Here is a 57,671-nt window from a genome sequence, read left to right as displayed (position 1 = left end):
GCAGATGCGATCCCAACCGTCCGTTGCGTCCGTTGCCCACCCGCTTGCGGGCGTCCTTGCAGTCCACGTGGTAGATGCGGTCCCGGAAGTCCCACAGGAAGCCGACCGGGTCGATGTCCTGCCACACCATGTGGCTCGGGTCCCAGTTCAGCCCGAACGCCTCACGGTGACCCACGGCCTCCAACGCCGCCTGGGTCGACCAGTAGTCGTAGGCGATCTCCGACGGGTGCACCTCGTGGGCGAACCTGACGCCCACCTCATCGAACACGTCCAGGATGGGGTTCCAGCGGTCGGCGAAGTCCTGGTAGCCCGCCCGGATGACGTCGTCGCCCACGGGCGGGAACATCGCCACGTACTTCCAGTTCGCCGAACCGGTGAAGCCCACCACCGTGGACACGCCCATCCTGGCGGCGGCGCGCGCGGTCGACCGCATCTCGTCGGCGGCGCGCTCGCGCACGCCCTCCGGGTCACCGTCGCCCCAGATCCGGGACGGCAGGATGTCCCGGTGGCGGTGGTCGATGGGGTCGTCGCACACCGCCTGACCCAGCAGGTGGTTGGAGATGGCCCACACACCGAGTCCGTGCCGACGGAGGATCTCCAGACGGTCCTGGACGTAGTCGTCGTCGACGGCGGCGCGGGTGACGTCCAGGTGGTCGCCCCAACAGGCGATCTCCAGGCCGTCGTAGCCCCAGGAGGCGGCGAGCTCGCACACCTTCTCGAAGGGCAGGTCGGCCCACTGGCCGGTGAAGAGGGTGACCGGTCTGGTCATCGTGCTTCCTCCGTTGGTCGGGGGTCGGGGGCCGGTTGGGTCACAGCGGGGTCGACCCCGTCGGTGCCGGCACACCGACGAGGTCGAGCATGAGGTCGCGGACCTCGGTGGCCGCGAATCGGTCCCGGGCCGCGGCGGGATCGGTACAGATCAGCAGCGGTCCGTCCTCGGGGTCGTCGTGCGGACGCCCGTGGGTGCCGCGTACACAGCCCGGGTCCAGGGGGACGACGTTCATCGCGTACCGCAGGCCGACCTTCTTCCGGACCAGGTTGGCCGCGGCCCGGGCCTTGACCATGGGGTCGGCGGGGTCCAGGAACAGCTCGGCCGGGTCGAAGCCGGGTTTGCGATGGATGTCGACGCCCCGCGCGAAGTCGGGGGCGTGGTCGTCGTCGAGCCAGTAGTAGTAGGTGAACCACGCGCCGGGTTCGGCGAACAGCACCAGTTCGCCCGAGCGCTCGTGGTCGAGTCCGTGGTCGGCCTGTCGCCGCCGGTCCAGGACGAGCTCGACGCCCTCGATCCCGGAGACGATCTCGGTGACGCGGGGCAGGTCGGCGGGGTCGTCGACGTAGACGTGGGCGCACTGGTGGTCGGCGACCGCGAAGGCGCGCGAGGTCCACGGGTCCAGGTACTCCATGCCCTCCTGCGTGTACACCTCCAACAGCCCGGCCCGGCGCAGCGCACGGTTCACGTGGACGGGTCTCTCGGCGGGGGTGATGCCGTACTCGCTGAGGACCAGCACACCGACGCCCGCCGCCTCGGCGTCGTCGAGCAGGGGTGCCAGGGCGGTGTCGAGGTCGCGGACGGCCTGGTGGGCCTCGGCGGAGTCGGGCCCGTGCCGCTGGAGGTCGTAGTCCAGGTGCGGGACGTAGCAGAGGGTCAGGTCGGCCCGGGGGAGCAGCCGGCGGGTGGCCGACACGATCCACTCGGTGGAGCGGATCGACGCGGTCGGCCCCCAGTAGTGGAACAACGGGAAGGGGCCCAGGTCCGCGGTGAGTTCGTCGTGCAGTTCCACCGGGCGGGTGTAGCAGTCCGGGGACTTGCGTCCGTCGGCGTGGTAGACCGGCCGCGGGGTGATGGTCCAGTCGGTGGTGGCGCCCATGGCGTACCACCAGCACACGTTCGCGGTCCGGAACCCGGGCCGGTGTCTGCGGGCGGTCTCCCACACCTTCTCTCCCTGGACCAGCCGGTTGTGCTGGCGCCACAGGTACACCTCGCCCAGGTCCCGGAAGTACCAGCCGTTGGCGACGGCGCCGTGGTCGGCGGGGGCGGTCCCGGTGAGGAAGGTGGACTGGACGGTACAGGTGACGGCGGGCAGGACGGTGTCCAGCGTGGCCTGCCAGCCCTGTGCGGCCAGTGCGCTCAGCCGGGGCGCGTGCCGGAGCAGACGCGGGGTGAGGCCGACCGCGTTGACGACGAGGAGGCGGCGGTCCTGGGGCATGGGGGCGTTCCCTTTCGGTGGGAGGCGGGAGCGGCGGGGAGGGTCACAGGGCGCTCAGTCCCAGGTCGGTGAGGCGGTCGCGCGCCCAGGCGAGCTCGGCGGCGATCCCCTCGACCAGCCCGGCCTCGCCCACGGGTCGCCGATCCTCGGGCAGCACCGTCCAGGTGTAGGTCTCGACCTCGATGTGGTCGGTGCGCGCCCCGTCGGGACCCAGCAGGTGGGCGAGGGTGTCGGTGAGGTGGTCGGTCGTACCGCGCAGTGGCGGACTCGCGGGGGAGTGCAGGGGCGCGTGGAAGTGGGTGCGCCAGGGCCCGCGCCCGTGCAGGGGCCGGGGGCCGGTCAGGGCGTCGGGCAGGTCGTCCCGGCCCCGGGTGCGCCCGCCCACGAGTTCCCGGGTCTGGTGGAGGAAACGGTCCTCCGCGAAGGCGGCCAGCGCCGCGCGCGTGTCCGGGTCGGTCGGGTCGGGGACCTCCACCGCCGCCGAGGCCTGGGTCTTGACCACCGGCAACCCGGCGTCCTCCAGCCGGGCGAGCGCCGTGCTGGGCTCCTCGAACCCCACGGCCAGGTGGCAGGTGTCCAGGCACACGCCCAGGTGTTCGGGGAGCCCGGAGAGGAGCCGGGCGGCGTCCCGGGTGGTCTCCACGACGCACCCCGGCTCGGGTTCCAGGGCGACGCGCACGGGGCGTCCCGCGTCGGCGATCCCGGCCAGGACCCCGGACAGTTCGGTCAGGTGAGCGCGCGCCGCGCCCCACCGTTCCGGTGACCAGGGTTCCCGCCAGGCCAACGGCAGTGTCGAGACGCTGCCCCGGGCGGCGTCGTCCGGCATCAGCCGGGCCAGGACCCGTGCGCAGTCCACGGTGTAGTCGAGGCGGGCGCGGTCGGTCCAGTCCGGGCTGTACACGGCGTGCTTGACGACCGGGTCGTGGAAACCGGTGTAGGGGAAGGCGTTGAGCGTGACCGTCTCCAGCCCCGACTCCTCCAGGCCGGTGCGCAACCGGTCGACCAGGGCCGGGTCGGCGGCCAGTGCGCGGGCGAGGGGCGCGGGCAGCCACAGACCGAGTCCCAGCAGGTCCACGCCGAGGGCGGCGCGCACCCCGCCGCCGAACACCCGGATCTGGCGCAGGACGCCGTCGAGGTCCTCGGCGGGGTGGACGTTGGTGCAGTAGGCCAGGTGGACCACGGTGCCGTCGGGGTGGCGGAACCTCATCCGGCGTCCCCCTCGGGACGCTCGCCGCGCAGGATCGAATTGCCCTCGAAGGTGGCCCCCGTGGCGGGGTCCCCCTCCAGCAGCAGCCGGCCGCTGCGGGCGTAGAACTCCACCGGGTTGCGCCACAGCACCCGGTCCACGTCGTCGTCGGTGAAACCCGCCGCCAGCATGGCCTGTCCGGTGTACAGGGTGGTGAGGGGGTCGCTGTGTCCCCAGTCGGCGGCCGAGTTCACGACCATCCGGTCGGTGCCCCACTCCGCGAGGATCCGCACCATCCGCTCCGGGTCCATCTTGGTGTCCGGGTAGATGGAGAAACCCATGACGCAGCCGGAGTCGTGCACCATCTCCACGGTGGTCTCGTTGAGGTGGTCCACCAGGACCCGTTCGGGGGCGATCCCGGACTCGGCGACCAACCGCAGTGTGTGCCGGGTGCCCTCGGCCTTGTCCCGGTGCGGGGTGTGCACCAGCACGGGCAACCCGAACTCCTCGGCCAACGCCAGCTGGTGCCGGAACGCCTTCTCCTCCTCCGGGGTGCGCGAGTCGAAGCCCACCTCGCCCACGGCCACCACCCCGTCCTTGGCCAGGTAGCGGGGGAGGATGTCGAGGACCCCGGAGAGGCGGGGGTCGTTCGCCTCCTTGGGGTTCAGCGCGATCGTGCAGTGGTGGGCGATGCCGAACTGCGCCGACCGGAAACGCTCCCAACCGACGAGGCCGTCGAAGTAGTCCCGGAAGGAACCGACGCTCGTGCGCGGCTGTCCCAGCCAGAAGGCCGGTTCCACCAGGGCACGCACCCCCGCGTCGTACATCGCCCGGTAGTCGGCGGTGGTGCGCGAGGTCATGTGGATGTGCGGGTCGAAGATGCGCATTCAGCCCTCCTGGGTTCGTGCGTGGAAGGGGTGCCGGGGGAAGCGGTCCAGGACGAGTCGGACGTCGGGCGGCACCGGGCGGCCGGCGGCGGAGCGTTCCTCGGCGAAGTCGGCGCACATCCGGGCCAGTTCCGCGTCGGCCCGGGCGTCCAACCCGGCCACCAGACGCAGGGGCACCCCGACGAACAGGCACTTGAGCACCGTCTGCCGCCAGGCGTGGTCGTCCAGAAGGGCCTGGGCTCCGCTCGCGGACGCCGCCGCGACGAGCCGGGTGTCGTTGGTGCGCAGCGCGTCCGCCAGCAGCCCCCGCACCGTGGAAGCCGCCTCGGGGTCCTCGGCGTCCAACAGGTGCAGACCGTGCAGCACCGCCCGCTTCTCGTCGGCGTCGCCGTACCCGTACAGGTCGGCCGTCTCCACGGCCGCCTCCTCGGGCGGCAGCGCCCGCACCAGTACGCGGAGCAGTTCGGCCCGGGCCAGGTCCTCCAGCGTCGGACCGAGCGTGCCGGTCGGGTCGCCGGAGGGCCCGGCGCCCCGACCCACGCGCCGTCCCACCGCGGGAAAGAGCACGGCGATCCGTGAGGGGCGCTCCGCCACCTCGGCGCTCAGGGCGAGCAGCGTCGCCCGTGACTCGGGACCCCACAGGTCGAGCGTGCTCACGCGGCCTCCTTCGTGACCACGGCCCAGGCGGCGTCGAGCGCGCGCTTGGACCGTTCCGCGACCAGGGGTGCGGCGTGCCCGTGCCGGGGCAGTTCCACCGAGGCCAGTCCCGTGTACCCCACGCGGTGCAGGGCCCCCAGGACCCCGGGCAGATCGATGTCGCCGTCCCCGAACTCCAGGTGGTCGTGGACGTGGGGGCGCATGTCGTCCAGCTGCACGTTGGCGATCAGGTCGCCGGCCCGGGCGACGGCGCCCTCGGGCCCGTCGGGTTCGTTGCACACCCCGTGCCCGACGTCCAGGGTGACCCGCAGCCGTTGTGGGTCCCCGAGCCGGCGACGCAGCTCCAGCACGTCCGACAACCGCTCGGCGAACATGCCGGGTTCCGGTTCGAAGGCGCAGTCCACGCCCAGCGCGTCCGCGACCACCAGGACCTTCTCCACCCCGGAGGTGAGCCGGTCCCATCCCTGGTCGGTCCCGGCGCCGCGGGGCAGGATCCCGGACCAGAAGGACACCGCCTCCGCTCCCAGGTCGTCGGCGATCCGGACCGCGCGTTTGAGCAGGTCGACCCGGACGTCCCGGTCGGAGTCGGAGACCAGCGTCGGTTCGTGCTTGCGTCGCGGGTCCAGGAGGTAGCGGGCGCCGGTCTCCACCACCAGCGCCAGCCCCAGGCGGTCCAGTCGACGCCCGATCGCGGCCACCCGTGCCTTGGCGTCCAGGGAGAACGGGTCCAGGTGGGGGTGGTCCAGGGTCAGCCCGACCCCGTCGTAACCGAGGTCGGCGATGATCGCCAGCGCGTCCTCGATCCGGTGGTCCCAGAAGCCGTTCGTGCCGTAGCCGAACCTCATGTCACCGCCACCCTCTTCGAGGCGCGGGCGGCGACGGGGGCGCCCACCGCCAACGCGCAGGCCAGTTCCGGGGCCCCGTACCGGGACAGCAGGGCCGCCTGGAGCGGGATCATGCCGCGGATGCCGACGCCGGTCGCCTCCCGCGCGTGCTCGGCCGAGGGCTCGGACAGGGCCCGCCCCTGGGCCGTGCCCACCGTGGCGGCGTAGGTCCCGGCGAACGCCCCCGCCAGCACACCGCCCACCGTGACGCGCCCGGTCGTGGACGCCTCCTGGTCCGGTCCGGCGGCCAACGTCGCCCCTGCCAGGGTGCAGGCCAGGGAACCGGCCGCCACCTCGGGCCGGGTCCCGTGCACCTCGCCGCGGCTCAGCGCCGTCACCCCCAGGGTGTGCACGGCCATGGCCAGGGCGGGCCGCGCCGCGCGTCCGGGGTGGTCACCGGCACCGAGCAGGACGTCCAGCCCACGGGCCGTCGCCATCCCGAGCGGCGACAGCCGAGTGGGTTTGAGCACCAGGTCGTAGGTCCACACCGTGGCGGCCAGCGCGGAGGCGACCAGCGCGCTCCGGCGTCCGCCCGCCAGCGCGGCCACCCCCACCCCGGCCACCGTGAGCCCGGACGCGACCGCGAGGGCCTCGCCCGGACCCACCTCCCCCGAAGGGAGAGGGCGTTCGGGACGCTCGACCGCGTCCAGCGCGCGGTCGGCGTAGTCGTTGAGGGCCATCCCGGCCCAGTACAGGCACACCGAGGACAGCGGCAGTGCCCACGCGCGGGGCTCGCGGAGCCGTCCGGCGGCGGCCGCCCCCGTGAGGGTGTCACCGAGGACGGTGAGCGCCGCGGGCAGACGCACCAGGCGGGCCAACGATCGGACCTTTCGGCTCATCGACGACCGCCCTCCTCCCCGCCGCACCAGGCGGTCAGTGCGCGCCACTGCTCGGCCAGGCCGTGCACGTCGCTCGCGGCCGGGTCCTTGAAGAAGAAGCCGAGCTCGGGCACCGCGCCGACCCGGCCGGTCCGGTGGGCGTGCGCGCTCAGCCGGGCCAGGTCCAGCACCAGCGGCGCGGCCAGCGCCGAGTCGTACCCGGACCAGGTGAACTGCAGCGTCATGCGAGCGCCCAGGAACCCCTCGAAGGACACGTGGTCCCAGGCGGTCTTGGCGTCGCCCAGATCCGGCACGTAGTCGATGTGCAGCGGACCGTCCACCGGATGCCCCAACAGGGCCTCCAGCCCACGGGCCTTGGACGCGGACTTGTTGCTGTTGCTCTCGGGGTCGGCGAGGGTGCGACCGTCGCCTCCACCGAGCAGGTTGGTGGCCGACCACGAGCGCACCCGCAGGGCGCGCGCGGCGAACATCGGCGCCAACGCGCTCTTGACCAGGGTCTCGCCGGTCTTGCCGTCCGAACCGGCCCAGGGCAACCCCAGACGTTCGGCCAGGGCCGCCACGGCCGGCGCACGCGGCCCCGCGTTGGGCGTGAACTCCACGAAGGAGCACCCCGCGCGCAGGGCCGCGTAGGCGTAGACCGAGCTCGCCGGAACCCGGGCGGTCCCCGCGTCCAGAGCCGCCTCCAGGAGGTCGGGATCGGCGAGCTCGGGGCTCGGCGGCGGAGGTGGTTCGGTGCTGGACACGTCCACGACCACGACCCGCTCCAGGTCCTCGGCCTCGGCGAACGCGCGCAGATCCGCCTCCAGGGCGTCCGCGTGGTGACGGGCGAACCCCTCCGGGCGCGCCTCCAGTCCCCGACGGATCCGCCGGTCCACCGCGCCCAGCTCCTCGGCGAACACCTCGGGCAGGTGCGGCGGCAGCACTCCGGACCTGGCCAGCGGCTCGGCGCTCTTGGCCAGGTGGGTGCCGTGGACGTCGTGACCGGCGAACACCAGGTCACCGATGCCGGGCAGGCCCGCGCCGGCGAACTCGGGGCGTTCGGTGACGCACCCGGTCGGCTCGGCCGCGCCCGCCCGGACGGCCATGGCGCCGAGAACGGCCGTGGTGGCGACCGATCCGCGCGCCCCGACCAACCACACTCCGATTCGTGTCATGCGGGGTCCCCTGTCAGTGGTTTTCGTGTCCGGGCGCGCCTCCGGCGGCGCCGTCGCCGTCCTCGGCCTCGTCGGGCTCCATCGCACCGCTGCCCGGGGCGGTGGGGAGGTACAGGTGGATGTGGCCGTGACCGGAGTCGATGCTGACCACGTCCAGTTGGGTGGCGGCCACCGACCAGCCGCGGACCGCCTGGTCGCGCAGGTCGGCGGTGAGTTCGAGGAGCTCCGTGCGCTGGTCGCCGTCGGCCTGGGCGGCGGCGTGGTAGGCGTTCAGGGCGGAGCCGAGCACGTCCACGGAGCCGCGCAGCCCCGCGTGGGTGACGTTGAAGTCGGTCTCGCCGGACTCGGCGTGGTCCAGGTGCGCTCGGGCGTTCTGGGTGCTCTTGAGCCAGTCGTCGATGGTCTCGGTGTCCGGCAGGTCCTCGGCGGGCTCGCCGCCGTCCGCGGGCAGCACCTCGTCCAGGGAGTTCAGGACGGGCACCAGTTCCTCATGGGTGGCACGGGTGTGCTCGATGAGCTCCGCCACCTGGTCGACGTGGCGGTCCTCGGCGGAGGCCTCCAGTTCCGCGACCCGGGCCGGATCGGGGGTGACCGTGTCGTCCCCGCCGTAGACGACCAACACCACCACGGCGAGAACGGCGCCGACCAGGAGGACGGACCCTCCGGTCAGCCACCAGGTGAGGCGTCCGGAGTCCTGGCTCACCACCTTCTCGGTCGTGTCCGGTCCCTTCTGTTCCTGCTTCGCCCGAGGTCGGTCGCTCTGGTCCTTCTGGGTGCTCACGGGCACCTCCTGTCGGGGGGTTTGACACTGGCCGGGATGCGGGCGGCGTGTGCCGTGCGAACGACGCCGCCTGCGGTGCGGCGGGGCCGGGTGACGCCGGCCCCGCCGCGGCTCGTTCCACCGTCGCCGTGGCGACGGATCCGGTTACTCGGTGGTCAGGTGCCTGAGCCGTGCGGCCAGGCCCAACAACTCCTCTCCGGCGGACTCATCGGACACCGTCTCGGCGACCGCGACGAAACGGTCCAGGGAGTTGCCGGCCTGTGCGGGACGGCCCGCGCCGACGTGGTGCTCGGCCAGTTCCAGCCGTGCGGTGAGCCTGCGGGCCTCGGAGTGGGTCAGCGCCCCCTCCGCGGCCAGCTCGTCGATGCGCTCGGCCACCTCGGCGAAGGTGACCGGCTCCGGCTCGGTGACCTCGTCGGTCACCTGCACGTCGCGGAACCACACCGTGTCGGCGTCACCGTGGTTCTGCAGACCGACGAAGCCGGACGACAGGTCCCGCGCCGGGTCGGTACTGGTGAACTCGTTGACCAGCGTGTCGTTGATCCAGACCCGGATCACGGGGTCGACGACCTCGATCTCCATCGTGTTCCACTCGCCCACGACCTCGGGGTGCGACGTGGCGGCCTGGAATTCGTAGATGGCGCCGGTCCGGTTGATCGGGTCGCCCTCCGGCGCCCCGTACGGGTCGATCTGGATCTCGTAGCCCTGCTCGACCGCGACCCAGGGGTCGTCCTCCGGGTCGGGGAAACCGACGAAGACACCGGAGTTGTCCGACTCCTCGTGGGTCAGGTAGTCGAGCTTGAGCCGGTACTCGTCCAGCTCGGTCTCGTGCCAGAGCAGACCCATGCCGCCGACCGTCTCCAGCACGCATCCCTCGTCGGTCTCGACGACGTCGAAACCGCCCGGGCCCGCCTGGTTCCAGCCGTCCAGGGACGCGCCGTCCCACAGCGGGGTGTAGCCCTCGTCCGTGGTGGGCGGCGCGCACTCGTTCGGTTCGGTCGCCGCGCCGACGGTGATGGTGTGGGTGGCCGAGGCCCCCGTCTCACCGTCGCCGTCGGTGGCCACCGCGTTGATCTCGTACTCGCCCTCGGCGGCGTCGGTCCACGTGGCCTCGTAGGGTCCCTCGTCGACCGTGGCCACGGCCTCGCCGTCGACCAGGAACTCCACCTGCTCGATCCCGGTGTCGCCGTGGTCGGTGACCTCGGCCGCCAGCGGGATCTCCTCGCCGACCTCGAAGCTCGCGCCGTCCTCGGGGCTGGTCAGCTCGGTCTCGGGACCGTGGCCGTGCCCGCCGTCGTGGTCGGCGTTCGCCTCGAAGTAGTTGAGGTTGAACAGGCCGTCGGTGGCGCCCGGGTCGTCCCCGGTGAACACCAGGTACAGCGCGAACGTCTCGCCCGGGTCGGTGACCTCCATGGTCACGTCGGTCCACTCCTGCGGACCGCCGGTGTCGGTGACGTCGACGCTGCCCAGCAGCTCACCGTCGGGGGCGTCCTGACGGGCCTCGATGGCGCCGCCCGGACCCTCGGAGGCGACCCGGAAGGTCATCTCCTCGACCCCGTGCAGGTTGACCGGGTCGTACGAGGTCCAGTCGCCGTGACCGATCGACGTGATGTTGCGCAGGCCGCCCTCGGAGTCCTCCGTGGATTCGGTCTGCACGCCCTCACTGTCGCGGAAGTACTGCGCCTGCATCCGCGACGGGTTGAGCGTGACCCCGTCGGATCCGGTCAGCGGTGGGGCGGACTCGCCACCACCGTCGGTGTACTCGGCCGTCAACACCCAGAAGATGTTCATGTCGTGGCCGTGCGCACCGTCGGTACCGGTGGCGCTCACCCCCTCGCAACCCTCGTACTGCGTCCACGGGTGCGCGTGGGTGTCGTGGCCCAACGCCGAGGTGACCTGCACGTCGTCACACTCGATGCCGTCGCCGATGGAACCGTCCTCGTCGTCCTCCACGGACACGTCGAACGGGATCTCGTCACCCCAGTTGAAGAACTCGCCGTCCCTGGGGCTCTGGAAGGCGACGTCGGGACGGGTGTTGCCCACGGTGATGGTGACCGTGGCCGTGCCGCTCCGCTCCTCGGCGTCGGTCACGGTCAACGTGGTGGTGTACCGGCCGTCCTCGGTGAAGGTGTGGGTCGGGGAGACCTCCGAGGAGGTGTTCCCGTCACCGAAGTTCCAGGCGAAGTCGATGTCCTGCCCACCGGGGTGGAAGGACTCCTCGCCGGAGAACTCGACCGTCAACGGCGCCGTGCCGGAGGTGGTGTCCGCACTGGCCCTGGCGACCGGGCTGTCACCCGAGCCGATGTAGTCGATACGGGAGATCGCCGAGTCGGCCGAACCGCCGAACCAGCCCGAACCGTACTCCAGGACGTACAGGGACCCGTCCGGGCCGAACTCCATGTCCATGGGGTTGGCCAGGTCGATGTCGGGGACGGTCTCGGTGATGTCGAGGACGCCGCCCTCATCGTCCAGGTGGACCTGCTTGATCCACTGGCGGCTCCACTCGTACAGCAGCGGAACGCCGTCGTAGTACTCGGGCCACTTGGTGTCCGACTCCAGCTCGGGGTCGAAGTGGTAGGCCGGACCGCCCATCGGCGCTCCGCCCCCGGTGCCCAGGTGCGGGAACTCCTCGGACTCGTCGTAGCCGTACCAGATCTCCGCGGGGGTGACCGGCGGAAGCTCCGTCAGGCCCGTGTTGCGGGGCGAGTCGTTGACCGGCGCGTCGCAGTCGAAGGGCTCGCCGGACGTGCCGCCGTCGTAGTCGTAGTCGATGTAGGCGGAGTTGTTCCCGATGCAGTACGGCCAGCCGATGTTGGAGGCCTCGGTGATGTGGTGCCAGGTCACCGTGTTCTCGGGGCCGCGCTCGGGGTCGGCCTCCGGGGCGTCCGGACCGTAGTCGGCCAGGTAGACGCTGCCGTCGGTCTGGTCCACCGCGAACCGGAACGGGTTGCGCAGACCCATCGCGAAGATCTCCGGCCGGGTCAGGTCCGCGTCGGAGCTCTCCTCCGGGAACAGGTTGCCCTCGGGGATCTCGTAGGTCCCGTCCTCGTTCATCGAGACACGGATGAGTTTGCCCCGCAGGTCGTTGGTGTTGGCCGAGCTGCGCTGGGCGTCGAAGGCCGGGTTGCGGCTCTCGCGCTCGTCGATGGGCGTGTACCCGTCCGAACCGAAGGCGCTGGTGTCGTCGCCGGTGGACAGCAGGAGGTTGCCCTCGTGGTCGAAGTCCAGGTCGCCGCCGACGTGGCAGCACATGCCGCGGGTGGCCTCGACCTCCAGGATGACCTGCTCGCTCTCCAGGTCCAGGGCCGGGGAGTCACCGTCGGAGAACTGGAACCGCGAGAGGTTGTTGTGCGCCTCGTAGGGGGCGAAGTCCTCGGGTGAACCGTCCTCCGGGGCGGCCCCGGACGGTACGCCGTCCACGACGGGCGCGTAGTAGAGGTACACCCACCCGTTGTTCTCGAAGTCCGGGTCCAGCGCGATGCCCTGGAGCCCGTCCTCGTCGTGGTCGTAGACCGGGACGTCGGCCAGAACGGTGGTCGAGTAGGTCTCCGGCGACCACAGGGACACCTGTCCGTCGCGGGAGGTGTGCATGACCCGACCGTCCGGCAGGACCGCCATGCCCATGGGCTCGCCGACGTTCTCCTCGCCCTGGGCGAGCGTCACCTTCTCGAAGTTGTCCCACTGCGTGGCGCCGCAGTCGCCCTCGACCTCACCGGCGGCCCACCGCAGACCGCCCAGGAGGTGGTCGGCGAACTCCGGTTCGGAGTAGGAGTCGATGGTGTGGCCGCCACCGGTGTACCAGGACCGACCGCCGTCGTAGGTCTGACACCAGGCGATCGGATGGTCGAAGCCCATCTGTCCGGCCGGGTCGACCTCGTCCTCGTAGGAGGCCTCGTTCAGGCCGGCGAGGACGTGCACGTCACCACGGGGGCTGACGTCGAAGTCGTACCACTCGTCGTGCCGGTCCCAGCTCGCCGGAAGCATCTCGGTGGAGGGGTGGACACGGTCGTTGACCATGACCTCGGCGTCCTGGGTGCCGGGCGGGTGGCTGGCGAAGTACGCGCCGACGAGGTCTCCGTACCACTCCCAGTCGTAGTGGGTGTCGGAGGCGGAGTGGACGCCGACGTAGCCGCCGCCCTCCTGGACGTAGTTCTCGAACGCCGCCTGCTGGTCCTCGTCGAGGACGTCACCGGTGGTGGACAGCCAGATGACCGCGTCGAAGCGGGCCAGGTCCTCGTCGTTGAAGACGTCGGCGTCCTCGGTGTGCTCGGTCTCGAAACCGTGCTCCTCGGCCAACGCCTCGTAGAGGGCGACACCGTGGGGGATCGAGTCGTGTCGGAAACCGGTCGTCTTGGAGAAGATGAGCGCGGTGAACGGGTCCTGTTCGACCTCGTCCGCCTGGGCCGGAACCGACGTCAGGCCGATGGCCATCATGACGGCCGCGGCCGTCGCGGTGAGCGCTCGTAGGGGTCTGCTGATCACGGGAAACCTCACCTGGGGGTGGGGGTCGATGAGTCCGTGCGGCGTGCCGGCGCCGACGGCAGGGACGATCTCGCGGTCACGGTGGGCCGGGTCGGTCGGGGACCGGTGCCGGTCGCGGCGCGGGCGCGAACCGTTCGGGGGAGTTCCTGCTATCGCGTTCGGAAGCGGGGTGTGGCCGCCTCATCGTGGTCGGTTCACAGTGGCTCCTTTCGTCGGGCGGGCCCGTCGCCGGCCCCGTTCGGTGCGGGCGCCTGCGGCGCCGTACCGTCCGGGGCGGTCGGGGTGGGAGGTCCGGGTGAGGAGGTGGGAGGCGGTTCGTGAGTCGTGATCGAGCGGAGGAACGACAGGCCGTCCACCGCGATCGCGTCCTGGGAGACGGCCAGGGGCCGCCACACGGACGCGGCCGTGGCGATGGTCACATTGTCCGCAGTGAACGACTCGATGACCAGGGGTCCTGAGTAACTAGATTTACCCAAGTTGCTCACGATGCGTGACCATTCCAGGTGGTCGGCCCCGGGAGCCCCTCGGTCGTTCGCACAAACCTGGACGTGGTGGATCCTTCCCGCGGCGCGGAGGATCGCGTCCGCCACATCCCTCTCCTCGATGTTCATGTGGTACAGGTCCAGCGCCAGCCCGCAGTGCTCCGCGGGCAGGTCGGCCAGGGCCTCCAGTGCCTGGTCCACCGTGTTCAGGACGCTGGTCTCGTACCGGTTCAGTGGTTCGACGGCCACCCGGACCCCCGCGGCCGACGCGTGGTCGACCACGGGGGCGAGCGCCTCGGTGAGCTCCGCGCGCAGCCCCGCCCGCTCGGACGGGGACAGCCGCCACGTACGTCCCACCGAGGCGTAGGCCGGGCCCGCGACGACGGTGGAACCGACCTCCGCCGCGGTGTCCACGACCCGTCTCAGGTAGTCCTGGGTCGCCGCCCGGGTGGCCGGGTCGGTCGCCACCAGCTCCCGACCCGGCCCCATGACCAGGGCGACGCTCGTGTCCAGCCCCAGGCCCTCCAGGAGGATCCGGGCACGCCGGGGGTCCCAGTCACCGATGTTCTCGACCGGCAGTTCCAGCAGGTCGAAACCCCACCCCGAGACACGGAGCGCGATCCGCTCCAGTTCGGTGTCGGTCAGCGGTGACGTCCACACCCACGTGTTGACCCCCAGCGCGCGCATCTACCGGTCCACCCACGCCTCGGGGAAGCCCGGCAGGTCCTCGCCGCCGAACTTGGCGTAGTGCAGGGAGGGCATGTCGGAGTTGCGGTCCAGGTAGTCGTCGAGCTCGTCGTCACGGATCGGCGTCTGCGGAAGGATCCACTCGGCCGGGACCTCCTCGCCCGCCAGGATCATGCCCGCGGCGATCACCGGGGTGCGCCACTGGAAGTTGGAGTACACCGGCGCGATCGCGGTCAGCTCCTCCGACTCCCACTTGCGCATGAAGCTGAGCTCGTCCTCGCCGGCGATCACCGGGTAGGGCTGACCGGCGTCCTCGAAGGCCTCCAGGCCCGCCACGGCGCCGTCACCGGCGTCCATCCAGATGCCGTCGACCTCGCCGCGCTGCAGGTGCTGGGAGACCAGGTCCTTGATCTGCGCGCCGTCGCCCTCGGTGAACTCGAAGCCGAGCACCTCCAGCTCGCTGTCGGCGAAGATCTGCTGGGCGGCCGCCCAACGGTGCTCCAGGACGTCCACGCCGGGCAGGATGCGCAGCGCCAGCACGGTCGAACCCGGGTCCAGGTTCTCCACGAGGAAGTCGGCGGCGTCCGCGCCGTAGGCGTAACCGCCGATCGGGTGGATGAACGTGACCATGCAGTCGCTCTCCACGCCCCGGTCGAAGACGATCACCGGCACGCCGCTCGCGCAGGCGGTCTCCACCGCGGGGGTCAGGGTCGCGGTGGTGGACGGCGAGATGATGATCGCGTCGCAGTCACCGGAGTCCACGAACGCCTGGATGTCGGAGATCTGCTGGTTGTCGTCGTCGGCGGCGTCGGAGCTGTCGAAGCTGCCGATCCGGCCCTCGTCGACCAGCGCCTCCACCTGCTGCTCCATGGTGATGAAGCCGGTCACGCGCCAGGGGTTGGACACCGACGCGTTGGAGAAGCACAGGTGCGCGTCCTCCGGGTCGTCGATGGCGAACTCGGTGGTGTCGACCCAGTCGGGGTCGATCGCCTGCATCCAGGGCTCGTCCTCCGGGCCCTCGGGTTCGATGTCGCGCTGGGCGAGCTGGGTCTCGAACTCCTCCTGGTCGAACCACTGGTCGTCCGGGGTGAGCTCGGCGCCGTTCCCACCGTCCGCGGAGCCTTCGGCCCCGTCGGTGCCCTCGGGCGCGTCGGTCGTACAGGCGCTGAGAAGCAGTGTCAGGCCGGCCACGCCGGCGAGGAGTACGCGGGGTGCGCGCATGGGGGGTTACCTCCTGGAAGAGTCGAGCTGTCGCTCGTCGGGGCGGTCCGGTCGTCTTCGCAGACGTTCCGGTAGACGCAGGTCGCCGCGGCGGGAGGCGTAGGCCACCGCCGCGATGATGATGAGGCCCTGAGCCGTCGGCTGGATCGTCGACGGGAGGTAGAGCTGGTTGAACAGGGTGAAGAGGGCCTCGACGGTGAGGGCGCCGAGGACGGCCGCCACGACCGTTCCGCGGCCACCGCCCAACACCACGCCGCCGAGGACGACGGCCGTGATGGCGGTGAACTCCAACCCCTGGCCGACCTGGGCGGTGACCCCGGCGAAGCCGCCGATGAGGATGGCGGCCACAGTGGCCATGAGTGCGGAGCCGACGAAGGCCAGGGTGCGCACCCGCCACACCCGGACCCCGGAGAAGGCGGCGGCGGTGTCGTTGTCCCCCGCCGCCACCAGGGAGCGTCCGAAGGGCGAACGCATGAGGAGGATCGCTCCGACGGTGACGACCACGGCGATGACCAGCGCCCAGGGGAGCTGACCGATCACCGGGACGCCGTCGAGGCCGTGTCGGCCGAACACGCGGAAGTTCTCCGACAGGGCGCCCGTCGGGGCGCCTCCCGTCCAGTAGCGCACGGCGCCGAAGAGGATCAGCATCGTGCCGAGGGTGGTGATGATCGACGGCACCTTCAGGAGGGTGGTGACCAGGCCGTTGACCAGTCCCACCACGAGACCGAAGAGCAGCATGAGGCCGATCACCGGGAAGGTCAGGGCCTCCTCGCCGTCGATGAGGCGGGCGGCGATCACCACCTGCGCCCCCACGAGGGAGCCCACCGACAGGTCGAACTCACCGGAGACGATCACCAGGTACTGGCCGATCGCGAGGATGACCAGCGGCGCCGCCTTCTTCGCGAACGCCATCAGCGGCGGACCCTCGAAGAACGACGGGTTCTGGGTGGCGATGACCACGAAGATCAGCACCAGCAGCACGGTCACGGTTCCGGTGCCGCCGCGCAGGGCGGTCAGGAACGAGGCCGACCGGCCGCCCGGGGGACGGGTCTCGGCGGTCATCGGGTCCCTCCCTGGGCCGCGGGTTCCGGTGTCGGTCGTGTCGGCGGATCCGGTGGACCCGCGGCCGACGGTGGTGCTCCGCCCGAGGGGAAGCGGAGACGGACGGCGGTGCGGGCGTGCTGGCCGCGGGCGTAGATGGCCACGGCCGCGATGACGATGGCGCCGCGGAGCACGTCCTTGACGAACGGGTCCACCGACAGGGTGTTGAACACGGTGTCCAGGGTGGCGAGGATGAACACGCCCGCCACGGTCCCGGCCACGCCGCCGCGCCCGCCCAGGAGGTAGGTGCCGCCGAGCACGACCGCGGCGATGGCCTCCAGTTCGTAGCCGTTGTTGTAGACCAGCGTGTTGCCGGTGCCGAAGCGCGAGGCCAGCAGCAGGCCGGCGACGCCGGCCATCATGGAGCACAGCACGTGCGCGGTGATGACCGGTAGTTCGGGGCGGATCCCGGACAGGCGCGCGACCTCGGAGTCGCCTCCCACGGCGTACATGTGGAAGCCCATCCGCGTGCGCCGCAGGAACAGGATCGCGACCACGGCCAGCGCCACCATGACCAGCGTGGAGATCGGCAGGACGCCGATCCGGGAGAGCCCGAACGTCTGGAACTCCGCGGGGATGGACCCCGACGGCCCCTGGAACCGGGTGTCGAGGTACCCCTTGATCACCAGCCCCATCCCCAGGGTGGTGATGAACGGGTTGACCCGCAGTTTCGTGATGACCAGCCCGTTGACCAGGCCGATCAGGGCGGCCAGGCCCAACGTGACGCCCACACCGAGGACGATGCGCGAGGGATCGCCCGCCATCGTGATCGCCGCGACCATGGTGGACAGCGCCGCGACGTACCCGACCGAGAGGTCGAGGGAACGGCACAGGATCACCAGGGTCTGGCCGATGGCGAGGAACCCCAGCAGGCTGGAGCGGGTGAACAGGTCGATGGTGTTGGCGGCGGTGAACAGGTTGCGGCCCTGGAAGGCCACGAACAGCGCGCTGACCACCAGCACGACCACCAGGGCCACGTAGACCAGGCCGGTGGTGCCGGTGCGGGCGCGCAGGTCCCTGGAGAAGGAGACGACGGGGTTCACGGCGCGGCCTCCTCACGGTGGGCGGGGGAACCGCCGTTGTCGTTGTCGCCGCCCGGTGCGCGGCCGGGGTCGCCGGGGCCCGTGGTGGGCGCCCCGTCCGTGGCGGACCGGGCCGTCATGGAGGTGATCCGCGGGTCCTCCACCCCCGTCTCGTCGTCGGCCGACTCCGGCGGGGCGCCGGTGGCCAGGGCCATCACGGTCTCCTCGCCGGCGTCGCCCGGCAGTTCGCCCGCGATCCGCCCGTCGTCGAGTACGACGAGGCGGTCGGACATCCCGATGAGCTCGGGGAGTTCGGAGGAGATGAGGACGATCGCGACCCCGGCCGCGGCGAGTTCGCGCATCAGCGTGTACACGGCCTGCTTGGCGCCCACGTCGATGCCGCGCGTGGGTTCGTCCAACACCATGACGCCGGGGTCGGTCGCCAGCCACTTGGCCAGGACGACCTTCTGTTGGTTGCCACCGGACAGGTACTGGACCTCCTGGTGGTGGCCGCCGCGGGCGACCAGTTCCAGGGAGGAGAGGATGCCCGGGATGCGCCGGGCCCCTCGCCCCGAGCCGAACGGCAGGACGGCGTCCAGGACCAGGCGGGCGTTGGCCAGGATCGACTGGTTGAGCAGGAGCCCCTGGGCCTTGCGGTCCTCGGTGACCAGGGCCAGCCCGGCCCGCACCGCCTGTTGCGGTGAGCGCGGGTCGACCCGCCGACCGTCCACGCGCACCTCGCCCCGGGTGAACCGGTCGATGCCGAACAGCGCGTGCGCGATCTCGGTGCGGCCACTGCCCTGGAGTCCGGCCAACCCGACGATCTCGCCGCCGCGCACCTCCAGGTCGATCCCGTCCAACTGTCCGTTGCCGGCCCCGGACACCGACAGCCGTACCTCGCCCACGTGCTCGCCCCGTGGTTCCAGGTGCTCGGGGAAGACGGAGGAGACCGGACGTCCCACCATCTTGCGGACCAGCTCGGCCGGTCGGGTGTCGGCCGCCGCCACCGTGTCCACCAGGTGCCCGTCCTTGAGCACGGTGATGGTGTCGGCCAGGTCGAAGATCTCCTTGAGGCGGTGTGAGACGTAGAGGATGCCCACGCCGCGTTCGCGCAGGCGGCCGATGATGCGGTAGAGGACCTCGACCTCGTGGTCGGCCAGGGCGGCGGTCGGCTCGTCCATCGAGATGACGCGGGCGTCATGGGAGAGCGCCTTGACGATCTCCACCACCTGCTGTTCGGCCACCGACAGGTGCCTGACCTTCGACCAGGGGGCGATGCCCTCCAGCCCGAGGTCGTCCAGGAGCGCGGCCGTGGCCTTCTCCATGGCCCGGTCGTCGACCATGCCCCGGGTACGGGTCTCCCGCCCGAGGAACACGTTCTGGGCGACCGTGCGCTCCGGCAGCAGGTTGAACTCCTGGAAGACGGTGGAGACCCCGGCCCGTTGGGCCTTGACGGGGTGTTCGAAGGAGACCTCCGCGCCGTCCAGGTGGATCCTCCCGGTGTCGGGGCGATGCACACCGGCCAGCACCTTCATCAGGGTGGACTTGCCCGCGCCGTTCTCGCCGACCAGGGCGTGCAGCTCTCCCGAGCGCAGGTCCAGGTCGACCCCGTGCAGGACCCGCACACCCAGGAAGGACTTGCCGATGCCGGTCATCCTGAGCAGGGGCTCGGCGGTCATGCCGGATCCACCCCGTCCACCGACGGGACGTCGACCCAGCGACGTTCCCGCGCCGAGGTCAGCACGGCCTCGGCGAGGACGGCGGTCCGCAGACCGTCGGCGAAGACCGGCAGACCCTCCGGGGTCTCCCCGGCGATGGCGGCGCCGGTGTCGGCGACCAGCGCGTTGAAGCAGTCCTGGTAGCCCTGAGGGTGACCGACCGGAACGTTGACCAGGCGCGCGGCGTCCGGGCTGAGGTCGGGGTCGTCGCGGGAGATGACCCCGGTGCGTGCGCGTCCGCCCGCCCACAGGGTCTCGGGACGCTCTTGGTCGAAGCGCAGGGAGCCCTTCGTCCCGGAGACCTCCAGCGTCAAGTGGTTCTTCCGGCCGGGTGAGACCTGGCTGATCACCGCGGTGCCGACGGTGCCGCCGGCCGTGTCGAACTGGAAGGACACCAGGTCCTCGGTGGTGACGGCGCTGCCGCCGTTCTCCCCGCGGGTGTCGGAGATCCGGGAGGTCTGGGCGCTGACCGCGGTGATGCGGTCCCCGGTGACGAATTCGAGCATGTCGCACCAGTGCGAGCCGATGTCGCCGAAGGCGCGGGTGGGGCCGCCGATGTCGGGGTCGACCCGCCAGTTGCTCTCCTCGGGGTAGAGCAGCCAGTCCTGGAGGTAGCCGCCGTGGGCCAGGCTGACCCGGCCGATGGCGCCGGCGGCGACCCGGGCCCGGGCCTCTCGTGCCATGGGGTGGAAGCGGTAGACGAAGGGCACGACGGCGACCCGGTCGGCCTCCGCGGCGGCGCGGGTGAGTTCACGGGCGGTCGCCGCGTCGGTGGCCAGGGGCTTCTCGCACACCACGTGCTTGCCCGCGGCCAGGGCGGCCAGGCTCAGCGGCGCGTGCAGGTGGTTGGGGGTGCACACGTGCACCACGTCCACGTCGGGACTGTGGATGAGTTCGAGGGCGTCGGCGTGGGCCCGGGCGATGCCGTGGGCGGCGCCGAACCGTTCGGCCTTGGTGTGGGAGGAACCGGCGACCCCGACGACCTCGCCACCGTTGGCGCGGACCGCGTGGGAGTGGACGCGTCCCATGAAGCCGGTGCCGACGACCGCGGCCCGGTAGGCACGGGGGGTGGCCGGCCCGGACGAGGGGTCGCCCAGACTTGTGACCTTCTTCACTGACATGACAGGGACGTTACGTCGGACTTATGACGACGGTCAAGCATAAGTTGCCGGATCTGGACAAATTAGTTGGGCGACGAGTAATCAATAGATCCTGTGATTCACTGGTCGTATGACGGAAGACGCGCTCACCGCAACGGGACCGGGTCCGACCGACCCGCGCACCCCCACGGCCGCGCCCGGCGCCGGCACTCTGCTCCGGCTGCTTCGGGACGGTCGCCCCCGCACCCGCTCCGAACTGGCGTCCGTCACCGGACTGGCCCGCTCCACGGTCACCCAGCGCGTCGACGCGCTCCTGGCCAGCGGCCTCATCGGCCCCGCCGGCGAAGCGGTCTCCACCGGCGGCCGGCCGCCCACGACCTTCTCCTTCCGTCCCGAGGCGCGCGTCGTCCTGGGCGCCGACCTCGGCGCCACCCACGCCCGCCTGGCCCTGACCGACATGTCCGGGACCGTGCTGGCCCAGGACCGCGCGGACCTCGACATCGCCCTCGGGCCCGAGGCCGTCCTCGACTGGGTGGTCGAACACGGCCTCGCCCTGCTGGCCGACTCCGGGCGCGACGTCGACGTGCTCCTCGGACTGGGCATCGGCCTGCCCGGGCCGGTCGAACACTCCACGGGGCGCGCCGTCAACCCGCCGATCATGCCCGGGTGGGACCACTTCGACGTGGCCGGACACGTCAACGCCTCGATCGACCGTCCGGTGCTCGTCGACAACGACGTCAACATCATGGCCCTCGGGGAACACCACGTGGCCTGGCCCGCCGCCGGGCACCTGCTGTTCGTCAAGGTCGCCACCGGCATCGGCTGCGGCATCGTCAGCGAGGGCAGCGTCTACCGCGGTGCGCAGGGGGCCGCCGGCGACATGGGGCACATCCACGTCCCCAACGGCGAGGAACGCCCCTGCCGCTGCGGCAACACCGGCTGTCTGGAGGCCGTGGCCAGCGGGCACGCGCTCGCCGAGGCGCTCACCGCCGAGGGGGTCGCCGCCTCGGGCGCCCGCGACGTGGTGGAACTGTCCCGGGGCGGGTCCGTCCCCGCCCTGCGCGCCCTGCGCCAGGCCGGCCGCGACATCGGCGAGGTCCTGGCCGCCGCCGTCAACATGTTCAACCCGTCCGTCATCGTCATCGGCGGGGCGCTCGCCCTGGCCGGCGACCACCTCCTGGCCGGGGCGCGCGAGATCATCTACCAGCGGTCCCTGCCGCTGGCCACGGAGAACCTCAGCATCGTCTCCTCCAAGGCCGGGGAGAGCGCGGGCGTCATCGGCGCGGCGGTCATGGTCATCGACCACTGCCTCAGCGCCCAACACGCACAGACCCTGGTCGTGGGCTCCTGACGGGTGTCGGAACCCCGGTCGGAGGGTGCGGGCGCGCTCGCCCGGCCGTGGCCCGGGCGGGGTGGTGGTCGGGCCGGTTCCCCGTCCCGCGATGAGTTCCGGCCCCCGTCCTGGTCGGTACCGGTAGGACCAGGGCACCCAGGAGAGGACCGGCGATGACACCCCAGGACGTGGCCGAGGTACTGGACCGGCCGTACGCGCGCGCACTGCTGGACGGCAACCTGGCGAGACTGGCCTACGTGGCCCCGGACGGCACCCCGCGCGTGGTCCCCATCGGGTTCCTGTGGACGCGGGGCACGGTGGTGATGTGCACGTCCCACAACGCGCCCAAGGTGCGCTCGCTCTCGCGTGATCCGCACGCGGCCCTGACCGTCGACACGGTCGAGTTCCCACCGAAGATCCTGCTGCTGCGCGGCACCGTCGGGCTGGAGACCGTGGAGGGGATCCCCGACGAGTACCTGGCGATGAACACGGGCACCATGGACGCCGAGCAGCGCGCGGGCTGGGAGGCCGAGGTGCGCTCGCTCTACCCGCGGATGACGCGGATCACCCTCACGCCCACCTGGGCCAAGCTCATCGACTTCGAGACCACCCTGCCCACCGCCGTCGAGGAACTCGTCCGCGATCGCGCGGCCCACGGCTGACCCGTCCGGGTGCGCCCCGCCGGAGGCGCGCCTCACCATCGGTGCGCACGACGAGGGGGCGGGGCCCGTGCTCAGGCCCCGCCCCCGTGTTCGTACTCGTTCGACCCTGTCCGGTCAGTCGTCCCGGATGCCGTAACGGGCACGTTCCTCCTCCGCCCTCTGCCGCTCGGCGCGTGCGCGCGCCTCGTCGTACTCGGCGTCCTCCTCCATCGCGCGGTAGCGCGTGGGGTCGTACTCCCGCTGGTTCACGTCCGGTAGGACGCCCTCGTGCCGCAGGGCACGGCCGGGTCGGTCGTCGGGGGTTCCCGGGACCCGGCTGATGAGGGCGCTGCGGCCCACGCCGCGCAGCAGCGAGGCGATGGCGATACCGCAGACCAGGTTGATCAGACCCGTGAAGATCTGACTGGAGAGTTCGGCGCCCTGGGTGAAGGGCGTGACGGCCGCGATGGCCGTGGCCAGACCGATGATCCAACCGAAGAACGAGAGCGCCCGCGGTGCCGACAGCAGCAGCATGTGCAGCAGTGCCGTCGCGACCAGAGCGACCAGCCCCGCCATGAGCGCGTAGCCCAGTGTGCCCGCGTCACCCAGGTGGCCGGCCTCCTCAGGGGCCAGGACCGGGATGCCGAAGACCCCGCGGACGATCAGTGTCCCCGCGAAGATCACCAGCGCGGCGACCACCGCGGTGGCCAGACCGCCGGACCAGAGCCGGGTGACATCGACGGCTCGTTCACTTCCGTGTTCGTTCATACCGATATCCCTGGAATAGGGTGGTAATTCGGTCGTAGCCCACATACCCGCAGCTCCGTGGCGGTAACCCGAGCGTGGAACACTGTGGTCATGGCTCCTTTCGCGCACGCCCGCGTCAACCTGGACGCGATCACCTCCAACGCCCGGCTGCTCCGCGAGCTGGCCGGAGGGACACCTCTCATGGGTGTGGTCAAGGCCGACGGGTACGGGCACGGCATGCTTCCGGCGGCCCGGGCCCTCGTCGCGGGCGGGGCGACCTGGTTGGGCACCGCGTTCATCAAGGAGGCCCTGGAACTGCGCCGGGCCGGCATCACCGTCCCGGTGATGTCCTGGATCATCCCGCCGGGCGAACCCGTGGGGGAGGCCATCGAGGCCGACATCGACCTCGGGGTCAGCGACCGCGCGGTGCTGGACGAGGTGATCGACCAGGCCCGACGTCGGGGCGGGGTGGCCCGTGTCCAGCTCAAGGCCGACTCCGGGCTCAACCGCGGTGGCGTGGCCCGCGCCGACTGGGAGCCGGTGGTCGCGGCCGCGGCCCTGGCGGAGGAGGAGGGGATCCTCAAGGTCACCGGGGTGTGGTCGCACTTCGCCTGCGCCGACGAGCCGGGACACCCGTCGATCCGGGCACAGCTGGACGTGTTCCACGAGGCGCTGGAGATCGTCGAGAAGGCGGGGCTGCGCCCCGAGGTCCGGCACATCGCCAACTCGGCCGCGCTGCTGACCCTGCCCGAGGCCCGCTTCGATCTCGTCCGCGGTGGGATCGCGAGTTATGGTCTCTGTCCGATTCCCGGTTTTGACGTGCCCGGATTGCGGCCCGCGATGACCCTCGCCTCGAAGGTCGCCCTCACCAAGCGGGTCCCCGCCGGCAGCGGCGTCTCCTATGGTCACCGATACGTGACCGAGAGCGAGACCTCCCTGGCCCTGGTGCCCCTGGGTTACGCCGACGGCGTCCCCCGGGCCGCCACCAACAAGGGTCCCGTGCTCATCGGTGGACGCCGGCGCATCATCGCGGGAACAGTCTGCATGGACCAGTTCGTTGTCGATATCGAGAACGACACCGTGGCGGCCGGCGAGTACGCGGTACTGTTCGGCGATCCGGGCGAGCTCACCGACGCTCCCACCGCCGAGGACTGGGCCGAGGTCCTGGACACCATCCCGTACGAGATCGTCACGCGGATCGGTGCGCGCGTGCCGCGCGAGTACGTCGGCGGTCCGTGACGCATTCGCCGATATCGGTCACGAACGTCCCCCACCCCACCTAACCTGGGTGAAGAGGGAACTTCGACGCGACCCACGGCCGCCCGCATCCACCACCGGAACCAGCTGCGAGTCACATGACCAACACCACAGCCACCACCACCGGCGTGCCCCACGTCCACGCGGTCACCGCCGCCACCGACGATGCCATGCGCGCCCTCGGCCGTGACCTCGCCGCGCTCACCCGCCCCGGAGACCTGCTGATCCTCTCGGGGCCCCTGGGCGCGGGCAAGACCACCTTCACCCAGGGTCTCGGCCAGGGCCTGGGGGTCCGCGGATCGGTCACCTCGCCCACCTTCGTCATCTCCCGGATCCACCCGTCCCTGAACGGCGGACCCGCCCTGGTGCACGTGGACGCCTACCGGCTCGGCGGTCCCGACGAGATCGACGACATCGATCTGGACATGACCCTCCCGGAGTCCGTCACCGTCGTCGAGTGGGGCGAGGACGTGGCGGAGGGACTGTCCGACGACCGGCTCGGGATCCGGATCGAACGTCACCCCGACGACACCCGCACCGTCCACCTGCGCCCGGTCGGCGCCCGGTGGGCCGACATCGACCTGCCCGGCACCGCGGCCGGGCGCGGATAGGCGGAACACCCGTGCTGCTCCTGGCCTTCGACACCGCCACCCCGGCGGTCACCGCAGCCATCGGTGAGACCGACACCGACGGCGCCTTCACCCTGCGTGCGAGCGCGGGATCCGTGGACGCCCGGCGCCACGGCGAACTCCTCACCCCCACGGTGCAGGAGCTGCTCACCGAGGCCGGGCTCACCCTCGCCGACCTCGACCACGTCGCCGTGGGTGTGGGCCCGGGCCCCTACACGGGCCTGCGGGTCGGTCTGGCCACCGGCCACGCGCTCGCCGACGCCCTGGGCATCCCGTGCCACGGTGTGGTCACCCTGGACGCGCTGGCCTTCGCCACCAAGCGCACCGACCCCTTCCTCGGCATGACCGACGCCCGCCGCAAGGAGGTGTTCTGGGCGCGCTACGACGACCACCTCACCCGTGTGGGCGGGGTGCGGGTCGACCGGCCCTCGGAGATCGACACCGAGGGGCTGCCCCTGGTCGGGGACGGCGCCCGCATGTACACCGAGGCCCTGGGCGCCCCCGCCGAGGAGCCGTACCTGCCGGACGCCGCCGCCATGGCCGAACTGGCGCTGCTGCGTCTGCACCGCGGGGAGAAGCTCCCCGACCCCAACCCCCTCTACCTGCGCCGGCCCGACGCCGTCGAACCCGGTGCGCCGAAGAAGGTCCGCCAGTGGGTGAAGTGACCGAGCGGCCGACCCTGCGTCCGATGACCGACGGAGACGTCCCGGCCGTCCTCGACCTGGAACGGCGGCTGTTCCCGCTCGACGCCTGGAGCGAGGGCATGCTGCGCGACGAACTCGCCGAGACCGCCACCCGTCACTACGTGGTGGCCGAGTCCGACGACGGGCTCGTCGGCTACGCCGGACTGCGTTTCGTGCCGCCCGAGGGCGACGTACAGACCATGGCCGTGGCGGAGACGTCCTGGGGGAGGGGGATCGGTCGGGCCCTGCTCACCGAACTCCTCGCGCAGGGCGCCGAGCGCGGTGTCACGCGGACGTTCCTGGAGGTGCGCTCGGACAACCCGCGCGCCCAGGACCTGTACCGACGTTTCGGCTTCGTCGAGATCGGTGTGCGACGGGGCTATTACCAGGGTGCGGACGCCATCGTCATGCGTCGCGTCGAGGAGGAGGGAACCCCCGAGGTTCCGGAGGGGGGAACCCATGAGTGAGCCGTTGATCCTGGGGATCGAGACGTCCTGTGACGAGACCGGGGTCGCGCTGGTGCGCGGCTGTGAACTGCTCGGGGACTCGGTGGCCTCCAGCGTCGACCAGCACGTGCGGTTCGGCGGGGTCGTCCCCGAGGTGGCCAGCCGCGCCCACCTGGAGGCGATGACGCCCACGGTGCGCCGCGCGCTGGAGGGGGCCGGGGTCACCCTGGCCGACGTCGACGCGGTCGCCGTCACCGCCGGCCCCGGCCTGGCCGGTGCCCTGTTGGTGGGGGTGTCCGCGGCCAAGGCCTACGCCATGGCCCTCGACAAGCCCCTGTACGGGGTCAACCACCTGGTCGGTCACGTGGCCGTGGACCAGTTGGAGCACGGACCGCTGCCCAAGCCGTCGATCGCCCTGCTGGTGTCGGGCGGGCACACCTCGCTGCTGCTGGTCAACGACCTGGCCACGGACGTGGTCTCGCTCGGCGACACCGTCGACGACGCCGCGGGGGAGGCCTACGACAAGGTCGCCAGGCTCCTCGAACTGCCCTATCCGGGCGGTCCGCCCATCGACCAGGCCGCGCAGCGCGGCAACCCCAAGTCCCTCCGCTTCCCCCGCGGTAAGTGGGGCGACGGCACCTACGACTTCTCCTTCTCCGGGCTGAAGACCGCCGTGGCGCGCCACGTGGAGGACGCCGACCGTCGGGGCGATCCCCTGGTGGTCGCCGACATCGCCGCCGCCTTCCAGGAGTCGGTCGTGGACGTACTGACCCGCAAGGCCGTCGACGCCTGCGTGGAGCACGGGGTGAGCACCCTGGTGATCAGTGGCGGTGTGGCCGCCAACTCGGCGCTGCGGGCCCTGGCCGGACAGCGCTGCGCGGAGGCCGGTATCGAGCTGCGGGTCCCCCGGCCCCGCCTGTGCACCGACAACGGGGCGATGATCGCCGCGCTGGGCGCCGAGGTGGTGAAGGCGGGCCTGCCGCCGTCGTCGTTGGGGTTGGCGACCGACACCTCCCTGCCGGTGGAGTACCCGCTGGCCGTGTGAGCCGTGGATCGAGGGCCCCGTCGTGGACACGGCGGGGCCCTCGGCCGTGTGCGAGCTCGTGACCGGTGGGCGGGCCGCTCGTCTTCGAGGCGGCGTCGCGCCCGGGGAGTGGTGCCCGTGGAGCGGTGGTGCGACGCACCGGCTCTGGAATCCGGCTCGGGCGGCGTGGTTGGGTATGGGCATGTTCGCCATCACCGCAGCCCGCATCTCGTTCGACGACCCCCTCTCCGGCCTGGAGGTCGGTGAGCGCCCCGACCCCGAACCCCGCGAGGGGTGGACGACCGTCCAGGTCAGGGCCGCCGCGCTCAACCACCACGACATCTGGAGCCTGCGCGGCGTCGCGCTGCAGGAGGACCGCCTTCCGATGATCCTGGGCGGCGACGCCGCCGGGATCGACGAGGACGGCAACGAGGTGATCGTGCACAGCGTGATCACCGAGCCGGCGGTGCCGGGGAAGTCGCCGCGGTTCTCCCTGCTCTCGGAGATCCACGACGGCACACTCGCCGAGAAGGTGCTCGTGCCCCGGGAGAACCTCGTCCCCAAGCCCCCGGAACTGTCCTTCGAGGAAGCCGCCTGCCTGCCCACCGCCTGGCTGACCGCGTACAGCATGCTGTTCGGCAAGGCCGACCTGCGCCCCGGCTCCACCGTGCTGGTCCAGGGTGCCGGCGGTGGCGTCTCGGTCGCGCTCATCACCCTGGCGGCCCGGGTCGGCCACCGGGTCTACGTGACCGGTCGTGACGAGACCAAGCGCGCCAAGGCCCTGGAACTGGGCGCCTACGCGGCGCTTCCGCCGGGCGAGCGGCTTCCGGAGAAGGTCGACGTGGTGTTCGACTCGGTGGGTCAGGCCACCTGGAAGCACTCGATCCGCGCGCTCAAGCCGGGGGGCGCCATCGTCACCTGCGGGGCCACCAGCGGTGACGCGTCGCCCGCCGAGCTGTCCCGGGTGTTCTTCCTGCAACTGCGGGTGCTGGGTTCGACGATGGGCACCAAGGAGGAGCTGGCGGCCCTCACCGAGATGTGCGTGCGCACCGGCATCCGGCCGGCGATCGATCGGGTGCTGCCGCTCAAGGAGGCCGTGGAGGGCTTCCGGGCGATGGAGGAGGGCCGGCTCTTCGGCAAGATCGTGCTGACCCCCTGAACGTGCGGCGGGGCCCGGAGCGTGATCGCTCCGGGCCCCGCGCTCATCCCGTCGGGTGATCGGGCAGGTGACTACTCGTCGTCGTCCTCGTCGCGGCGACGCTTCTTCTTGCCCTCACGGCCCGGACGCAGCAGCGCCTCGGCCAGGGCCAGCACCGTCTCCTCCAGGGAGGCGAACCGCTTGGTGATGTCGTCGTGCGAGTTCTCCACCGCCTCGGTCACGGTCTCCTCGAACTCGTGGCGGTCCGGACGCTGCTTGAGCTCGCGCAGGACGGGCTCCACCGCGGTGGTGACGTGCGTGTCGATCTCGTCGAGCTTGTCGGCGTGGTCGGGCATCGGGCGGTCCACCAGCTCGGTGAGGCGACGGTGCACCTCACTGACCTCCAGGGTCTGCGGGAGCTGGTTGAGGCGCTGGTTGAGCGCCTCCAGCCGGTCGTCGATGGCCTCCATGCGACCGTCGACGCCCTCGAAGTGGCCGCTGACGCCCTCGAACTTGCCCTCGACGCCGTTGACCCGGCCGTCGATGCCGTCCAGGCGACCGTTGACGCCGTCCAGACGCCCGTCCACCCGGTCGATCTTGCCCTCGACGCTCTCGAAGCTGCCCTCGAAGTGACCCTCGAAGGTGTCGAACCGGTCGGTGAGCCGGCCCAGTTCGTGGTCGACCTTGCCGGTGATCTGCGACAGGTGGTTGTCCACCTTGCCGGTGAGGGCCTCGCGGTGCCGCTCCAGCCGCTCGTCGAGCGCGCCCCGGTGGCTCTCGGTCTGCTCGGTGAGGGCCTCGGTGAGCGTCTGGTGCCGCTCCTCGGACTCCGTGGCGAGCCGCTCGTGCGCCTCCTGGACGGAGGTGCGCAGCTCGGCCAGGTCCGTGGCGGTCTTCTCGGTGTCCTCGGCGACCTTGGCGGCCAGGGCGTCGGCACGCTTGCCGACGGTCTCGCGCAGGCTCTGCGCGGTGGTCTCGGCGTGCTCGCGGGTCTCGGTCCGACCCAGCTCGATCTGTTCGTCCAGTTCGGACAGCCGCTGACGCAGGTGGGTGCGCAGGTCGTTGAGGGAGGACTCGTGGTTCTCCCGCAGCTTGGAGAGGGTCCCGGTGACGTCGGCGACGGCCGCGGTGGTCTCGGCGTGGTTCTCCTCGGCCTGGGTGCTGAGGTGACCGACGCTCTCGGTGAACTTGCCGCTGAGGGCCTCGTGCCGCTCTGCGGCGGCGGTCTCGACCGACTTCAGCGCGGCGTCGAGGCCGTCGTGGCGCTCGCCGGACGCGGTGGCCAGGGCCTTGAGCTCCTCGGTGAGGCTCGTGTGACGCTCCTCCGAGGCCGTGGTGAGGTCCTTGAGTCCCTCGGCCAGCGCCTCGTGGCGCTCGCCCAGTTCGCCGGTGTTCTCCTGGAGACGGGCCAGCAGGGTCTCGTTCTGCTCGGTGACGCTCTCCTCCACGAGGGTGCGCAGCTCGGCGGTGCGCTCCCCGAGGGTGGAAGTGATCTCGGCGCGGCTCTCCCGGACGGCCTCACGGGTCTGCTCGACCGCGCTGTCCAGAGCGTCCTTGCTCTCGGTCAGGGTGCCGGTGAGCTCCTCGTGGCGCTCGCCGAGGGTGGTGTCCAGCGCGGAGAGGGCGGCCTCGATGGCCTCGGTCCGTCCGTGGAGGGTCTCCAGGGCGGTGTCCAGGGCGTCCAAGCGGGTGCCGACGGTCTCGCTCAGCGAGGTGACGCGCTCGCCGACCTCCACGACCTGCTCGGCCGTGCGGGTGCCGGTCTCGCCCATGCGCTGGAGACGGGTCAGCGCGGTGTCGAGGTGCCCGGCGATGCGGTGGGTGTCCGCGCGCAGGGACGACATGTCCGAGAGGGGCTTGACCTGTTGTCCGACGACCTCGATGTGCTCGGCGAGGGCCTCGGCCCACTCCGGCGGACGGGCCAGGAAGTCGTCGATCCGACCGTCGACCGCGGTGATGGACTCGGAGAGGGAGGTGAGCTCACGCTCGCGTAGTTCGCGGAGCAGCCACTCCATTCCCTCGAGGCGCTGGCGCATCTCCTCGCTGACGGCACCCTGGGACTTCTGTTCCGAGACGTGTTCCTGGGCGGCCTGGGACAGGAGGTCGCGCATCCGGTCGGAGACACCGGCCTGACCTCCCCCATTGAGGAAGTTGTGATTGGTCTGTTCCACCGAGGTGCTCCTTATGGTTCTGGCGCTCCCGCCCTCGCCCGGTTCATCGGACGGTGGAGGTTTCCGGGAGGGCGGGTTCTCGATGGTCCCCGGGCGGGCGGCGTTTCGCGCCATCTGTGTCCCACTGTGACGAAAGTGTGACTCTGCGTACACATAGGAGGCGTGGGCACTGTGCAGGCTGAACCGCGATGCGGAACCAACAAGCACGGCCTTCCGGGGGAACCCATGAGAAGGGAAAGAATGCAGCGGTCGCCAGTTTAACGACATCACCCGGAGCAACCAGCGGGGACCGCCAAAGATGTCGATGTGTGAGGTAACGATATGGTCCGCGCGGTGTGGGCGTCATGCGCACGATTGGGCGTCCGGTGTACCCGCTCGGGGTCTCCGCTGCGCTTCGGTCCGGGGAGCCGGGCGTCCCTTGCGTCTCCTGCGGCGGGGCCGTGTGCGCGGAACACGCCGGTGGCCCGGTGCGCGGGGCCGACCTCTACGCGCCGATGGTCTCCCGGCAGAGCAGGGAGAACGGTTTCTCCCCGATGCGGGTGAGCACGACCGTCATCGATGCCGACCCGGAGGGCTTCAGGTCCCGGCGGAGTTTCTCGGTGTCCACCGCCGAACCCCGCTTCTTGATCGTGATCGTGCCCGCCCCGTGCGCCCGCACCGAGGAGCGCAGTCGCTTCAGCGAGAACGGCGCGCACTCCACCACCTCCAGCACCCGCCACAGGGGGGAGACCTCGGCCCGATCCGAGGTGAAGTACGCGATGCGCTCGTCCAGCAGAGCCCCGTCCACCCGTGCGGCCGCCTCCGCCACCAGGTGGGAGCGCACCACCGCCGGGTCCGGGTCGTACAGGTACCGCCGCGCCGCGGCCACCGGTGCGGGGCCCAGGTCCGGTTTGGCGTCCAGGTGCGCGATCGACCCCTCGGCCGCCCGCAGGCCGGGGCGTTCGTGCAGCACCGTGGCGCGTCGTCGTGGCCCCTCGGCCAGGGCCCCGAACCACAGGGCCGTCTCCTTGAGTTCGCCGTCCACCGAGATCCACTCGGCGGAGGCGGCCGGCGACAGGACCTCGTGCGGGATACCGGGAGCCGCCTTCAGGCAGGCCGCTCCGGCCGCCTCCGCCAACGCGGTGGCCACGTTCCACGGAGGTGAGTAGGCCGACGGGTCGAACACCCGGCCACGCCCGCCTCGCCGGGCCGGGTCGCAGAAGACCAGGGGATAGGCGCCCCGGTCGGCCTCGTTCACGTCGCCCCGACGCACACGTGCGAGATCGGCCACCCCGAGCGCCGCGATGTTGGCGCGGGCCACCGCCACCGTCAGCGGGTCGGCGTCCACCCCCTCCACCGGGACGCCCTCGGCGGCCAGGGCCAGCAGGTCGGCCCCCACACCACAGCACAGGTCGCCCGCGGTCGCCTCGTCGGAGCCGGCGTGCCCCAGGACGGTCCCGGCCACGTCGGCGACCCGTGCGGCGCGGTAGGCCGCCACCGAGCCCCGGGTGGACTGTTCCAGGCCGTGGGGGGTGAAGAACATGTGGGCGGCGCGGTCGCCGAACTTGGCGCGCCCGCGCTCCCGGAGCCCCACCTGGGTCATCAGTGCGTTGACCAGTTCGGAGACCGGGAGGTCCGGGTCCAGCGCGGCCACCGCCGGGTCGGCGCGCAGCCGGGAGGCGGTCGCCAGGGGATCCGCGGCCACCGCCGAGGGGTCCACCTCCGCCAGGACCGCGCGCCCCGCGTCGGTGAGCAGGGCCGAGAAGGCGGGAAGGTGCATGGATCCTCCAGCGTTGGGCACGACGAGGTGGCGAGCCCGCCCGCATGACCTGGCCCCCCGCCACATTTCCATTCTGGCACTCTCGGGGGTAGAGTGCTAACCGCGACGAGGCCGGTCTGGCACCCGCGACGACAGGCCGCCGCGGTCGCCCCTTTTACATATTCGGTCCGTGCTTCCGCACGGGCCGATGTTCAGGACACCGAAACCTTGAAGGGGGAGGTCACACCGTGTCGACCGCCACCAAGACCGTGCTGAAGCCGCTCGAGGACCGCGTCGTGGTCAAGACCCTGGAGGCCGAGCAGACCACCGCCTCCGGTCTGGTCATCCCGGACACCGCCAAGGAGAAGCCCCAGGAGGGGCAGGTCCTGGCCGTGGGCCCCGGTCGCTGGGACGACGAGGGCGACAAGCGCATCCCGCTGGACGTGAAGGTCGGCGACGTCGTTCTGTACAGCAAGTACGGCGGCACCGAGGTCAAGTACGACGGCGAGGAGTACCTCGTCCTCTCCGCCCGCGACCTCCTCGCGGTCGTCGAGAAGTAGTTCTCGACCTTCGATCCTCGACATCCCGCACCGGTCGGCCCTCGAAGCCGGGCGGGGCGGGATGTCCTCGTTATTGACCGCACACCGGTAAGAGGGAACACCACAGATGCCGAAGATCCTGGAGTTCGAGGACGGCGCCCGCCGCGCACTCGAGCGGGGCGTGGACCGCCTCGCCGACGCCGTCAAGGTGACGCTGGGCCCGCGTGGCCGCAACGTCGTCATCGACAAGAAGTTCGGCGCCCCCACCATCACGAACGACGGCGTGACCGTCGCCCGTGAGATCGAGCTGGACGAGCCCTACGAGAACCTGGGCGCCCAGCTGGTCAAGGAGGTCGCCACCAAGACCAACGACGCCGCGGGTGACGGCACCACCACCGCCACCGTGCTGGCGCAGGCGCTGGTCCGCGAGGGCCTGCGCAGCGTCGCAGCCGGCGCCTCCCCGATGTCCCTGAAGAAGGGCATCGACGCCGCCGCCCAGCAGGTGTCGCAGACCCTGCTCGAGCGCGCCGTGCCGATCAAGGAGCGCTCGGACATCGCCTACGTGGCGACCAACTCCGCGCAGGACGCCCAGATCGGCGACCTGATCGCCGAGGCGTTCGACAAGGTCGGCAAGGACGGTGTCATCACCGTCGAGGAGTCCCCGACCTTCGGTCTGGACCTCGACTTCACCGAGGGCCTGCAGTTCGACAAGGGCTACATCTCCCCGTACTTCGTCACCGACGGGGACCGCCAGGAGGCCGTGCTGGAGGATGCCCTCATCCTCATCAGCCAGGGCAAGATCGGCAACCTCAACGAGCTGCTGCCGCTCCTGGAGAAGGTCGTCCAGAGCAAGAAGCCGCTGCTCATCATCGCCGAGGACGTCGAGGGCGACGCCCTGGGCGCCCTGGTGCTCAACAAGATGCGCGGCGCGCTCAACGTCGCCGCGGTCAAGGCGCCCGGCTTCGGCGAGCGTCGCAAGGCCATGCTCCAGGACATCGCGGTGCTCACCGGCGGCCAGGTCATCTCCGAGGAGGTCGGCCTGACCCTGGAGAACGCCGAGCTGGACGTGCTGGGCACCGCCCGTCGCATCACCATCACCAAGGACGACACCACCCTCGTCGACGGTGCCGGTGCGCAGGCCGAGGTCGACGACCGCGTGCGCCAGATCCGCAACGAGATCGAGGCCAGCGACTCCGACTGGGACCGTGAGAAGCTCCAGGAGCGCCTGGCCAAGCTCGCGGGCGGCGTCTCGGTGCTGCGCGTGGGCGCGGCCACCGAGGTCGAGCTCAAGGAGAAGAAGCACCGCCTCGAGGACGCCATCTCGGCGACCCGCGCGGCCATCGAGGAGGGCATCGTCGCCGGTGGCGGCGCCTCCCTGGTGCACGCCTCCACCGCTCTGGGCGACCTGGGCCTGACCGGCGACGAGGCGACCGGTGTGTCCATCGTTCGCCGCGCGCTGGTCGAGCCGGCCCGCTGGATCGCGGAGAACGCGGGTGCCGAGGGTTACGTCGTCACCCACCGCATCTCCGAGCTGGAGGTCGGTCACGGCTTCAACGCCGCGACCGGGACCTACGGCGACCTGACCGGTGAGGGCATCCTCGACCCGGTCAAGGTCTCCCGCTCCGCCGTCCAGAACGCCGCCTCCATCGCGGGCATGCTGCTGACCACCGAGGTGCTGGTGGCGGACAAGCCCGAGGACGCCGAGGACGACGGTCACGGCCACGCCCACTAGCGGGGTCGAGACGGTCCGGCGTGGGTGATTCCGTCCACGCCGGCCTCGGGGGCGGGGCGCCACGGTGTCCCGCCCCCGCTCGCTTTCGCCCACCTCGCGGTGGTGGCGGCCCACACCGTGAAAGCGACGGGGTGGGGCGGTTCACTACCACGGAGAGGGGTCGAAAGAGCCCCGACACTGTGGTGGTTTCGGGCTATTTTCCCAAAATGTGATCATTCCGTAGCCGCCGATTGGAGTGGTGAGGTCCCGTGGTGCGGGCATCATTCCTAACGTGACGGATGCAGGCGCCCGGGGGGGCGTTACCGCGCAGCGGCCAGGGATGCCCGGAGGGTACGAGGGGGCGGACCCCGAAGTGCGCGAAACGGGCTTGAACCATCTCGGGTCGCTCGCCGTACGGGGTGACCACGGTGCCATGGACTCACTGTTGCGTGAGGTCCGGCCCATGGTCGTGCGTTACTGCCATAGACGGCTGGCACGGGTCTCGGGGCTCGCGCACTACTCCGACGACGTCGCGCAGGAGGTCTGCATCGCCCTGCTGTCGGCCATCCCGCGCTACCAGGACCGGGGCAGGCCCTTCGCGTCGTTCGTGTTCGGCATCGCGGCGCACAAGGTCGCCGACACCCTCAGGGTGGCCGGGCGCGTGGAGACGGTCCCCACCGACGCCGTGCCCGAACAGCCGGACGACGGACCGGGGCCCGAGGAGGCCGCCGTGCGCGTCATCGAGGCGCAGCGGGCCAGGGAACTCCTCGACGAGTTGCCCGAACAGCAGCGCAGACTACTGCTGATGCGGGTGATCACAGGACTGACAGCGGACGAGACGGGACATCTCCTTGGAATGTCGGCAGGGGCGGTACGGGTTGCCCAGCACCGAGCTATCGCTCGGCTTCGGAAGGTGGCCCTGGCGAACCGCGTCCTCCCATAGGTCCTCGCTCGAACACGGGCGTGGGCCCGGACCCGGACGGCGCACGTGTCCGAACCGCCTCGCGTTCTCGCGGCCGGTGCGCTCCCGGGGGTACTGCCGTTATCCCGGCGCCTCACCCCGGTGACCCCTCGGTGATCTTCGCCCCGGTTCCACGGTGACGTTGCGCACTTCCGGCCCGCGGCGGCAGGGCAAACGGGCCGATCCACCTGGGGCGCATGGGACGACGACCTAGGATGAGACGACACGCGGGGGCGATCCGCGCAGGTGTTGCCGGTCAACAGCGGAGGTTGTGTCATGAGCCAGGACTACAGCGACTACGGGGACAAACTGCTCCCGCCGGGGCTGACCTACGACGACGTCCTGCTGGTGCCGGCCTACTCCGACCTCCAGCCCGGTGACGTCGACACCCGCACGCGCCTGTCCCGCAACATCGAACTCAGCATCCCGCTGTTGTCGGCCGCGATGGACACCGTGACCGAGGCCCGCATGGCCGTGGCCATGGCCCGCCAGGGCGGCGCGGGCGTCCTGCACCGCAACCTCTCCGCCGAGGAGCAGGCCGGCCAGGTCGACCTGGTGAAGCGTTCCGAGGCCGGTATGGTCACCGACCCGGTCACCTGTCAGCCCGAGGACGACCTCGCCGAGGTCGAGCGCCTGTGCGCCCACTACCGGATCTCCGGTGTGCCGGTCACCGACGCCCGGGGCACGCTCGTGGGCATCGTCACCAACCGCGACATGCGCTTCGAGGACGACCGCTCCCGTCTGGTGCGCGAGGTCATGACGACCGAGAACCTCATCACCGCGCCGGTCGGGGTCAGCCGTGACGACGCCTTCCAGCTGCTGCGTGAGCACAAGGTCGAGAAGCTCCCCCTGGTGGACGCCGACAACCGCCTCCGCGGCCTCATCACCGTCAAGGACTTCATCAAGAGCGAGCAGTTCCCCGACGCCACCAAGGACGCGGACGGCCGCCTCGTCGTCGGTGGCGCCGTGGGCGTGGGCGACGCGGCCGAGGAGCGCGCCAAGCTGCTCATCGACGCCGGGGTCGACTTCATCGTGGTGGACACCGCGCACGGTCACTCCGCCGGGCTCGCCGACATGATCGCCAAGCTCAAGGCCAACTCCCGCGCCGACATCGTCGCCGGCAACATCGCCACCCGCGCCGGAGCCCAGCTGCTCATCGACGCCGGTGCCGACGCCGTCAAGGTCGGTGTGGGGCCGGGCTCCATCTGCACCACCCGTGTGGTCGCCGGTGTGGGAGCCCCGCAGCTCACGGCCATCCTGCAGGCCGCCAAGGCCTGTGGCCCGGCGGGCGTTCCGCTCATCGCCGACGGCGGCCTGCAGTACTCCGGTGAGATCGCCAAGGCCATCACCGCCGGCGCCGGCACCGTCATGCTCGGCAGCCTCCTCGCCGGCGTGGAGGAGAGCCCCGGCGAGCTCATCTTCATCAACGGCAAGCAGTTCAAGGCCTACCGGGGCATGGGTTCGCTGGGCGCCATGCGCGGCCGTTCCTTCTCCAAGGACCGCTACGCCCAGGCCGACGTCTCCTCCGAGGACAAGCTGGTCCCCGAGGGCATCGAGGGCCAGGTGCCCTTCCGCGGCCCGCTCTCCGCCGTGGCCCACCAGCTCATCGGCGGTCTGCACCAGTCCATGTGGTACGCGGGCACCCGCACCGTCGACGAACTGCGCGAGCGCGGTCAGCTCATGCGGATCACCAGCGCCGGTCTGCGCGAGAGCCACCCGCACGACATCAAGATGACCGTGGAAGCGCCTAACTACAACACCCGCTGAACCGCGGGCGGGACCGCCGGACCACGCGTGGACGCCGGGAAGTGAGACGGTGTTCGTGGGCGGATAGACTCGCCTGCGCGTTCATCGCGCCGGTCGACCGATCGGTGCCGCACGTCAGAGGGGAATCGAAGCGTTGGCTCAGGTGGAGATCGGGCTGGGCAAGAACGGGCGTCGCGCCTACGAACTCGACGAGATCGGGATCGTGCCCGCTCGGCGGACCCGCGACCCGGAGGAGGTGTCGATCTCCTGGCAGATCGACGCCTACCGGTTCGAGACGCCCCTGGTGGTCAGCCCCATGGACAGCGTCGCCTCACCCAAGACCGTCGTCGCGGTGGGTGAGCAGGGCGGACTCGGCGTCCTCGACCTGGAGGGTCTGTGGACGCGGTACGAGGACCCGGAGCCGCTGCTCCAGGAGATCCGTGAACTCGACGACGTCGCCGCCACCAAGCGACTCCAGGAGATCTACGCCGCCCCCATCCAGGAGGAGCTGATCGGCCGCCGGATCGAGGAGATCCGCGACGCCGGTCTGGTCACCGCCGCGCGCCTGTCGCCGCAGCGCACCGCCCAGTACCACAAGGCGGTCGTGGACGCGGGCGTGGACATCTTCGTGATCCGCGGTACCACCGTCTCCGCCGAGCACGTCTCGGGTCGGGCCGAACCGCTCAACCTCAAGCAGTTCATCTACGACCTCGACGTGCCGGTCGTGGTCGGCGGCTGCGCCACCTACACCGCCGCCCTGCACCTGATGCGCACCGGCGCCGCCGGCGTGCTCGTCGGCTTCGGCGGCGGCTCCGGCCACACCACCCGTTCGGTGCTGGGTGTGGCGGTCCCCATGGCCAGCGCCATCGGTGACGTCGCCGCGGCGCGCCGCGACTACCTGGACGAGTCCGGTGGCCGCTACGTGCACGTCATCGCCGACGGCGGCATGACCGGCAGCGGTGACATCGCCAAGGCCCTGGCCTGTGGCGCCGACGCCGTCATGGTCGGTTCCCCGCTGGCCCGCGCCACCGAGGCGCCGGGCCGCGGCTACCACTGGGGCAGTGAGGCCCATCACGGTGAGCTCCCGCGCGGTGAGCGGGTCGAGGTCGGCACCATCGGCGACCTCAAGTCCATCCTGCACGGTCCCGCCTCCACCAGCGACGGCTCCATGAACCTCATGGGCGCCCTGCGCCGGACCATGGCGACCTCGGGTTACACCGACCTCAAGGAGTTCCAGCGGGTCGAGGTCGTCGTCAACCCGCACCGTTAGAGACACCCCAGGTCCGGCCCCCGCGTCGGCCCGCGTTCGGACGCCCCGCCACCGGCGGGGCGTCCTTCGTTCCTGCACACGCCTGTGCGATCGGCTTGCGACCGTGTGCGACCATAGGGCGAGTTTTGTTGTCTCGTGATGTATCGGTGACCTTTTCATGGGGAGGACCGTATGGGTGACAGCATGAACGGTGCCCGACGGCGTCGCGGCCGCGGGCCGTTGATCGCGGTCAGCCTCACGCTGGTCGTGTGTCTGTTGGTGACCGTGGGGGTCGTGGTCCTGGTGGGCCGCGTCTCCAGCGCGCTCAACAGCTGGGAGGCGCCGAGCGCCTCCACCCCCGACCCCTCGGACGGGACCATCGCCACCGCGCCGCACGACGAACTGACCGGACCCCCCGAGAACGCCGGGGTGACGGCGCGCGCCGACGACGAGGCCGGTGAACCGGCCGAGGCCGGCGCGGACGAGCGTTCGGGGCCCGATCTCGGCCGGCTCCGCCCCGACGACACGTGGCTGGACGAGGTCGCCGCGAGCACCGGGATCCCCCGCCGTGCCCTGGAGGGGTACGCGAGCGCGCAGCTGGTGGTCGACGATGACCAACCGGAGTGCGGCATGACCTGGACGACCCTGGCGGGCATCGGGTTCGTCGAGTCCCGGCACGGCACCTACGCCGGTGGTGAGATCGGCTCGGACGGCACGACCACCGTGGACGTGATCGGCATCCCGCTCGACGGCACCAACAACACCCGCGCCATCCCCGACACCGACGGCGGTGAGCTGGACGGCGACACCGAGTGGGACCGCGCGGTCGGGCCGATGCAGTTCATCCCGAGCACCTGGGCGCGGTGGGGCGAGTCACCGACCGGTGGCGACGCCGACCCGCACCACATCGACGACGCGGCCCTCTCCGCCGCCCGCTACCTGTGCGCGAACGAGCGCGACCTGGCCACGACCGAGGACTGGGAAGAGGCCATCTTCACCTACAACCGGTCCGTGTCCTACCGGGACGACGTCCTGGCCTACGCCCACGCCTACGCCGACGCCTCCTGAGGCGTTCCCTCGTCCCGGAGCCACGCCCACGCCGCCGACTCGTTCTCGATCTCGAAGAAGCGCAGATCCATGTCGACGAACGCGTCCGCCAGCGTGGTGAGGTAGCCGATCGCCCTGCTGTCGCCCACCACCGCGTAGCGCTCGATGTCGGCGTGGTGCTCTCGGGCGAAACGGAGGCGTTCGCCCAGGGTGGGGGTCTCCGTGGTCGGCCACCCGTGGACCCGGAGCAGGAGGCGTACCGCGCCGAACCGGTCGATGGCCCGACGTACGTCGCCCAGAACCTCCTCGAAGGCGCTGTGCGCGATGGTGCCCTCGACCTCGAAGGCCAGGACGGCGTCCTCGCCCGAGTCCAGTCTCCTGTACACGGTTCCTCCGTTTCCCCAATGCCGCTGTGCCGGCGCACCTACCCGTTCGGGGCGTCGACCATGCCGCCCGGGCGGAGCACGTGCGCGAGCCCGTCCACGCGAAGACGGTGCCGCCCCGCAGCGCCGGCACCGCGGGCCAAGGAGCGTGCCCGACCCCGCGGCTCCCGGGAGAAGGCCCCGAGGCGCCGTGGCCGCCGGACCGGAGCCTGTGCGCCGAACCACGTGGGTGTGGCCCTCGCGGGGCCGGCGTTCCCGGCCCTGGTGATCCGCCGCTCGCCGACCAGGGAGAACTCGTGTGCCTCCCCGTGTGGCTTCACGAGTGCGCGGGGTGGCCCGGTTAGCCTGAGGCCCATCGGTCGGTCGCCACACCGATCGGTCCTATGGACGGGGCTCCGGGCGGGTATGCGCCTGGGAGGAAGACCCATCGAGACGGAGGACGACCCATGGCGACCACCTGGTTGGGACCGAAGGGGCGCACGGCTGCACTGGCATCCATGGCGGACGAGGAGCTCGACGTCCTCGTCGTCGGGGGTGGCATCGTCGGGGCGGGCATCGCCCTGGACGCGGTCTCACGCGGACTGTCCACGGGCCTGATCGAGGCCCGCGACTTCGCTTCCGGCACCTCCAGTAGATCCAGCAAACTCATCCACGGCGGCCTGCGTTACCTGGAGCAGTTCGATTTCGAACTGGTCCGTGAAGCGCTGCAGGAGCGCGGGCTCCTGCTCACGACGATCGCCCCGCACCTGGTGCGGCCGGTCCCGTTCCTCTTCCCGTTCCAGCACCACTGGGAGCGGTTCTACATCGGCGCGGGCGTCACCCTCTACGACACCCTCGCCCTGACCTCGCGCAACAACCGGGGACTGCCCACGCACCGACACCTGAGCAGGTCCGGGGCGATGCGGGTCTTCCCGGCGCTCAAGCGCAGCGCTCTGGCCGGGGCCATCCAGTACTGGGACTGCCAGGTCGACGACGCGCGCTTCGTGACCACGGTCCTGCGGACGGCGGCCGGGCTGGGCGCCAAGATCGCCTCACGGGTGCAGGCGGTCGAGTTCCTGCGCGAGGGCGAACACGTGGTCGGGGCGCACGCCGCCGACCTGGAGAGCGGCGAGAAGGTCCGTATCCGCGCCCGGCAGGTGGTCAACGCCGCGGGCGTGTGGACCGACGACATCCAGGAGATGGTCGGCGGTCGTGGTCAGGTCCACGTCAGCGCGTCCAAGGGCGTGCACCTGGTGGTGCCCCGCGACCGCATCCAGGCCTCGTCCGGGATGATCCTGCAGACCGAGAAGAGCGTGCTGTTCGTCATTCCGTGGGGCCGCCACTGGATCATCGGCACCACCGACACCCCATGGGACCTGGACAAGGAGAACCCGGCCGCCAGCCGCAGCGACATCGACTACGTTCTGGACCACGTCAACCAGGTGCTGCGCACGCCCCTGACCCACGACGACGTGGAGGGCGTCTACGCCGGGCTGCGGCCGCTGCTCTCTGGGGAGTCGGAGGAGACCTCCAAACTGTCCCGCGAGCACACCGTCGCGCATCCCGTGCCGGGTCTCGTGCTCATCGCCGGCGGCAAGTACACCACCTACCGCGTCATGGCCAAGGACGCGGTGGACGCGGTGGCGCACGGTCTGGGCGGGGCGATCGCGGACTCGGTCACCGACAAGCTGCCCCTGACGGGCGCGGACGGCTACGCCGCTCTGTACAACCAGCGGCACCGGCTCGCCCGTGACTCCGGGCTGCACGTCTCACGGATCACGCACCTGCTGCGCCGGTTCGGGTCCCAGGTCCACGACGTCCTCGACCTCATCAGGGAACGCCCGGACCTGGGCCGACCGCTGGAGGGTTCCGAGGACTACCTGAGGGCGGAGGTCGTCTACGCGGTGGAGGCCGAGGGCGCCCGTCACCTGGAGGACGTCCTGTCCCGACGCACCCGTATCTCCTTCGAGACCTGGGACCGGGGGATCGCCGCCGCCGCGGAGGCCGCCGATCTCATGGCCGGCCCCCTGGGGTGGAAGAAGGAACAGGTGGAACGCGAGGTGGAGTACTACCGCAAGGGCATCGAGGCCGAACGCTCCGCCCAGGAACAGGACACCGATCAGGAGGCGGACGCGGTCCAACACGGTGCTCCGGAGATCGTGCCGGACGTGCACCCCGGAAGGCCGGGAGGCCGTTCCTGAGGGGACTTTCGGCCGGTGGCGCCGGGCGTCGAACTACGATATGAATCGACACCGTTACACAGCGCTGATCATTCCGTTGTGGTGCATGGCACATGGTCCGGTTAGGGTGCGTATTACCGCTCTGTTACGCACACCCCTCCGAAGGACCCTCGGACATGATCAAGGTGCTGCTCGTCGAGGACGACGTCCGGCTCGCCGACGCCCTCGCCGGGGCGCTCGAGGCGCACGGCTACGAGGTCGCGCAGGTCCGGACCGCCGGGGACGCGCTCGCCGCGACCCCGGCGGACGTCGTCCTGCTCGACCTCGGCCTGCCGGACATGGACGGCATCGACCTGTGCCGGGCCCTGCGCGAACGCCAGGACTTCGGGGACACCGCCATCATCATGGTCACCGCGCGGGGGCGGCAGCGCGATCGGGTCCTCGGTCTGCGCTCGGGCGCCGACGACTACGTGGTCAAGCCCCTGGCGATCGAGGAACTCTGCGCGCGCATGGAGGCGGTGCTGCGTCGCACGCGCAAGCGCGTGGGGACCGCCCTGTCGGCCGGGCCGCTCCGGGCGGACACCAGCACCCGCACCGTCACCTGCGAGGGACGCCCCGTCGATCTCACGCGCAAGGAGTTCGACCTGCTCGTGGCGTTGATCCGGGAGGCCGGCGGCGTCGTCTCTCGTGAGCACCTGCTGTTGCGGGTGTGGCAGACCTCCTGGCCGGGCACGCTGCGCACCCTGGAGGTCCACATCGGCACCCTGCGTTCCAAGCTGGGGGTGCCCCGGCTCATCCAGACCGTCCGCGGCGTCGGTTACCGCCTGGCGGTCGGAGCCCCCGCCGACGGTCGGCACGCGGCGGCCGCGGCCGCGCGCGTGTCCCGGACCTGAGGGACCGGTGGTCTCGGCGCATGCGCAGACGACTGGTGACGGTCTACGTCACCCTCCTGGTGGCGGCGTGCCTGGCACTGGCCGTGCCGTTGTGCGTCAGCATCGCCGCGCGCGGCACCTCGGACATGTTGTTGGACCGCATCAACGACACCGCCCGTTTCGCGGGCCTGGCCGAGCCCAGCGTGCTCACCGGCAGCGAGGGCACGCTCTCCGGCGAACTCGCCGCCTATGACGAGGTGTACGGGATCGTCGCCGTGGTGGTGGACCGCGACGGTCAGGTCGTGGCCTCCTCCCGGCCCGGACTGACGCTGGCCGACCTGGACCCGGACGGCTGGCCCGACGGCGGCGAACGGGTGCCCGGCCCGGTGCGCACCGCGCTGGCCGGCAACCGGATGGGTTCGGACACCGTGGTCTGGCCCTGGCAGGACGGCCCGCTCATCGTCGCCGAGCCCATCGGTCGGTCCGGCGAGGTGGTCGGCGCCGCCGTCACGGTCTCCTCCACCGAGTCCCTGCGCCGCGCCACCCTGCTGCAGTGGGCGGTGGCCTGGATGGTGGTCACCGGGCTCATGCTGGCCGGTATCGCCTCGGCGGGTCCGCTCACACGGTGGATCCTGCGGCCCATCGACGACCTGGACGAGGCCACGCGCGCGGTGAGCGGCGGAGACCTCGACACCCGGGTCCGCACTGCGGCCGGACCCGAGGAACTGCGCCGGCTGGGGGAGTCCTTCAACCAGATGGCCGACACCATCACCTCCATGCTGGAGAGCCAGCGCACCTTCGTCGCCTACGCCGGGCACCAGGTGCGCAACCCGCTGGCCGCTCTACGGCTGCGGGTGGACGGGCTGGCCCGTCACCTGGGGCCGGAGGGCGCGCAGGACCATCGCCTGGCCCTGGACGAGGTGGACCGGCTGACGCGGATCTGCGACGGTCTGCTCACCCTGGCGCGGGCCGAGGACGCCGAGCACTCCACGGTGTGGGAGGACGCGCGTGAGGTCGTGGAGGACCGCGTGGAGGCGTGGAGCCCCATCGCCGACCGGGCGGAGGCGGAACTGGTCTGTGAGGGCGCCTCGGGCGTGTTGGTGCGGTGCGTGGAGGGCACCCTCGACCAGGCCCTCGACGTGCTCATCGACAACGCCCTGAAGTTCGGCGGCAAGGGGGTCCGGATCGTCGTGCGCGTGGACGGGCCGGTCCTGGACGAGGACGGCCACGGTCACCTGCACGTGCGCGTGGTGGACGACGGGCCGGGGCTGCCCGTCGAACAGCTCGACCACGCCACCGAACCCTTCTGGCGGGACGGCGGGGGCGGGGCCGGGGGCTCCGGACTCGGGCTGTCCATCGTCGTCACCCTGCTGGAGCTCCAGGGGGCGGACCTGACCCTGCGTCCGGCGCTGCCGCACGGCATCGACGCACGGATCCGCCTGCCGATGACCGACGAGCGGGCCCCGGGCTCGCCGGCGACGGACTGAGGCGGAGCCTGGGCTCGTCGAAGGCGTACTTCACCGAGCGGTAGTAGGTGGTGGCGCCCGGATGCAGCGGGACGGGCAGGGTCGCGATCGCCGACCGGGGGTGCAGGTGGAGGGCGACCGGGTGGATCTCGACCAGGGCGTTCTGCGACTCGAACAGGATCCGGGTGAACTCCTCGGCGGTCCGGTCCGGCATCTGGGAGCCGGCCACCAACAGACTCGGAACCCCTATGGTGCGCACCGTCGGCACGTCCTCGTAGGTGCCCGCCGGGACCGGCAGCTCGGAGTAGAACTCCCCGTAGTCCTCCACCAGGCTCGGGACGTGTTCGGACAGGTCCAGCAGGCGGATCGGGAACCGGGCGGCCAGGTCGGAGACGGCCTGGGTGGGCAGACCGCCCGACCAGAAGAACGCGTCGATGCGTCCCTCCTCCAGGGCCGTGGCCGAACTGCCGATGGACAGCCGCAGGCGCGTCACGTCCGAGGGGTCCGAGGTGTCCGGGTCCTCCGGGTCGTCCAGGTCCCGGAGCGGTTCCTCGTCCAGGGACGGCGCGCTGGGGGCGGTCCGGGGCCCCTCCTCCAGGCCGGCCGCGCTCAGCAGCCGTTCGGCCATCATCTCGGTGCCCGAGCCCATCGCCCCCACCGACACCGTGCCGCCGGCCAGGTCGGCGACGCGTTCGTAGGGGGAGTCCGCGCGCACCACCACGTGCGTGTGGTTGTCGTAGAGGCGCGCGATCGCCGTGATGGGCAGCGGCCGCTCGAACGGTCCCTCGCCCTTGACCGCCAACGAGGCCACGTCGGCCAGGCTGAAGGCGACGTCCAGCGAACCGGAGGCGACCAGCCGATTGTTCTCCACACTCGCGGCGGTGGTCAGCGCGGTGATGTGGGTGTCCGGGTCGGGTCCGGTCACGCGCGCCAGCCCCGCTCCATAGACGTGGTACACACCGCCGGCACCGCCCGTGCCGATGGCCAGGCGGAGTGGATCCGTGCGTGGAGGATGCGACCAGGAGAGCAAGGAGACGGCCAACAGACAGGCGGTCAGGGCTCGGGTGATCGCCCACATACGGTGAGTGGGAGGCCGCGCCATGCTCAAACAATACCAACCGGGGGCGAACCTCAGGAGAGGCTCAAATCAGACCCACCGAGTTACCTGTTTCACAGGTATGGCGACTACGTTGCTGGCGACGGAGAGTGGTACGGGCCACACCCGCGTCCGGAGGGCGGACGCGTATCGGCTGTACGCATCCGCCGCATCCCCTGAACCAGAACACCCGAGAGGACCCCACCGACCATGCGACGCACACTGCTGTCCCTGGCCGCCTTCCCCGCCAGTGTCCTCATGCTGGCCGCCTGTGGTGCACAGCCGGCCGAACAGGCGGGCGAGGACACCGAACTCGGCGGCGGCGCCGTCCAGTCCAACCTCAGCATCGTGACCGGTGGCACGAGCGGCGTGTACTACCCGATCGGTGGTGCGCTGCGCACCATCATCGGTGACAACCTGGAGGGGCAGAGCGCCTCCGTCGAGGCCACCGGCGCCTCCGTGGAGAACATCCGCCTGCTCAACAGCGGTGACGGCCACCTGGCCATCGTCCAGGGCGACGCCGCCGACCAGGGCTTCACCGGGATGGCCGACTTCGAGGGCGACCCGGTCGAGACCTACTCGCTCGCGGTCCTGTACCCCAACGTCTTCCACGCCGTCACCCTGGCCGACATCGCCGAGTCCAAGGGGCTCGACTGCTTCTCCGACGTGGTGGGCAACCGCTACTCCGTCGGCGACATCGGCAGCGGTAACGAGGCCACCACCAACCAGGTCTTCGAGTCGCTGGAGATCTCCTCCAGCGAGGTCGAGCTGCAGCAGCTCGGTTACGCCGAGACCGCCAACGCCCTGACCAACAACCAGCTCGACGCCGGTTCCTGGGTCGTCGGTGAGGGTCACTCGGGCATCACCGAGCTCGGCACCACCGAGGACATCCACATCATCGAGATGTGCGACGAGGAGCGCGACGCGATCGTCAGCGGTTACGGCGGCTACACCGAACACGTCATCGCCGGCGGCACCTACCCGGGCATCGACGAGGACGTCGACACCATCGCCGTGTGGAACGCGCTCGTCGTGAGCGGCGAGTTCAACGAGGACCAGGCCTACGAGATCACCAAGGCCATGTTCGACCACATCGACGAGGTCGTCGGCGTCTACGCCCCGGGCGAGGAGTACCTGGTCCCGGAGACCATCGAGAACAGCCCCGTGCCCGTCCACCCGGGTGCCGTGCGCTTCTACGAGGAGCAGGGCGTCGAGATCCCGGCCGAGCTGCTGCCCGACACCGGCGACGGCTCCGACCAGGAGTAGGACGCACGCGTTCCATGGCGAACCCGAACGGGGATCGTCGGTCCGCGGACACCGAGACCACTCGGCGTCCGCGGACCGCCGCGCTCTGGACCGCCGGGGCGCTCCTGGCACTGGGAGCGGCGGTCGCGCTGCTCCCCCTGTGGCCCGCGCTCCGGCTGAGCGTGGACGACGAACGACTCGGTCACCTGCCCCTGGCCGAGGGCGAGATGTTCACCCTTTCCTACGTGCACTCGATCGACCACCTGCCGATCGAGGAGTACATCGAGGTCAGGGACGGAACCTTCGTGGTCGACTCCACGCGCCTGCGCCAGTTCGGCGCCGGCATGGGGCACCGACCGGGCGAGGGGACCGGCCGGGCCGACGGTGAGTGGTGGGTCATCGAGGACATGAACCGCGATATCGGATCCGAAGTGGCGATCCGCGTGGGCGCGCCCTCCATCGACCACCGAGTCAGTACCCCCGACGCCGAGGTACGGCTCTCCGAGTGCCTGACCGCCCGTCGGGTGCTCATCGAACCGGCCCGTGCCACCACCCTCCAGCTGCTGTTCGACACCGATCCGCAGCCGGAGTGCGACGCACCCCCCGCCTGACACACTCCGCCGCGCGGTCCCCGTGGACCCACGCCCCGCGCGGCCCAGCGAACCCGAGGAAGAACATGGCTGACACCCCACAGTCGCGGGGCGACGCGTCCCCGACACCGGAGGAACCGGAGGCGACCGGGCGCGACGCCGAGGCCGCCGCGTCCACGAGACAGGAGGGGACGGACGCCGCCACGGCGACCGCGACCGGGGAGGACGCCAAGGTCGGTTTCGGCCAGGGCGGCCGTAAGACCGGCACCTCCGCCGACGTGCTGCCCGACGTCGACGGTCTGGGCGAGGACGCCCCGCCGTTCTGGCGGCGGATCGCCTCCGAGCGTTGGGGCACTGGTCGGGCCGGTCTGATCATGGGCGGGATCATTCTCGCCCTGGGCATCGCCCTGACCGGCTTCCAGCTCTACATCGCCCTGCGCGCCGGCCTCGACGCCCGCCAGCAGCGCCTCATGCACCTCATGCTGGTGATGCTGATGGTGTTCATCATCATGCCGCCCTTCAAGAAGGGGAAGGCCGAGGGCAACCCGGTGACCTTCGTCCTGGGGGCCGTGCTCGACCTCGTGATGGTCGTCGCCACCGTGGTCGTGAGCTTCTACCCGATCGTCTTCCAGACGGAGCTGGCCCGACGCGCGGGCGCCTACACCGACATGGACTGGATCATGGGGGCGGTCGCCATCGTGGTCCTCATGGAGGCCACCCGGCGCGCGGTCGGCCTGGTCATGGTGATCCTGGTGGGCGCCTTCCTGTACTACGCCTGGGTCGGCCCGATGATCCCGGGACAGTTCGGCCACTCCGGTGCGACGTACGAGCGCATCGCCACCCACACCTACCTGGGCAACGACGGGATCTACGGGCTGACACTCGGTGTCGTCGTCACCTTCGTGTTCGTCTTCATCCTCTTCGGTGCGCTGCTGTCCAAGACCGGCGGCGGCAACTTCTTCGTCGGACTGGCCTACGTCCTCACCGGCCGCATGGTCGGTGGCCCCGCCAAGGGCGCGGTGCTGGGCAGCGCCCTCATGGGTTCGGTGTCCGGTAGCGCCATCGCCAACGTGGTCACCACCGGTCCGTTCACGATCCCGCTGATGAAGAAGGTCGGCTACAAGAAGCACGACGCCGCCGGCGTGGAGGCCGCGGCGTCCACCGGTGGTCAGGTCCTGCCGCCCATCATGGGCGCGGGCGCGTTCCTCATGGCCGAGCGTCTGGGCATCCCCTACGCCGACATCGTCAAGGTCGCGATCATCCCGGCGATCATGTACTTCGCGCTGATGTTCCTGTTCGTCGACATCCTCGCCCGTAAGCACAACGTCGGTGTGATGCAGAAGGACGACATCCCCAAGCTCGGCATCGTGATGCGTGCGGGCTGGCACTTCATGGCGCCGCTGATCCTGCTCATCGTCCTGCTGCTCAACTACGTGCCGCCGACGCAGGCCGGTCTGGCCGCCTGTGGCGCCCTGCTGGTCGTGGCCATGCTGCGCGCCGGGAGCCGCCTGAACTTCCGGGACTTCCTGGAGATCTTCGTCATGGCCGCCCGCAGCACCCTGCCGGTCTCCGTGGCGTGCGCCGTCGCGGGCATCATCGTCGGCATGGTCGGCCTCACCGGTCTGGGCCTGGTCTTCTCCGACGTCCTGGTGAACGCCTTCGCGGGCAACCTGTTCATGACCCTGGTGATGGTCGCGCTGGCCTCGCTCATCCTGGGCATCGGTCTGCCGGTGACCGCCTCCTACGTGGTGCTGGTCATCCTGGCCGGTCCGGCGCTGGAGCAGCTCGGTCTCGCGCTCATCGTCGCGCACATGATCGTGTACTGGCTCAGCCAGGACTCCAACGTCACCCCGCCGGTGGCCTTCGCGGCCTTCGCGGCGGCGGGCATCGCCAACTCCAAGCCGATGCGCTCGGGTGTGTCCGCGTGGAAGTTCGCCAAGGGCCTCTACCTGATCCCGCTGCTCATGGCCTACTCCGCGCTGATGGAGGTCGACGGGCCCGTTCTGGACCTGGTGATAGCGATCGTCACGGGATCGGTGGCACTCGCCGCCGGGGCCATGGCCATCGAGGGCTACTTCCTGCGCCGCACGATGTTGGGCGAGCGGATCGCCCTGGGTCTGTCGGCCGCCCTGGTCCTCATCGCCCCCGAGTGGACCGGCTGGACCGAGTCGCTGCTGTCGGTGCAGGTCGCCTCGCACTGGTTCGTGCTGGCCGGCACGGTCGCCTGCACCGTGCTCATCGGCCTGCAGGTGATCAACCACCGACGTGACAAGGCCAAGGGCTTGGTCGCCCCGCTCGGTGAGCCGCAGCCGGACACCGACGCCAAGACCGAGGCGAAGGTCGGCTGACCCCGTCCCCCTCAAGGCCCGCCGTCCCCCGGACGGCGGGCCTTCGTGCATCCCGGGCCGTTCGACCGATGATCTAACCTCGCTGACATGGCAGGTATGTGGCGATTCGGATGGAAGCCCTCGACGGTGCCGACCGGCTCCGACCTGGAGGGGACGTTGGTCTCGGGGGCCCTCGGCACCGATCCGCTCCTACGTGCCGCGTGCGCCGCGGTCCGTGAGGGCGACGTCGAGGTGGGCACCTCGCTGTTGCTGGAGACCCGCGAGGACCCCGAGGCGCGGGCCTACCAGGTCGAGGCGCTCGGCCGGGCCGCCCTGGACCGCCCCGACGAGGTGGCCGCCCTGATCGAGGACGGCGCCGATCCGGCCGACACCCTGCTGTGGACGGGGCACACCCTGCTGGCCCGCGCCATGGCACTGCCCTCGGGTGGGCACGCCGAACGCAAGGCCGTGGTCGCCGCTCTGCACGAGGCGCGTCCGCCCCTGGAGGAGGCCGCGCGCCTGGGCCCGGAGGACGCCGCTCCCTGGGCGGCCCTCCAGACCGTCGCCATGGGCCTGGGGGACCGGGTCGAACGGGAACGCGCCTGGACCGAGGCGCGCGCCCGTGCGCCCCATCTGTGGCCCGCGCACCTGACCCGTGTGCGTGCGCTGGCCCCCAGTCGGGGCGGCTCCGCCGAGGAGATGTTCGCCGCGGCCGGCGCCGCCGCCGACACCGCCCCCGAGGGCTCCCCGCTGCCCGCGCTGTTGGCGCTCGCCCACGCCGAGTACCTGCGGGGGGAGCAGCGCCGCCTCGTCGACGAGGGCAAGAGCCCCTACATCGCCTCCATGAGCATGGGCCGGTTGCACGGCGACGGAGTGCACGAACTGTTCGTGCTCGCCCGGGACTGGGCGTCGGCCGCCGTGCCGCACGTGCGCGACGTGCAGGCGCACCACCTGTTCGCCTGGGCGTTCCACCGGTCGGGGCGCACCGAACCGGCCCGGTGGCACCTGGGCATGGTCGGTCGGTTCGCCGGCGAGATCCCCTGGTCCTTCTTCGGGCCCGCGCGCGCCGAGATCGCCCTCGCCATGGCCGAACTGGGCGTGGACCCCCGCCGGGCGCCCGAGGTCGACACCGGCGCCGCCTGAAAAGTACTGGTTCCCGGCCTGGTCGTTCGGCCACAATGCACGAGTGCTACTGACGATCACGACCACGGCCCGACCCGCGACCGACCTCGGGTACCTGCTGCACAAGCATCCCGACAAGGCGCAGAGCTACGAGCAGTCCTTCGGGACGGCGCACGTGTTCTACCCCGAGGCCACCGAGGAACGGTGCACGGCCGCGCTGTTGCTGGAGGTGGACCCACAGGCGCTGTTGCGCGCGCGGACGTCGGTGAGCACGCCGGACTTCTCCCTCGCCCAGTACGTCAACGACCGCCCCTACGCCTCGTCGTCCCTGTTCACGGTCGCGCTGGGCCGGGTGCTGCGGACCGCGATCCGGGGTGTGTGCGAACGTCGCCCCGAGCTGGCCGCCACAGCCCTCCCCCTGGAACTGCACCTGCCCGCGGTGCCGTGTCGGCCCGGTCCCGACCGGGCGCGCGCCCTGTTCGAGCCGCTCGGCTGGACGGTGCGCGCCGAGCCGGTGCCGCTGGACCCGGAACTGCCCGAGTCGGGCGACGCGCACTACCTGTCGCTGACGCTGACCGGCACCCTTCGGCTGTCCGAGGCGCTCAGCCACCTGTACGTGCTGCTGCCCGCCATGGAGGGCGGCGACAAGCACTACTGGGTGGACTCCACCGAGATCGACAAGCTGCTGCGTGCGGGCGGCGCCCCCGTCGACGGGGTCGACGGTGAGGACGGCGCGGGCTGGCTGGTCGCGCACCCCGAACGCGAGTGGATCACCCGCCGCTACCTGGCCCGCCGCGAGCGGTACGTGCGCACGGCCCTGTCCCGCCTCGCCGAGGCCGAGGGACAGGAGACCGAGAGGAGCGAGGAGAGCGGGGAGGGCACGGCCGCGCCGGTCCCCACCGACCCGGCGGTCGAGGAGCGCGAGCCGTCCCTGGCCGAGCGGCGGGCGGACGCGATCACGTCCGTGCTGGCGGCCGAGAACGTCACCAGCGTCGTCGACCTGGGGTGCGGTGGCGGAAAGCTGCTGGGGCGCCTGGTCCGCGACCGGACCCTGGAGAGGATCACCGGGGTCGACGTCCACCTGGGCAGCCTGGAGATCGCCCATCGCCGGCTCTGCAAGGGCTGCGATCCGGGTGGCGGCCGCGGTCACCGTCCCCTGTTCGTCGACGACCCCGGCAGGACCGAGCGCCCCCGCGTCGACCTGGTCCTGGGCTCGGTGGTCTACCGCGACCAGCGCTTCCACGGCCACGACGCCGCCGTCCTGATGGAGGTCGTCGAACACCTCGATCCCTCCCGGCTGCCCGCCATGGAGGACGTCGTCTTCGGTGAGGCGGCACCCCGTGTCGTCGTGGTCACCACACCCAACATCGAACACAACCGCCACTACGAGGGGCTCGCCGAAGGCGCCCTGCGCCACGCCGACCACCGGTTCGAGTGGACCCGGGCCGAGTTCACCGCCTGGGCCGACCGGGTCGCCGAGAAGTACGGCTACACCGTCCGGTACCTGCCGGTCGGCACCGAACACCCCGAGGACGGGGCCCCGACCCAGATGGGAGTCTTCACCCGATGACCGAGACGAAACCGGAGGCGGCCCGCGAGCCCCGCGTGCTCGGCGTGCCCCGGATGGGGCTGGTCCTGCTGGTCGGGGTCTCCGGGTCGGGCAAGTCGACCTTCGCCGCCGCGCATTTCGGGCCCACCCAGGTGATCGGCTCCGACTTCTGCCGCGGGGTGGTCGCCGACGACGAGAACGACCAGTCCGCCACCGCCGACGCCTTCGCGCTGCTGGGCCGCATCGTGGACATCCGTCTGCGCCGGGGCCTGCTCACCGTCGTGGACGCCACCAACGTCCAGCGCAAGGCGCGCGAACACCTCATCCGCATCGCCAAGGACAACAACGTCCTCACCACCGCCATCGTGCTCGACGTGCCGGTGGGCGTGGCCGTGGAGCGCAACCGCGTGCGGACCGACCGGAACTTCAGCGACCAGGTCGTGCGCCGCCAGCACCGGGACATGAGCGACGGGCTCCGGCACATGGCGCGCGAGGGCGTGCGCAAGGTGCACCACCTCAAGAGCGAGGAGGAGATCGCCGCCGTCCGGATCGACCTGGAGCGCCCCTGGCCCGACCGGACCGAGCTCACCGGACCCTTCGACATCATCGGTGACGTGCACGGGTGCCGTGCGGAGCTGGAGAGCCTGCTCGGCGAACTCGGCTACGCGACGCGCCGTGACGAGCAGGGCCGTGCCGTCGGCGCGCACCACCCCGAGGGGCGCACCGCCGTGTTCGTCGGTGACCTCGTGGACCGTGGCCCCGACACCCCCGGCGTGTTGCGCCTGGTCATGGGGATGGTCGCCGACGGCGACGCCCTCTGTGTGCCCGGCAACCACGAGAACAAGCTGGTCCGCCACCTGACGAAGGGCACGGGCCGGATCTCCCATGGTCTCGCCGAGACCGTCGAGCAGCTGGGCGCCGAGAGCGAGGAGTTCCGCGCGCGGGTCCTGGAGTTCTGCGACGGTCTCGTCAGCCACCTGATCCTGGACGAGGGGAGACTCGTCGTGGCCCACGCCGGGCTCAAGGAGGAGTACCACGGTCGGGCGTCCGGCCGGGTGCGCTCCTTCGCCCTGTACGGCCAGACCACCGGGGAGACCGACGAGTTCGGTCTGCCCGTGCGCCTGCCCTGGGCCCGCGACTACCGGGGCCGGGCCATGGTCGTGTACGGGCACGTGCCCACCGACAAGGCCGAGTGGCTCAACAACACCATCTGCCTGGACACCGGCTGCGTGTTCGGCGGCCGGCTCACCGCGCTGCGCTACCCCGAACGCGAGATCGTCGACGTGGACGCCGAGCGCGTCTGGTACGCACCGGTGCGCCCTCTGGCGGACACGCGGTCGAAGGGTGCCGAGGAGAGCGCCGGCGGTGCCCTCGACATCGCCGACGTCGGCATGGGCGACCTCCACGCCGGCATGTTCGTCCGGACCGAGGAGGGCACCGTCCGGGCGAGCGCGGAGAGCGCCATGGCCGCGCTGGAGGTGATGAGCCGTTTCTCGGTCGACCCCCGGTGGCTGGTGTACCTGCCGCCGACGATGGCGCCCGCGCCCACCGCGGCCGACCCCGGTCTGCTGGAGCACCCCGCGGAGGCCTTCACCTCCTATCGGAACTCCGGCGTCGACCAGGTGATCTGCCAGGAGAAGCACATGGGCTCGCGGGCGGTGGCGGTGCTCTGCCGGGACGAGAAGGCCGCCGCGCGGCGGTTCGTCCCCGGCGAACTCGGCACCGTCCACACCCGCACGGGCCGTCCGTTCTTCAAGGACCCCGAACGGCAGCGGGCCGTGGTCGACGAGCTGCGTCGCGCGGTCACCGACGCCGGACTCTGGGACGCACTCGGTACCGACTGGGTCGCCCTGGACGGGGAACTGCTGCCGTGGTCGGCCAAGGCGGGCGCGCTCATCCGTGAGCAGTACGCGGCCGTGGGCGCCGCGGCGCGGGCCTCGTTGCCCGCGGCCGGGGCGGCGCTGGCCGCCGCCGCCGAACGCGGCGTGGACGTGTCCGGGCTCGCCTCGACCATCGAACGGCGCACCCGGCAGATGGACGCGTTCAGCGACGTCTACCGCCGCTACACGTGGGAGACCGACGGTGTGCGGGGGCTGCGCTTCGCCCCGTTCATGCTGCTCGCGTCCGAGGGGCGCGACCACACCGACGCCGACCACCTGTGGCACATGGGGGTGGCCGAGCGGTTGGCCGACGCCCACCCGATGATCCACCGCACCCGCTACCGCGTGGTGGACACCACCGACGGCGACGCCCGCGCGGCCGCCGCCGACTGGTGGAGGGAGATGGTCGACGCGGGCGGCGAGGGCATCGTGGTCAAGCCGTTGCTCGGTGCCCGTGCCCAGAGCCGCAAGGGCCTGGCGCAGCCCGGGCTCAAGGTCCGCGGCCCCGAGTACCTGAGGATCGTCTACGGCGCGGACTACACCGACCCCGAGCGGCTCCAGGTGCTCAAGGGGCGCAGTCTGGGCCGCAAGTCCGGGCTGGCCATGCGCGAACACAAACTCGGGCTGACGGCCCTGTCCCGGGCCGCCGCCGGCGAACCGCTGTGGCGGGTGCACGAGCCGGTCTTCGCCCTGCTGGCGCTGGAGACCGAACCGGTCGACCCGCGTCTGTGACGTCCACGGTGTGATCGGGCGGGGCGCGCGAGGGAGAACCCCTTGCGCGCCCCGACGACGACCCGCTCGACCTGGACACCTCCCTCGTCCACCCGGTCAACGCCGGACGGGCGGGCCTGGACTGAACCGGTCTCGACCGGTGGGTCCCGAACCCGGCGGACCAGGCCGGGTCCGGGGCCCTCCACATCGGGGGATCACAACAATCGGGTGCCGCTTCGTCCCGTTTTCATGTCCCCTCCTTCACGTGGACATCCACGGCCGCGATGATGTGGCCGCACGACCCCCCGTGCCGTCCACGAACCCCCGATCCCCCATCTCAGCGGAGAAAACGGAGTAGACGTGTTCTCTACCTCCTCCAGATCCCGGCCCCCGACGTCGACCGGAGCGGTGCCCCCGGACACCACGCCGCACCCGCGTCGCCGGCCCCTGGCCACCGGCGCCACCCTCGCCGCCCTGGCCCTGGGAGCCACTCTCGTCGCCCCGGTGCCCGTCCTGGCCGCCGCCGACGCGCCCGTCGTCAGCGAGGTCTACGGGGGAGGGGGCAACAGCGGTGCGGAACTGCGCCACGACTTCGTCGAGCTGGGCAACCCCACCGCCGAGGCGATCGACCTGTCCGGCTGGAGCGTGCAGTACCTGCCCGCGCGACCCGCCGCCTCCACACAGGTCCAGGTCACCGCGCTCGACGGGGAGATCCCCGCCGGAGAGCACTATCTGATCCGCCAGGCCGCCGGGGCCGGCGGCACGGTCGAGCTCCCCACACCCGATGCCGCCGGCAGCACCAACATGTCCGCCACCGCGGGCACGGTCCTGCTGGTGGAGGGCACCACGGCCGTCGAGTGCCGGACCGCCGCCACGTGCGCCGAGGACACCACCGTCATCGACGCCGTCGGCTACGGGGGCGCCGTCGTCCACGCAGGAGCGCCCGCCGCCGGCACCGGCAACACCACCTCCGTCTCCCGTGACGCCGCCTTCCGTGACACCGGGGACAACTCCGCCGACTTCACCGTGGGCGCCCCCACGCCCACCAACAGCGTGGGAGAGACCGTCGAGGGACCGGGCGGCGGCGACCCCGACGTCCCGGTCGAGCCGGGGGACCTGCGCATCCACGACGTGCAGGGGATCACGCGCACCTCACCTCTGGTGGGGGAGCAGGTCACCGGACTGCCGGGTGTGGTCACCGCGGTCGCGGGCTTCGGCAGCGCGCAGGGCTTCTGGTTCCAGGACCCCGAGGGCGACGACGACCCCCGCACCAGCGAGGCGCTGTTCGTCTTCACCGGCTCCACCACCCCCGACGTCGCCGTCGGCGACGAGGTCCTGGCGGCCGGACGGGTGAGCGAGTACCGCCCCCAGGCCGGCGCACAGAGCATCACCCAGCTCGACCAGGCCCGCTGGACCACGCTCTCGCGCGACAACGACCTGCCCGAGGCGGTCGTGCTCAAGGAGGACACCCTCCCCACGACCTACGCTCCCGAGCCGGACGGCGACATCACCGGACTGGAACTGGAGCCCGACACCTACACGCTCGACTTCTGGGCGGCCCACGAGCACATGCTCGTCCGGGTCGAGGACGCCCCCGTCGTCGCCCCCACCGACGGTTACGACGCCCTCTGGGTGACCACGCGTCCCGAGGAGAACCCCACCGCCAACGGCGGCACCCACTACGGCTCCTACGACGACCCGAACAGCGGCCGCGTCAAGATCGAGTCGCTGCTGGACCGTGAGGTCCGGCCGTTCCCGGAGGCGAACGTGGGGGACACCCTCGTCGGCGTCACCGAGGGCCCCGTCTACTACAGCCGGTTCGGCGGCTACCTCGTCCGCGCCACGACCCTGGGCGAGCACGTCTCCGGTGACCTCGAACGGCGGCCCGTCCGGGCGACCGAACGGCACGAGATCGCCGTCGCCACCTACAACGTCGAGAACCTCGGTGGCGCCGACGCCCAGGAGGACTTCGACGCCCTCGCCGAGGGGTTCGTGGACTATCTCGGCACACCCGACATCGTCGGCCTGGAGGAGATCCAGGACAACAGCAGCGAGACCAACGACGGAGTGGTGGACGCCGACGTCACCCTGGACCGTCTCGTGGACGCCATCGTCGAGGCCGGCGGTCCCTCCTACGAGTGGCGCCAGATCAGCCCGGAGAACAACCGGGACGGTGGTGTCCCCGGCGGCAACATCCGCAACGCCTTCCTCTTCGACCCGGACAGGGTTCAGTTCGTGGACGTCGAGGGCGGTGACGCCACCACCGCGGTGGAGGTCGTCGAGGGCGAACGCGGGGCCGAACTCTCCGTCTCCCCGGGCCGGATCAGCCCCGAGGACGACGCCTGGGCGTCCAGCCGCAAGCCGTTGGTCGGCCACTTCCGTGCCCTCAACCGCGACGTGTACGTGGTCACCAACCACTTCAACGCCAAGGGCGGGGACCAGTCCCTGCACGGCGTCCACCAGCCGCCGCGCCGCACCAGTGAGGACCAGCGCAACGCCCAGGCCGCACTCGTCCGCGAGTTCGCCGACGAACTCCTGGCCGTCGACCCCGACGCGAACCTCGTGGTGATGGGCGACCTGAACGACTTCCAGTTCTCGCGCACCCTGGACATCCTCACCGGGGACGGTGCCCTCACCAACCCGATGGTGGACCTGTTGGAGCCGAACGAGGGCTACAACTACGTCTTCGACGGCAACTCCCAGGCCCTCGACCACATCCTGGTCAACGGCGCCCTGGCCGGCCGGGTCGACTACGCGATCGCACGGATCAACTCCGAGTTCCACGACCAGGTCAGCGACCACG

Annotated in this window: 44 protein-coding genes and 1 pseudogene (1 of these 45 running past the window's edge); 24 read left to right on the top strand and 21 right to left on the bottom strand. The window is 71.3% G+C overall.

Annotated features, from left to right (window positions below; all coding sequences use genetic code 11):
* The 16 genes from DSY14_RS04375 to DSY14_RS04300 form a co-directional block, all read right to left on the bottom strand.
* A protein-coding gene (locus DSY14_RS04375) for a sugar phosphate isomerase/epimerase (RefSeq protein WP_211715136.1) crosses the window boundary here: on the bottom strand, positions 1 to 769 show its 5' portion. It extends 236 nt beyond the left edge of the window; 769 of the gene's 1,005 nt are visible here — the first part of the coding sequence; the start codon lies at positions 767 to 769; its stop codon lies off the left edge, out of view.
* Between the two features lie 40 nt (positions 770 to 809).
* On the bottom strand, positions 810 to 2,207 hold the full coding sequence (locus DSY14_RS04370) for an alkaline phosphatase family protein (RefSeq protein WP_211715135.1): 1,398 nt from the start codon (positions 2,205 to 2,207) through the stop codon (positions 810 to 812).
* Positions 2,208 to 2,250: 43 nt separating this feature from the next.
* Positions 2,251 to 3,414 (bottom strand): metabolite traffic protein EboE, encoded by a 1,164-nt coding sequence (gene eboE / locus DSY14_RS04365; protein ID WP_211715134.1) that lies wholly within the window; start codon positions 3,412 to 3,414, stop codon positions 2,251 to 2,253.
* A complete protein-coding gene (locus DSY14_RS04360) occupies positions 3,411 to 4,280 on the bottom strand; it encodes a TatD family hydrolase (protein WP_211715133.1) in 870 nt (289 codons plus the stop codon). The genes eboE and DSY14_RS04360 overlap by 4 nt, the downstream gene beginning before the upstream one ends.
* Positions 4,281 to 4,937, bottom strand: a complete 657-nt coding sequence (locus tag DSY14_RS04355) for an EboA domain-containing protein (RefSeq protein ID WP_211715132.1) — start codon at positions 4,935 to 4,937, stop codon at positions 4,281 to 4,283. It lies immediately after the preceding gene.
* On the bottom strand, positions 4,934 to 5,782 hold the full coding sequence (locus DSY14_RS04350) for a sugar phosphate isomerase/epimerase (RefSeq protein ID WP_211715131.1): 849 nt from the start codon (positions 5,780 to 5,782) through the stop codon (positions 4,934 to 4,936). The genes DSY14_RS04355 and DSY14_RS04350 overlap by 4 nt, the downstream gene beginning before the upstream one ends.
* Positions 5,779 to 6,660, bottom strand: coding sequence for an SCO3242 family prenyltransferase (locus DSY14_RS04345; RefSeq protein ID WP_211715130.1), 882 nt, complete (start codon positions 6,658 to 6,660; stop codon positions 5,779 to 5,781). Before DSY14_RS04345 ends, DSY14_RS04350 begins: the two co-directional genes overlap by 4 nt.
* On the bottom strand, positions 6,657 to 7,814 hold the full coding sequence (locus tag DSY14_RS04340; RefSeq protein ID WP_211715129.1) for an inositol-3-phosphate synthase: 1,158 nt from the start codon (positions 7,812 to 7,814) through the stop codon (positions 6,657 to 6,659). Before DSY14_RS04340 ends, DSY14_RS04345 begins: the two co-directional genes overlap by 4 nt.
* Positions 7,815 to 7,827: 13 nt before the next feature.
* Positions 7,828 to 8,595 (bottom strand): hypothetical protein, encoded by a 768-nt coding sequence (locus DSY14_RS04335; protein WP_211715128.1) that lies wholly within the window; start codon positions 8,593 to 8,595, stop codon positions 7,828 to 7,830.
* 144 nt (positions 8,596 to 8,739) lie between these two features.
* Positions 8,740 to 13,077 (bottom strand): ThuA domain-containing protein, encoded by a 4,338-nt coding sequence (locus DSY14_RS04330; RefSeq protein ID WP_211715127.1) that lies wholly within the window; start codon positions 13,075 to 13,077, stop codon positions 8,740 to 8,742.
* A gap of 194 nt (positions 13,078 to 13,271) precedes the next feature.
* A complete protein-coding gene (locus DSY14_RS04325) occupies positions 13,272 to 14,246 on the bottom strand; it encodes a sugar phosphate isomerase/epimerase (protein WP_211715126.1) in 975 nt (324 codons plus the stop codon).
* A complete protein-coding gene (locus tag DSY14_RS04320; protein ID WP_211715125.1) occupies positions 14,247 to 15,467 on the bottom strand; it encodes a substrate-binding domain-containing protein in 1,221 nt (406 codons plus the stop codon).
* Between the two features lie 6 nt (positions 15,468 to 15,473).
* Positions 15,474 to 16,529, bottom strand: a complete 1,056-nt coding sequence (locus tag DSY14_RS04315) for an ABC transporter permease (RefSeq protein ID WP_211715124.1) — start codon at positions 16,527 to 16,529, stop codon at positions 15,474 to 15,476.
* Positions 16,526 to 17,611, bottom strand: a complete 1,086-nt coding sequence (locus tag DSY14_RS04310; RefSeq protein ID WP_211715123.1) for an ABC transporter permease — start codon at positions 17,609 to 17,611, stop codon at positions 16,526 to 16,528. The genes DSY14_RS04315 and DSY14_RS04310 overlap by 4 nt, the downstream gene beginning before the upstream one ends.
* The gene (locus DSY14_RS04305; RefSeq protein WP_211715122.1) at positions 17,608 to 19,269 is read right to left on the bottom strand and encodes a sugar ABC transporter ATP-binding protein; all 1,662 of its coding nucleotides are present in this window, start codon (positions 19,267 to 19,269) and stop codon (positions 17,608 to 17,610) included. The genes DSY14_RS04310 and DSY14_RS04305 overlap by 4 nt, the downstream gene beginning before the upstream one ends.
* Positions 19,266 to 20,423 carry a Gfo/Idh/MocA family protein gene (locus DSY14_RS04300; protein ID WP_211715141.1) on the bottom strand — a complete coding sequence of 386 codons (1,158 nt, stop codon included), beginning with the start codon at positions 20,421 to 20,423 and terminating at the stop codon, positions 19,266 to 19,268. Before DSY14_RS04300 ends, DSY14_RS04305 begins: the two co-directional genes overlap by 4 nt.
* Before the next feature lie 115 nt (positions 20,424 to 20,538).
* On the opposite strand from DSY14_RS04300, the gene DSY14_RS04295 reads away from it, so the two are divergent.
* Entirely contained in the window at positions 20,539 to 21,759 is a 1,221-nt protein-coding gene (locus tag DSY14_RS04295; protein WP_211715121.1) for an ROK family transcriptional regulator, read from the top strand.
* A 155-nt stretch (positions 21,760 to 21,914) separates the two neighbouring features.
* The gene (locus tag DSY14_RS04290) at positions 21,915 to 22,403 is read left to right on the top strand and encodes a pyridoxamine 5'-phosphate oxidase family protein (RefSeq protein WP_211715120.1); all 489 of its coding nucleotides are present in this window, start codon (positions 21,915 to 21,917) and stop codon (positions 22,401 to 22,403) included.
* A gap of 114 nt (positions 22,404 to 22,517) precedes the next feature.
* On the opposite strand, the gene DSY14_RS04285 is transcribed toward DSY14_RS04290, so the two are convergent.
* Positions 22,518 to 23,150, bottom strand: coding sequence for a DUF6069 family protein (locus tag DSY14_RS04285; RefSeq protein ID WP_211715119.1), 633 nt, complete (start codon positions 23,148 to 23,150; stop codon positions 22,518 to 22,520).
* A gap of 90 nt (positions 23,151 to 23,240) precedes the next feature.
* Here DSY14_RS04285 and alr point away from each other — a divergent pair, with 90 nt between their 5' ends.
* From alr to DSY14_RS04255, 6 genes are all read left to right on the top strand, one after another.
* Entirely contained in the window at positions 23,241 to 24,368 is a 1,128-nt protein-coding gene (gene alr, locus DSY14_RS04280; RefSeq protein ID WP_211715118.1) for an alanine racemase, read from the top strand.
* A 116-nt stretch (positions 24,369 to 24,484) separates the two neighbouring features.
* Complete coding sequence (gene tsaE, locus DSY14_RS04275; RefSeq protein ID WP_211715117.1) at positions 24,485 to 24,997, top strand: tRNA (adenosine(37)-N6)-threonylcarbamoyltransferase complex ATPase subunit type 1 TsaE; 513 nt, start codon at positions 24,485 to 24,487, stop codon at positions 24,995 to 24,997.
* Positions 24,998 to 25,008: 11 nt separating this feature from the next.
* Entirely contained in the window at positions 25,009 to 25,680 is a 672-nt protein-coding gene (gene tsaB / locus DSY14_RS04270) for a tRNA (adenosine(37)-N6)-threonylcarbamoyltransferase complex dimerization subunit type 1 TsaB (protein ID WP_211715116.1), read from the top strand.
* A gap of 23 nt (positions 25,681 to 25,703) precedes the next feature.
* Entirely contained in the window at positions 25,704 to 26,165 is a 462-nt protein-coding gene (rimI, locus tag DSY14_RS04265) for a ribosomal protein S18-alanine N-acetyltransferase (protein ID WP_211715115.1), read from the top strand.
* Positions 26,158 to 27,189: a tRNA (adenosine(37)-N6)-threonylcarbamoyltransferase complex transferase subunit TsaD gene (gene tsaD, locus DSY14_RS04260; protein WP_211715114.1), complete on the top strand. Its 1,032-nt coding sequence runs from the start codon at positions 26,158 to 26,160 to the stop codon at positions 27,187 to 27,189. The genes rimI and tsaD overlap by 8 nt, the downstream gene beginning before the upstream one ends.
* A 181-nt stretch (positions 27,190 to 27,370) precedes the next feature.
* Positions 27,371 to 28,327 (top strand): zinc-binding dehydrogenase, encoded by a 957-nt coding sequence (locus tag DSY14_RS04255; protein ID WP_211715113.1) that lies wholly within the window; start codon positions 27,371 to 27,373, stop codon positions 28,325 to 28,327.
* 71 nt (positions 28,328 to 28,398) lie between these two features.
* On the opposite strand, the gene DSY14_RS04250 is transcribed toward DSY14_RS04255, so the two are convergent.
* Both DSY14_RS04250 and DSY14_RS04245 read right to left on the bottom strand, forming a co-directional pair.
* Positions 28,399 to 30,477, bottom strand: coding sequence for a hypothetical protein (locus DSY14_RS04250; RefSeq protein WP_211715112.1), 2,079 nt, complete (start codon positions 30,475 to 30,477; stop codon positions 28,399 to 28,401).
* Positions 30,478 to 30,961: 484 nt separating this feature from the next.
* Positions 30,962 to 32,236, bottom strand: coding sequence for an SAM-dependent methyltransferase (locus DSY14_RS04245; RefSeq protein WP_211715111.1), 1,275 nt, complete (start codon positions 32,234 to 32,236; stop codon positions 30,962 to 30,964).
* Positions 32,237 to 32,463: 227 nt separating this feature from the next.
* On the opposite strand from DSY14_RS04245, the gene groES reads away from it, so the two are divergent.
* The 6 genes from groES to DSY14_RS04215 all read left to right on the top strand — a co-directional run bounded on the left by groES (position 32,464) and on the right by DSY14_RS04215 (position 39,489).
* Positions 32,464 to 32,775, top strand: a complete 312-nt coding sequence (groES, locus tag DSY14_RS04240) for a co-chaperone GroES (protein WP_211715110.1) — start codon at positions 32,464 to 32,466, stop codon at positions 32,773 to 32,775.
* 106 nt (positions 32,776 to 32,881) lie between these two features.
* On the top strand, positions 32,882 to 34,486 hold the full coding sequence (gene groL, locus DSY14_RS04235) for a chaperonin GroEL (protein WP_211715109.1): 1,605 nt from the start codon (positions 32,882 to 32,884) through the stop codon (positions 34,484 to 34,486).
* 319 nt (positions 34,487 to 34,805) lie between these two features.
* Positions 34,806 to 35,408 carry a sigma-70 family RNA polymerase sigma factor gene (locus DSY14_RS04230; protein WP_374223979.1) on the top strand — a complete coding sequence of 201 codons (603 nt, stop codon included), beginning with the start codon at positions 34,806 to 34,808 and terminating at the stop codon, positions 35,406 to 35,408.
* A 294-nt stretch (positions 35,409 to 35,702) separates the two neighbouring features.
* Entirely contained in the window at positions 35,703 to 37,193 is a 1,491-nt protein-coding gene (gene guaB, locus DSY14_RS04225; protein WP_211715107.1) for an IMP dehydrogenase, read from the top strand.
* A 142-nt stretch (positions 37,194 to 37,335) separates the two neighbouring features.
* Positions 37,336 to 38,442: a GuaB3 family IMP dehydrogenase-related protein gene (locus DSY14_RS04220; RefSeq protein WP_211715140.1), complete on the top strand. Its 1,107-nt coding sequence runs from the start codon at positions 37,336 to 37,338 to the stop codon at positions 38,440 to 38,442.
* A gap of 171 nt (positions 38,443 to 38,613) precedes the next feature.
* On the top strand, positions 38,614 to 39,489 hold the full coding sequence (locus DSY14_RS04215; RefSeq protein WP_211715106.1) for a lytic transglycosylase domain-containing protein: 876 nt from the start codon (positions 38,614 to 38,616) through the stop codon (positions 39,487 to 39,489).
* Here DSY14_RS04215 and DSY14_RS04210 read toward each other — a convergent pair.
* Positions 39,471 to 39,854, bottom strand: a complete 384-nt coding sequence (locus tag DSY14_RS04210) for an STAS/SEC14 domain-containing protein (RefSeq protein ID WP_211715105.1) — start codon at positions 39,852 to 39,854, stop codon at positions 39,471 to 39,473. The two genes, DSY14_RS04215 and DSY14_RS04210, sit on opposite strands and share 19 nt — an antisense overlap.
* A gap of 443 nt (positions 39,855 to 40,297) precedes the next feature.
* On the opposite strand from DSY14_RS04210, the gene glpD reads away from it, so the two are divergent.
* The 3 genes from glpD (at position 40,298) to DSY14_RS04195 (ending at position 44,369) form a co-directional block, all read left to right on the top strand.
* Positions 40,298 to 42,031 carry a glycerol-3-phosphate dehydrogenase gene (glpD, locus tag DSY14_RS04205; protein WP_211715104.1) on the top strand — a complete coding sequence of 578 codons (1,734 nt, stop codon included), beginning with the start codon at positions 40,298 to 40,300 and terminating at the stop codon, positions 42,029 to 42,031.
* A gap of 155 nt (positions 42,032 to 42,186) precedes the next feature.
* Complete coding sequence (locus tag DSY14_RS04200; protein WP_211715103.1) at positions 42,187 to 42,903, top strand: response regulator transcription factor; 717 nt, start codon at positions 42,187 to 42,189, stop codon at positions 42,901 to 42,903.
* A gap of 20 nt (positions 42,904 to 42,923) precedes the next feature.
* Entirely contained in the window at positions 42,924 to 44,369 is a 1,446-nt protein-coding gene (locus DSY14_RS04195; RefSeq protein WP_249187308.1) for a HAMP domain-containing sensor histidine kinase, read from the top strand.
* Between the two features lie 91 nt (positions 44,370 to 44,460).
* On the opposite strand, the pseudogene DSY14_RS04190 reads toward DSY14_RS04195, so the two are convergent.
* Positions 44,461 to 45,426: pseudogene (locus DSY14_RS04190) on the bottom strand (TAXI family TRAP transporter solute-binding subunit); the annotation flags it as partial.
* 228 nt (positions 45,427 to 45,654) lie between these two features.
* Here DSY14_RS04190 and DSY14_RS04185 point away from each other — a divergent pair.
* The 7 genes from DSY14_RS04185 to DSY14_RS04155 form a co-directional block, all read left to right on the top strand.
* Entirely contained in the window at positions 45,655 to 46,710 is a 1,056-nt protein-coding gene (locus tag DSY14_RS04185; RefSeq protein ID WP_211715101.1) for a TAXI family TRAP transporter solute-binding subunit, read from the top strand.
* Positions 46,711 to 46,724: 14 nt separating this feature from the next.
* Positions 46,725 to 47,300, top strand: coding sequence for a DUF1850 domain-containing protein (locus tag DSY14_RS04180; protein WP_211715100.1), 576 nt, complete (start codon positions 46,725 to 46,727; stop codon positions 47,298 to 47,300).
* A 65-nt stretch (positions 47,301 to 47,365) separates the two neighbouring features.
* A complete protein-coding gene (locus DSY14_RS04175) occupies positions 47,366 to 49,627 on the top strand; it encodes a TRAP transporter fused permease subunit (RefSeq protein WP_211715099.1) in 2,262 nt (753 codons plus the stop codon).
* A gap of 96 nt (positions 49,628 to 49,723) precedes the next feature.
* Positions 49,724 to 50,749, top strand: coding sequence for a hypothetical protein (locus DSY14_RS04170; RefSeq protein ID WP_211715139.1), 1,026 nt, complete (start codon positions 49,724 to 49,726; stop codon positions 50,747 to 50,749).
* A gap of 43 nt (positions 50,750 to 50,792) precedes the next feature.
* Entirely contained in the window at positions 50,793 to 52,298 is a 1,506-nt protein-coding gene (locus tag DSY14_RS04165; protein WP_211715098.1) for a 3' terminal RNA ribose 2'-O-methyltransferase Hen1, read from the top strand.
* Complete coding sequence (locus DSY14_RS04160) at positions 52,295 to 54,889, top strand: polynucleotide kinase-phosphatase (protein WP_211715097.1); 2,595 nt, start codon at positions 52,295 to 52,297, stop codon at positions 54,887 to 54,889. The genes DSY14_RS04165 and DSY14_RS04160 overlap by 4 nt, the downstream gene beginning before the upstream one ends.
* Before the next feature lie 387 nt (positions 54,890 to 55,276).
* Positions 55,277 to 57,671 (top strand): endonuclease/exonuclease/phosphatase family protein (locus tag DSY14_RS04155; protein ID WP_211715138.1); only part of this gene is annotated, 2,395 nt, incomplete at its 3' end.

Origin of the sequence: Nocardiopsis sp. MG754419, assembly GCF_018207095.1 — a bacterium.
GTDB lineage: Bacteria > Actinomycetota > Actinomycetes > Streptosporangiales > Streptosporangiaceae > Nocardiopsis.
The sequence above is the reverse complement of the archived record's forward strand: the minus strand, read 5'-3'. Positions and strand labels throughout refer to the sequence as shown.

What these genes read in the sequence shown, in the direction of transcription:
- DSY14_RS04285 (WP_211715119.1), bottom strand. Translation starts at nt 23,150, where the DNA reads ATGAACGAACACGGAAGTGAACGAGCCGTCGATGTCACCCGGCTCTGG.
- guaB (WP_211715107.1), top strand. Translation starts at nt 35,703, where the DNA reads ATGAGCCAGGACTACAGCGACTACGGGGACAAACTGCTCCCGCCGGGG.
- DSY14_RS04255 (WP_211715113.1), top strand. Translation starts at nt 27,371, where the DNA reads ATGTTCGCCATCACCGCAGCCCGCATCTCGTTCGACGACCCCCTCTCC.
- DSY14_RS04170 (WP_211715139.1), top strand. Translation starts at nt 49,724, where the DNA reads ATGTGGCGATTCGGATGGAAGCCCTCGACGGTGCCGACCGGCTCCGAC.
- tsaD (WP_211715114.1), top strand. Translation starts at nt 26,158, where the DNA reads ATGAGTGAGCCGTTGATCCTGGGGATCGAGACGTCCTGTGACGAGACC.
- DSY14_RS04350 (WP_211715131.1), bottom strand. Translation starts at nt 5,782, where the DNA reads ATGAGGTTCGGCTACGGCACGAACGGCTTCTGGGACCACCGGATCGAG.
- DSY14_RS04185 (WP_211715101.1), top strand. Translation starts at nt 45,655, where the DNA reads ATGCGACGCACACTGCTGTCCCTGGCCGCCTTCCCCGCCAGTGTCCTC.
- DSY14_RS04180 (WP_211715100.1), top strand. Translation starts at nt 46,725, where the DNA reads ATGGCGAACCCGAACGGGGATCGTCGGTCCGCGGACACCGAGACCACT.
- DSY14_RS04245 (WP_211715111.1), bottom strand. Translation starts at nt 32,236, where the DNA reads ATGCACCTTCCCGCCTTCTCGGCCCTGCTCACCGACGCGGGGCGCGCG.
- DSY14_RS04325 (WP_211715126.1), bottom strand. Translation starts at nt 14,246, where the DNA reads ATGCGCGCGCTGGGGGTCAACACGTGGGTGTGGACGTCACCGCTGACC.
- DSY14_RS04370 (WP_211715135.1), bottom strand. Translation starts at nt 2,207, where the DNA reads ATGCCCCAGGACCGCCGCCTCCTCGTCGTCAACGCGGTCGGCCTCACC.
- DSY14_RS04295 (WP_211715121.1), top strand. Translation starts at nt 20,539, where the DNA reads ATGACGGAAGACGCGCTCACCGCAACGGGACCGGGTCCGACCGACCCG.
- glpD (WP_211715104.1), top strand. Translation starts at nt 40,298, where the DNA reads ATGGCGACCACCTGGTTGGGACCGAAGGGGCGCACGGCTGCACTGGCA.
- DSY14_RS04305 (WP_211715122.1), bottom strand. Translation starts at nt 19,269, where the DNA reads ATGACCGCCGAGCCCCTGCTCAGGATGACCGGCATCGGCAAGTCCTTC.
- eboE (WP_211715134.1), bottom strand. Translation starts at nt 3,414, where the DNA reads ATGAGGTTCCGCCACCCCGACGGCACCGTGGTCCACCTGGCCTACTGC.
- alr (WP_211715118.1), top strand. Translation starts at nt 23,241, where the DNA reads ATGGCTCCTTTCGCGCACGCCCGCGTCAACCTGGACGCGATCACCTCC.
- DSY14_RS04175 (WP_211715099.1), top strand. Translation starts at nt 47,366, where the DNA reads ATGGCTGACACCCCACAGTCGCGGGGCGACGCGTCCCCGACACCGGAG.
- DSY14_RS04290 (WP_211715120.1), top strand. Translation starts at nt 21,915, where the DNA reads ATGACACCCCAGGACGTGGCCGAGGTACTGGACCGGCCGTACGCGCGC.
- DSY14_RS04320 (WP_211715125.1), bottom strand. Translation starts at nt 15,467, where the DNA reads ATGCGCGCACCCCGCGTACTCCTCGCCGGCGTGGCCGGCCTGACACTG.
- DSY14_RS04160 (WP_211715097.1), top strand. Translation starts at nt 52,295, where the DNA reads ATGACCGAGACGAAACCGGAGGCGGCCCGCGAGCCCCGCGTGCTCGGC.
- DSY14_RS04340 (WP_211715129.1), bottom strand. Translation starts at nt 7,814, where the DNA reads ATGACACGAATCGGAGTGTGGTTGGTCGGGGCGCGCGGATCGGTCGCC.
- DSY14_RS04230 (WP_374223979.1), top strand. Translation starts at nt 34,806, where the DNA reads ATGCCCGGAGGGTACGAGGGGGCGGACCCCGAAGTGCGCGAAACGGGC.
- DSY14_RS04195 (WP_249187308.1), top strand. Translation starts at nt 42,924, where the DNA reads ATGCGCAGACGACTGGTGACGGTCTACGTCACCCTCCTGGTGGCGGCG.
- DSY14_RS04360 (WP_211715133.1), bottom strand. Translation starts at nt 4,280, where the DNA reads ATGCGCATCTTCGACCCGCACATCCACATGACCTCGCGCACCACCGCC.
- DSY14_RS04215 (WP_211715106.1), top strand. Translation starts at nt 38,614, where the DNA reads ATGGGTGACAGCATGAACGGTGCCCGACGGCGTCGCGGCCGCGGGCCG.
- groL (WP_211715109.1), top strand. Translation starts at nt 32,882, where the DNA reads ATGCCGAAGATCCTGGAGTTCGAGGACGGCGCCCGCCGCGCACTCGAG.
- rimI (WP_211715115.1), top strand. Translation starts at nt 25,704, where the DNA reads ATGACCGACGGAGACGTCCCGGCCGTCCTCGACCTGGAACGGCGGCTG.
- DSY14_RS04345 (WP_211715130.1), bottom strand. Translation starts at nt 6,660, where the DNA reads ATGAGCCGAAAGGTCCGATCGTTGGCCCGCCTGGTGCGTCTGCCCGCG.
- DSY14_RS04315 (WP_211715124.1), bottom strand. Translation starts at nt 16,529, where the DNA reads ATGACCGCCGAGACCCGTCCCCCGGGCGGCCGGTCGGCCTCGTTCCTG.
- tsaE (WP_211715117.1), top strand. Translation starts at nt 24,485, where the DNA reads ATGACCAACACCACAGCCACCACCACCGGCGTGCCCCACGTCCACGCG.
- DSY14_RS04200 (WP_211715103.1), top strand. Translation starts at nt 42,187, where the DNA reads ATGATCAAGGTGCTGCTCGTCGAGGACGACGTCCGGCTCGCCGACGCC.